Below are 55502 nucleotides of genomic sequence, written 5' to 3' on the forward strand. Positions count from 1 at the left end.
CCGTACCCCGACATCACCCCCGACACGTTCGGCCGTTTTGCCGTGGATGGATACGGCCGGATTCTCGGCGAGTCAGGCATACGCGCAACCCTCGGCAACGCGACATCCTCACTGTCCCTGTGGCTCAACCTGCCTGCAGACGAACGGTTGTCGTCCGGTGCTCGTCACCTACAAGACCATCTCCCGTTCCGGTTGTCCGCGAAACACTGGCGTCTCTGGCGGCCGAACCGGAGCGGAGACTCGTATCGTTCCAACAAGGTTCCGTCGCCGGTTCACGACCACGTTTGAATCACGCAGCAAGCATTTTCATCCCGGGCAGAGTTCGCCGATCTCGGAGACAATGCGATCAGCGCTGCGAACCACCCATACCGCGCGTCCGCCACGCAATGTCGGCATCAAGAGTCGGTCCTTCTCGATGGGCCAGTGCACAAAGGGAAATCCGCCGGCCAGCTCGTCCTGGACTTCGCCGGCGATCAGGGCCGTCAACTCCTGTACAGGCTGTTCGATGTGCGGCCCGCCGAACCCGAAGCCCCTCAGCGGGCTGGTTCCTGCACTCTTGTGCTTCGGCCGTGGTCCAGCGTCGAGCGCGAGGTGGCAGTGGCCGTCATCGAGCAACGAGACCGTCCACAGACAGTTCTCCATGTACGTATCGGGGCCGTGCCAGCGGCATTGCAGATCCTTGCCGACAGCCTGGCACGCCTCGACGACGTTGGCGGGAGCGTCGTCTGGTGCATCCGGCCCCATGATCGGAAAGCTCCAGACCCCTACGTACTCGATGTCGGGCAGATACATGCCTTCACTGTGGCACGTTGTCAGAATGCGCCTTCCTCGAGTTCCATGATCTCGTTGTCGAGGGAACCCAGGATTTCTTTCGTCGACGCCAGGATAGGCAGGATGTTCTTGGCGAAGTACGACGCGACGACCACCTTGCCCCGGTAGAACGATCGGTCCTTTGCCGACGCGTCACGGTCCAAGGCTGCCAACGCGACTTCCGCTTGCACCAACAGGCGCCATCCGATGAGCAGGTCGCCTACCGCGTACAGAAAGCGCACCGAGCCGAGGCCTATCTTGTACAACTCGGAGGGTTGGTCCTGGGAGGCCATCAGATACCCGGTGAGCGTCCCGGCCATCTCCTGCACGTCGGTCAAGGCGGTCTCGAGTAGGACTCGCTCGGCCTTGAGACGACCGTTCCCGGCCTCACTGTCGATGAACTCTCGTATGCGACCGGCTACGTGAGCGAGTGCAACGCCGCGGTCGCGTGCGATCTTTCGAAAGAAGAAGTCCTGCGCCTGGATCGCCGTGGTGCCCTCGTACAGGGTGTCGATCTTGGCATCGCGGATGTACTGCTCGATGGGGTAGTCCTGAAGATAACCGGAGCCGCCCAGGGTCTGCAGGCTCTCGGTGAGCAGTTCGTAGGCCTTCTCGGAGCCGACGCCCTTGACGATCGGCAGCAGCAGATCGTTGACCCGCGCCGCCAATTCGGCATCCGCACCCGAAACCAACTCGGCGACATCGGCATTCTGGTGTGCAGCGGTGTAGAGGTAGACCGCTCGGAGGCCTTCGGCGTAGGCCTTCTGCATCGCCAGGCTGCGTCGGACGTCGGGGTGGTGCGTAATGGCCACGCGGGGCGCGGTCTTGTTTGTCAGCTCGGTGAGGTCTGCGCCTTGAATTCGTTCTTTTGCGTACCCGAGGGCGTTGAGATAGCCGGTGGACAGTGTTCCGGTAGCCTTGGTGCCCACCATCATTCGAGCATTCTCGATGACCTGGAACATCTGGGCGATACCGTTGTGGACATCACCCACGAGCCAGCCGACGGCAGGAACGTCCGTCGCTCCGAAGGTGAGCTCGCAAGTTGGGGAAGACTTGAGGCCCATCTTGTGCTCGACGCCGGTGACGTACACACCGTTGCGCTCTCCCAGTTCAAGTGTGTCCGAGTTGAAATGGGACTTCGGAACGTAGAACAGGCTCAAACCTTTGGTTCCTGGACCGGCTCCCTCGGGCCGGGCAAGCACCAAGTGGAAGAGGTTCTCGGCCGTGTCTCCGACGTCACCGCCGGAGATGAATCGCTTGACGCCCTCGATGTGCCACGTGCCGTCGTCCTGCGCGATTGCCTTTGTTCGGCCTGCGCCTACATCGGATCCGGCGTCTGGTTCGGTGAGCACCATCGTTCCGGCCCATCCGCGCTCGAATCCTTCTTTGGCCCAGTGTTTTTGCTGTTCGTTTCCGATGGTGTAGAGCACGCTCGCCATCAGTGGACCCATGTTGAAAAAGCTTGCGGATCCGTTTGCCGCGACCAACATTTCGCCGATCGCCCAGACCAACGGCGCCGGAGCAGGAACACCACCCATGCCTTCTGGTAGGCCGAGTCGCGACCAACCGGCCTCGTTCACCGCCTCGACCGTCTTGCGTAGAGGTTCCGGGACCACAACTGCGTGATTGGGTGCGTCGAATTCGACAGGGTTCCGATCCGCGTCGGCGAAGGACGCGGCGACCGGGCCTTCTGCCAGTCTCGCTACTTCCGCAAGAATGTTGCGCACAGTGTCGGTGTCGAGGTCCCCGTATGCGCCGGCATCCAACAGTTCGCCGATCCCGAGCACCTCGAACAGATTGAACTCGATATCACGCACGTTGCTTTTGTAGTGACCCATTGTTCTCCGACCTTGGTTCGTCAGCAATACGATTCGTCAGCAGATACGGCTCGTCAGCAGTACACAAGAAAGCCTGCCCCACAAGGAATTCAGTACGCAACCGTAGGTAGAGACGAGTTTCGTTGCTACAAAGTAGCGCCGAGCCGCTCTCATTGAAACATTCACTCGTACAATCGGTTTCCGCTGGTGGGGGTGCATATCAGTCGCGTAGCATCCTCTTGGGTCAAAGCAGCTGCGCACCAATCGAAGTGCCCATCCTCACCTTCGGCGTCAAACGCATTCGCTGTGATCAGTGAACATGCTGCTCGGTAAACCAAGAGTGCCTCTCGTTGGTAGCCGAGACGTTCCTCGATCGGCGTGTAGAGCCCAGTTCTGTCTCGTGAGCCTTTGGTATCGGTCAGAGGGTGAGTAGCACTTTGGTGGCGCGCCGCTCGTCCATCGCCTGGTAGCCGGCGGCGGCGTCCTCCAACGGGAGAGTGAGGTCGAAGACGATGCCCGGGTCGATCTGGTCGGTCATGATGAGCTCGATCAGTTCGGGTAGGAATCGCCTGACCGGCGCGGGACCGCCGAGCAGGCTCACCGTCGCGAAGAACAGGTTCATGCCGTCGAGCTCGACGCCGTGGGATACCCCGACGTAGCCGACATGTCCGCCGGGGCGGGTAGCTCCGATAGCCTGCATCATCGATTCTTGGGTGCCTACGGCTTCGACGGTCGAGTGGGCGCCGTAGCCGCCGGTGAGTTCCTTGATCTTCGCGATGCCCGCGTCGCCCCGCTCTTCGACGATGTCGGTGGCGCCGAATTGCGTGGCGAGTGCCTGCCGGTCGGCGTGGCGTGACATGGCGATGATCCGCTCGGCGCCGAGTTGTCTGGCAGCGAGGATCGCCAGGAGTCCGACTGCGCCGTCGCCGACGACGGCGACTGTTTTGCCAGGTCCGGCTTCCGCAGCTACGGCGGCGAACCAACCGGTGCCGAGTACGTCGGAGGCTGCAAGGAGGCTGCGGGCCTGCCGCTCGGTCGGCTCTCCGTGGACAGGGACGAGGGTGCCGTCCGCGAGCGGGATGCGAGCGTATTCGGATTGGGTGCCGACCGAGCCCATCATGACCTGGTGGATACAGCGAGACTGAAAGCCCGCCTCGCAGATTTCGCAGGTGTTGTCCGACGCGACGAACGAGCCCACGACGAAGTCTCCAACTTCGATGTCGTTGACCTCGGGGCCGACCTGTTCGACGACGCCCACGTATTCGTGTCCCATCGGCGTCGGGCCATTCAGCTTTTCGATGCCGCGATAAGGCCAGAGGTCGGAACCGCAGACGCAGGTGGCTGTAACGCGAATGATCGCGTCGGTCGGTTCGACGATCACCGGCGCTTCGATCTCTTCGACCCGGACATCGCCGGGGGCATGCATGACGACAGCGCGCATGACGTGGCTCCTCACCATCGGTTTCTTCGTGTCACTTCAACCTGATCACGATTTGGCGGCGTGCGGGAGTCCCGCGCGATAGTGGTACTGCGAGGGACTCCCTCGCTACCGGTCACTGACTTACCCTCGATGGCATGGACGATCGAGCGCAAGTACGCGAATTCCTGACCTCGCGGCGCGCCCGAGTCACGCCCGAACAAGTTGGACTTCCGGCCGGATCGAACCGCCGCGTGGAAGGTCTGCGTCGAAGTGAAGTGGCAACCCTCGCCGGAGTGAGCGTCGAGTACTACACGAGGCTCGAGCGCGGAGCGATCAGCGGCGCATCGCCAGGTGTACTCGACAGTATCGCGAAGGCCCTACGACTCGACGACGCCGAGCGCGCCCACCTTTTTGATCTCGCGCACGCGGCAAGCCCGGTAGCCAGGCCCCCGCGTCGGCGAAATACGAAGGGCTGGAAGCCCCATCAGAGCCTGCAGTGGGCGCTCGACGCAGTCACCGCAGGACCCGCTTTCGTGCGGAACGGTCGCATGGATCTTCTTGCGGTCAACCCACTCGCGCGTGCGTTCTACAAGGACCTCTACGACATGCCGGGGCAGCCCCCGAACATCGCGCGCTTCACGTTCCTCGACGAAAGGGCTTTCGAGTTTTATCCGGACTGGAACGCGTTTGCCGAGGTGACCGTCTCGATTCTGCGAACCGAGGCTGGGCGAGATCCTCACAACAAGGAATTGCACGATCTGATCGGTGAACTCAGCACTCGGAGTGAGGAATTCCGGCGTCGGTGGGGCGCGCACGACGTCCGCCATCACGGCACCGGATTCAAGACTTTTCACCACTCCGCCGTGGGGGAGCTGACGCTTGCCTTCGAAGGTTCGGAGATGGCCGCCGAGCCGGGGTTGACGCTCACGATCTACACCGCAGAGCCGGGATCGCCGTCCGCGGAACGGATGCAGTTACTCGCCTCGTTGGCAGCCAGTGAGAATGCGGACTCTGCGCCTCACGTGTCGGAGCGGTCGCTGACGGACGGCTGACGAACTGCGCGACGGTTGATCGGGTCGTCAGTTGACCACTTCGACGGCGGTGCGCTTCGTGCGTTCCTTGCGCAACAGGATCATCAGCGGCAGAAAGTAGAGAGCGGCAACGCCGGTGCCTACCAACACCGGCCCAGTGGCACCGAGACTCGAGGCCAACGCGAACCCGGCGATCCAGGAGCCGACCGCCGTGCCCAGATTGAACGACGAGGTGCTGAGAGCAGAAGCCATCGTCGGCGCCTGATCGGCATAACGCACAGCCATCCCGATCAGGATGGGATTGGTCGACATGCCGAATAGTCCCAGCATGACTACGAGAATCACCGTCACGATCACGTTGTGCGAGAAGAGGCAGAGCGCCCCGAGTACGAGAAACGTCATCGCTGCCGAGACGAACAAGACGCCGTACTGATTCTTCGCACCCAGTCGCCCGCCGAGATTGGAGCCGACGAACGCACCGAGTCCGTAGCCGACAAGCACCAGTGGCACTGCCGACGCAGCAAGTCCCGTGTTCTCGGTCAACAGCGGAGAGACGAAGCTGTACGCCGCCAGCGACGACCCGCACACGACGGCGCAACCGGACAGAACGAGCCAGATGCGTCCGTCCCGTAGGCTCGCGATCTCCGCTCGCCAGGACGGCACCGCACCGGAGTCGGTGTCGGCGGGTACCAATCGGTGGACGACGGCCGCGGCGACGAGTGCGAGGGCGGAGAGGGCCCAGAAAGGACCACGCCACCCGATGCTCTGACCGGCCAGAGCGCCGAGCGGAACACCGATGACGTTCGCGAGCATGCCTCCGCCCAAGACGATGCCGAGCGCGCGAGAGGAAGACGCCGGGCCTGCCGCTTTTGCTCCGACCACCGCGGCGACCGCCCAGAATGCGCCCGTCGCCACGGCTGTGAGGAAGCGGGCGCCGAGAATGAGTCCGAAGTTGGACGAGAGCGCGACGATGACGTGTCCGATCGCGAAAACAACCAGCGCCGAGCTCAAGGTCACGCGTCGGGGAACCCTGAGTGTCAAGATCGCCATCGCCGGCGTGCCGACGATCATTCCGATCGCGAAGACGGTGATCATCAGGCCGACGTTCGCGATCGACGTACCGAGGTCACCCGCGATTTCGGGAAGAATGCCGGCGACGACGAATTCGGTTGTGCCCATCAAGAAAACTCCGACGGCCAGCACGTAGATCACGAGCGGCAGGCGGCCGGTTTCTTCGACGGTCGGGGCGGAAATCATGAGGTGGTCAGTTCTCTTTCTGTTGACGACGCGCATGTCGTGGCGCACCCGTCCAGGGCATCACGCCCATCGCCTGCGAGGGAGTCCCGGTCGTTGGGGGTACTCGAAGGGACTCCCGGTGTGGCCGATTGCGCGCTACCGTCGGCGCAAAGACTGCCTGAACCCGGGAGACGCGCCCATGACACGACGACAGATCCGAGGACTGGGCGCCGCCGTGCTCGTCTCGGCCTTCCTGACGGCCTGCGGTAGCGAGGATCCTGAAGGGCCCCGTCCGCAGGCAAGCACGACAACACGATCGGCGCCCGCCGCGGCCGTCGGTGAACCCGAGACCGTCACCGACGGCTTGGACGCGCCCTGGTCGATCGCATTCCACGGCGACACACCACTTGTCAGTGAGCGCGACAGCGCGCGAATCCTCGAACTCGACGCCGGCGGAAACAGCCGCGAGGTGGGAGTCGTCGACGGCGTCAGCCCCAGGGGCGAGGGCGGTTTACTAGGGATCGCAGTACGTGAAAACCGCCTGTACGCGTACTTCACCGCGAACGGGGAGAACCGGATCGAACGCTTCGACATCATCGGTGCTCCGGGGGAATTCGCGCTCGGGCCGGCCGAGACGATTCTCGACGGGCTCGCTTCGGCCAACTACCACAACGGTGGTCGCATCGCGTTCGGCCCGGACGGGATGCTGTACGTGACCGTCGGTGATGCCGGTAGTCGAGACAGAGCTCAGGACCTCGACTCGATGTCCGGGAAAATACTTCGAATGACTCCGGATGGCGATGTGCCGCTAGAAAATCCATTTTCGAACTCGTTTGTCTACAGCTACGGCCACCGCAACTCCCAGGGCATTGACTGGGCAGGGGACGGCACGATGTACGCCAGCGAGTTCGGGCAGGACACCTGGGACGAGCTCAACAAGATCGAAGCAGGCGGAAACTACGGGTGGCCCGAGGTCGAAGGGATTGCGGGTGAAGACGGATTCATCGACCCGCTCCAACAATGGCCACCTGACGATGCCAGTCCCAGCGGAATCGCCATCCACGACGGCACGATCTACATCGCCAATCTTCGTGGTGAGCGACTCCGCACGGTGCCCTTGACCGATCCCGCGACCGCCGACGAGCAATTCGTCGACGAATACGGGCGCCTCCGTGATGTTGTAGTCGCAGCGGACGGGTCGCTGTGGATACTGACGAACAACACCGACGGACGCGGCGACCCCAACCCCGGTGATGACCGCATCATTCGCGTGCCGTTGCGCTGATGTCGATTTCCGGCGAACGCAGTACTTCCAGCCCGAGGATCCTTGCCGAAGCCGGTGATTCACTAATATCGTTACGACAGATGACGCGGGTACGGATCGGAGAGACAGCATGGGGACTTGGGGTTCAGGACCTTTCGACAACGACGTAGCGGGCGACCTGCTCAGCGCGGTACAGGCGGGTGACTACGATATCGACGATTACGCACGCCACCCCGACGACGGCTACCTCGATGCCGATGATGCTCAAACAGCTATTGCCGTCGCCGAGATCCTTGCGGTTGCGCACGGGGTTGCTCCGGCGCCTGTGCAGCTGGCCGAGATTGATGCCGCCGGGTACGCCGGAAGCTTGAGTCCGGAGCAGAAGGCATGGGTTCTCACCGCACTCGAGCGTGCCGTCGCAGACAGCGACACGTCGGAGTTGTACGAGTTGTGGGAAGAAAACGGTCCGGAAGACCTCGCGGCTTGGCGGGCACCGATCCTGGGCAGATTGGCGAGTCTCAAAACGGTGGGATGAGTGTCACTCGTCAACAGTCCCTTGGTTACTCGGAGTTCGAAGACGACAGACTCCCCTTGACATACCGGGTGGTGTCGTCGGCGAGGATCTCAGCCAGCCCACGTTCGATGCCGTCCAGGGCCTGCGCGGCGACATCGGCCGGAGCGATCTTCTGTTCGGCCGGTACGCCCGCAGCCATGTCGGTATCCATGTATGCAACGTGCAGTGCCGAGACGGCGATTCCCCGCGGCGCCAGTTCTTCTCGAACGGCGTCGGTCATCGCCCACGCCGCTGCCTTCGATGACGCGTAAGACCCGAGCGCAGCCGGATGGAACCAGGACAGCACCGAAAGAACATTGAGTACTGTTCCGCCTCCGTTGTTTTCGACGACCGGAGCAAACGCCCGGGTCACGGCAAGCGGGCCGTAGAAATTGACGTCCATCTCGCGGCGAACGTCATCGATGTCGCCCCCGATCAAGGGTGCCGAGGTAGAGATTCCGGCGTTGTTGACCACCAAGGTCACATCCGATGCGATTTGCGCTGCGGCGGTGATCGATTCGGCGTCCGTCACGTCCAACCTCAGGGGGATGACGCCGGGCAGATCGACAGTTTCCGGATTGCGGGCAGCCGCGTACACCTTCGCGCCGCGCTCGACGAGCCCTGCTGCCAGATGGCGGCCGAGTCCGCGATTGGCTCCGGTGACGACCGCAACCGTCTTGTTCAGGTCCATGATTCTCCCAGGGTTGTGACTGTCGGTGACATTTAGATTATGAATCAAATCTAAGTGTGGGCTAGGATAGATGTCAAGTGAAATCCAAACTGGAAGGCGTTGTGATGGGCCGCGTATCGCAGCAACAAGCGGAAGAGAACCGTCGGCGCGTCGTGGAAACCGCAGCTCGTCTGTTCCGAGAGAAGGGCACTCACCTCAGCGTCGCCGACTTGATGAAGGCGTCGGGGCTGACCCACGGTGGTTTCTACAAGCAGTTCGCGTCCAAGGACGCGCTCATCGACGAAGCGACCACCCATGCCTTCGCTGAACTGGCGCAGCTGCACGCAGCAGGTCTCGAAAGGCACGCTGGGCAGCGTGACGAGGCTCGACAAGCCCTGATCGACAACTACCTCTCCGTGGAGCATCGCGACAATCCGGCAGACGGATGTCCCGCTGCTGCACTCGCCGCCGACATGGCACGCGAGCCGGCAGACAGTGAGGCCCGTCGGGTGTATGTCGAGGGGGTCGGTGATTTTGCCAAGGCGCTCGCGGATGAGGAGCATGACGGGCTCGTGCGTCTCTCGACCATGATCGGCGCTCTGGTCCTCTCGCGAGCCACCAAGGGATCGTCCCTCTCCGAGGAAGTCCTTGTCGCTGCTCGTGAAGAGCTCACCGGGTAGTCCAGGATGATCCGCGTACGGCCCGCTGACCCGGCCATGCATACTGGCTGAGGTCTCTGTCAGCGATACCTTCGATTGCTTCGAGATCTGCAACTTCACTACCCGATGGCCGCAGGGAGAAGCGAGAGATGTTCACACCCACAGAATTTGGCAAAGTCTCGGTGCTGGTACCAGAGAACGGTGGGACCGTCCCCTTCGGAAACACCGTGGTCGTGCACGGATCCGAACGCACGCTGGTGATCGACCCGTCCCTCTCCCTCGACCGAGATCCCGTTGGCGCAGACCTCGTCTTCATCAGTCACGGCCACGAGGACCACGTTGCCGGTCTCCGGCATTTTCAAGCACCGACGTACGCGCACAACCTCGACGCACCGTCGGTCGCCTCCCTTGACACGATGCTCACAAATTACGGCCTCCGCCCCGAGGAGCGAGCTGAGGTCGAACATTCAATAGCAGCGCAGTACGGCATTCCCCCGACGCACGATGACGTTTCCGGGATCGCCGACGGCCACGTCTTCGACCTCGGAGACCGCACGGCGACGGTCATTCACCTACCTGGTCACACTCCCGGACATTGTGGCCTCCTCGTCGAGCCCGACGGCTTCTTCTATGTCGCCGACATCGATCTCACCTCCTTCGGCCCGATGTACGGCGACCTGGGCAGTAGCGTCGACGACTTCCTTGCCTCCATCGACCGCGCCGCGGGCATCGACGCTCGGTGGTACGGCACCTTCCATCAAAAGGGCGTCGTCGAAGGCAGCGACGAGTTCCGTCGCCGGTTGACCGCCTACCGCGACAAACTGCTCAGCCGCGAAGAAAGACTCGTCCAATTTCTCGGTGAACCAAGGCAGTTGGAAGACATCGTCGCGCATCGCCTCGTCTACCGTCCGCACGTCACCGCGCCGTACGTCGATGCAGTCGAACGACGAACTGCGCAGCTGCACCTTCAGCGGCTCGTGGCGGCCGGTGCCGTTGTCACGCTCGAGGGCAACGTATTTCGGCGTGCATGAATGTGTCGTGTCATCCATTGGATGTGAACAGAGCGGGCAGAAGGGTGTAATTGTGGCGAGGGTAGTTGTTGTCGGCGCGAGCCGGGGACTTGGTCGTGCATTGATCGAGGGCTTGAGGAGCGATGGTCACGACGTTGTCGGTATTTCTCGTCGGCGCCCTGACGGGTTCGACGTCTCCGAGTGGATCGAAGCAGATCTGACCGACCCTGTTGCGGCAGCGAACTCGATCGACCAGGAGCTTGTCGGAGGGGTGGACACCCTGATTTGCAACGTCGGAATTTGGGAAGGGGACGCCTTCACTTCCGATTATGTGTTCACAGATCAATCGGACGTCGAAATGCTGGAAATGATCAACGCCAACATCACCGGCACGATCCTTTTGTCGAAGCGCCTGATCCCACGGATGATCGGGCGTCCTGGGCCTCGGATTTTCTTGACCGGTTCGACCTCGGGGCTCCCGCGAAGCGGTAGGCCGGAAGTTGCGTTCGGCGCATCGAAGTCCGCGATCAACGGCATTGCCGACGCCTTGAGAGAGGGCTACCGGAAGGACCGACTCGCAGTGACGGTCCTTCACCTCGGATATCTCAACACGGAAGATGGACTCGATGTGTCCCGAGACATCGCTGCCGCCCGCGGAGATGGGTCTCTGGTTCCCGTGCACGACGTCGTGGATACCGTGCGCTCCATCTCGAATCTGTCGTCTTCGTCATCGGTTCGAGAAGTGGTCCTTACTGCCATCGACGACACACGATTCTGAACGACAGCTACCGCTTCGGTCTGTGAATCCGATTGCCGAACAGATGTATTCAGAGAATATTGCCCTCGATAAAGATGAAGGCTCCCGCCAGGTACACCAGGGTGAGCCCCGTCAGGAGCCACGCCATGTACGGCCGGATGTAGAGGCGCCGCAGACGGTGCAATCGCAGGGAGGCTCGCAAGAACGCGCCCACGGAGCCGAGTAGCAGCATGAGGCTCGGGACGAAGACGGCCAGTCGGCGATCTTTCTGTGAGCACAGCAAGGTGTCGGTACCGAAGCATTCGCCCCGCCGGGAGCCCAACCAGACGATCGCGACAACCAGTGCCGCGGTAGCCAGAACGACGGACAGGCCGTACGTCAGGGTTCGCCTGTTGATCTTTCGCTCTCGACGCTGAATTACATCTGGTGTGTCAGAACTGTCGGTCATCACACCCCCTTTCGAACATCGCACCTTACTTCGTGGATCGACGGCGGGAGAGGGCGTACAGCACTACTCCGACCGCCAAGAGTAATGATGCGCGCAACCACGTTGCGGCGCTCTGCTGGGTGAGCAACGCAACGCACGTACCGAGGGCGAGGATCGGAAAGATGATCGGTGTCCGGAAATGACTGTGTTGCACTGCGTCACGACGCAGAACCAGGACCGCGATATTGGTGCTGATGAATACGAAAAGCAGCAGGAGTACCACCGTCTCTGCCAGGGCTGACAACGATCCGGTGACGCAGAGAGCCATGGCAACGGCTGTGGTTGCGATGATCGCCACCCAAGGGGTCCGGCGCCGCGGCAGCACGCGCGCGAATGCGCTGGGGAGCAACCCTTCCGACGCCATTCCGTACGTCAGCCTGCTTGCCATGATCATTGTCAGCAGTGCGCCGTTGGCGACGGCTACCAAAGCGATCAGGCTGAACAGGCGAGGCGGAACACCGACGTCGGCGGCTGACACCACTGCCAGTAAGGGGCCTGAGGACGCGGCGAGCTCGTCGGCGGGCAGCACCACCGAGACAGCCAGGCCGACAAGGACATAGGCGGCGCCCGCCGTCAACAGGGCTCCGAACAGTGCGCGTGGGTAGACCTTGCTCACGTTCTTCACTTCTTCGGCGACGTTCGCCGACGTTTCGAAGCCGACGAACGAGTAGTACGCGAGGAGCGCCGCTGCCAACACGGCGAGTGCAGGCGATCGACTGTCGTCGAACTCCACGACACGGCTCAAGGTTCCGTCGCCGTGCCCGAGAACTACGCAGGCGAGGACGACAACCATGACGAGGCCGGTGACCTCCACGACTGTCATGACGACATTTGCGCGCATCGACTCCTTGATGCCTCTGGCATTGAGAAGCCCCACCAGGAGGAGGAAGACGAGCGCGGCTGGAACGGTCGGGACGTCGATGAAGGCTTTGAGATAGTCACCCGAGAATGCGAGGGCGAGTCCTGCTGCACTCGTGACACCGGCCGCCAGCATCGAGAAGCCGACGAGGAATGAGATCAGCGGTTTCCGATACGCCCGTTGGGCGAATACTGCTGCACCGCCCGCCCGCGGATATTTGGTGACCAGTTCGGCATACGACGTTGCTGTCAGCAATGCCATGACGAGCGCTACGAGCAGTGGTACCCAGACGGCTCCACCAACTTCACCGGCGATGACGCCCACCAATGCGTAGATACCGGCGCCCAGGACGTCTCCGAGGATGAACACGAAAAGGAGTGGGCCGGTTATAGCCCGAGTGAGAACGTTCTTACTCCCGCCTTCATCTCCGCCTGCGGTTTCGTCCACGTTCTCGGCACCCGCGGCGCGTCGCATATGCAAGGTTCGTCCTGTCTTCATGGTGACGTGCCGCCACCTCAGGAGCAGACATGTACCCATTGGTCGAAGTTTCAAACACGGGTCGGACGTGGATGCGTCGGCGCGTGCCGTCCCGTGCTTTCCTTGTAGGTGACTTGCCAGTAGGTGAATCGCAGAAGTAGTGACTGGAGGATGACGTGGCTGAATCGACGGTTGCCGAGGTGATGGACGAGTTGGCTGCGCTCGAGGATCCGAAGGTGCGCGCAGTGAACGAGAAGCACGGTGACGATCACGGTGTGAACCTGACAAAACTGCGGGCAGTCGCGAAGCGACTGAAGACTCAGCAAGAACTTGCACAACAACTTTGGGCGACGGGCGATACCGCAGCGAGGCTGCTTGCCCTCTTGATCTGTCGTCCGAAGGCGTTCGAGCGTGACGAGTTGGACGTCATGTTGCGTGAGGCTCGTACTCCCAAGGTGCATGACTGGCTCGTCAACTACGTGGTGAAGAAGAACCCGCACGCGGAGGATTTGCGGGTGGCCTGGACCGCCGACTCCGATCCCGTGGTTGCGAGCGCCGGTTGGGCCCTGACTACCGAGCGAGTAGCGAAGAAGCCCGAGGGCCTTGATCTTTCAGGATTGCTCGACGTCATCGAGGCGGAGATGAAGGATGCCCCTGATCGCCTGCAATGGGCGATGAACCACTGCCTGGCCCAGATCGGGATCGAACATGCCGAGTACCGGGCCCGTGCAATCGACATCGGTGAACGTCTGCGGGTGCTCGAGGACTACCCGACTCCCCCGAACTGCACCTCGCCGTTTGCGCCGATCTGGATCTCGGAGATGGTGCGTCGACAGAGCGAGAAGTAGGTCAGCTAGCGCGACGTTCGAAACTGCGTCCGGTATCGCTGTGGACTGGTGCCGACCAAGTCTCGGAAGCGTTCGCGGAACGTGGTGACGGCATTGAATCCGACTTGTCCCGCAACACGTTCGATGGAGTGGTCGGTGGTCTCGAGCAGAAATTGCGCTTGACGGAGCCGCGCGTGATGGAGCCACTGCAACGGCGTCGTACCGATTTGTTCCTGGAAGCGGCGGTTGAGCGTGCGAGTGCTCATCGTTGCCTTGGCTGCGATTGTCGTGATGTCGAGTTGCTCCCCGAGGTTCTCTTCCATCCAGTTCAGTAGCGGCCGAAGGGTTGTCCCGCTGGGCACGGGAGGTTCGTGGACGATGAATTGTGCTTGCCCTCCGGCACGTTCGAGCGGCATCACGCTCAGCCGCGCCGTGTCGGCGGCGACCGCGGACCCGTAGTCCTGACGGACCATGTACAGACACAGGTCGAGTGCGGCCGCGGCGCCGGCGGAAGTCAGGACGTGCCCGTTGTCTACGTAGAGAACAGCGGCATCGACGTCGATGGCCGGGTGCCGGCGGGCCAACTCCGACGCAGCCGCCCAGTGCGTCGTCGCGCGAAGTCCGTCGAGCAAGCCTGTGTCGGCGAGTGTGAATGCACCGACGCACAGTGAGGCGATGCGCGTGCCGCGATCCGCGGCAGTTCTGAGGGCGTCGATGATCTCGGGGTCGATCGGCACGTCGAGATCGGCGGTGCCCGGGATGATGATCGTGCTTGCCTGGGCGAGACGTGACAGTCCGTGCGGTACTCGCATCGTGAACGTTCCGGTCTCCACCTCCTCGGTGAGCGCGCACACGGAGGTCCGGTACGCCGGTGCACCTGAGGGGAGCCTGCATCGTCCGAAGACTTCGAGGGGTGCCGCCAGGTCCATCGGCACCACCCCGGGCAACGCGAGAACTGCAACGTCATGCATGTCTGAAACGTAGCGTATGTGGCGCGAGATTCGGTGATCTCGTGTCTTGAAATATCCTCTCAACTGGTATTTCACAGAATGCGTGAGGTTGGCTGAAAGCCGTCGAAGGTTGGCTTTCAGCCGTCGCCATAGAGGTCAACTTCCTCCTACTGTCGTGGGAACAGCGACGTGCACAGGAGCGCGTCGCACAAAATCGGAGGTTGCAGTGCACGCGCAGATCGTGTTGTTCGACGGATTCGATCCCATGGATGTCGTGGGTCCGTACGAGGTGCTTTACGCCGGGGGTCTCGCCAGCGGTGGGGCGTTGAGCGTCGAACTCGTCAGCGCGGAGGGGCCTCGGACCGTCGTGAGCGGCAGTGGTGAACTCGCTATGACCGCCACTGCAACCCTCGATGTCGAACACGCGGATCTGATCATCGTTCCCGGAGCATCGGGTCTCTTCGAACCCAATGCGGACCAGCCGGGTTCCAGCTTGCCGGAAAGACTCGCGGCCACAACGGAAACCGAACTGCCTGTCATGATGCGCCGTGCACTCGACGATCCTGGTGTGCTCGTTGCGACCGTCTGTGGAGGATCATTGGCGCTGGCGATGGCGGGGCTTCTCGAAGGGCGCCGCGCCGTGACGCACCATCTTGCCGTGGACGCACTGGCGGCGGGCGGTGTAATTCCGATCCAGGCGCGAATCGTCGACGACGGTGACCTGATCACCGCCGGCGGTGTGACATCCGGTCTCGACCTGGGCCTGTACCTGTTGGAACGATGCCTCGGGCCTCGGATAAGTCTCGAGGTCGAAGCGCTCTTCGACTACGAGCGTCGAGGAACGGTGTGGTCGGCGAAGGGCGCCGAGCCTGTAGTCACCTTCGCCCCGGACGCCGCGTGAATACGCTTGTGCGTACCGAAACGCGAGAAATCTCATGACCGGAATCCTGCTGTCCCTCCATGTGATTGCGGCCATTCTTGCCATCGGCCCTGTCGCTGTGGCAGCGAGTATGTTCCCGGTGGCGAGCCGCGCCGCGCTCGCCGATCCGGACAGCGCCAGTGTTGCGACGACGGGCATGCTGCATCGCATCGTTCGGGTGTATGCCACGATCGGCATTGTCGTTCCGATGCTCGGTGTCGCCACCGCCGTCAATCTCGGAGTGCTCGGTGACCTGTGGATCCTCACCTCGATCGCACTCACCGTCGTTGCCGCCGTGATACTCACCGCGGTCGTGCTTCCCGCCCAACGGCTGACAATGGCGGCGATCGAAGGAACCGGGTCCGTTGTGGACGTCGCAACGCGGCTCACGCGTCGGCTGGGCACTGCGACGGGAATCTTCAATCTGCTCTGGGTCGTTGTCGTCGTGCTGATGATCTTTCGGCCAGGATCGACAACCGGCGTGTGATCCGAGGCGACATTTCACGTGTCGGAGGTAGTGACGCTTGACCTTGACACAGTGACAAGGGTTCCACTGGTCGGTGAAGGAGGTGGTTGTCGTGAACACAACCAACCACGGTGGGCAGCATGCTCACCTCGTCGACGCCTTGGCCGCAGCAGATCCCTCGGTTCGACTGCGCGCCGCGCTTGCGGTCGGCACACGCCCGGATCCTCAGTTGACGGATGCCCTGATCGATCGGTGCGCCGTCGAGCCGGACTTCTTCGTCCGCGACATGCTGACCTGGGCGTTGTGCCGCTTGCCGGCCGAAATCACGGTGCCGAGGCTGATCCGTGAGCTCGGGTCTGATGGCTCGCAAGCCCGCAGTCAGGCGCTCCACACTTTGTCCAAGATCGGCGATCCGATCGCGTGGCCCGAGGTCTCCGCGCTCGTCCACGACCAGGACGACGAGGTTGCGCGCAGTGCGTGGCGCGCGGCTGTGGCTCTCGTGCCGGCGGGAGACGAGGGCGCACTCGCGGCCGATCTGGCCACAGAACTCGGTCGGGGTGAACTGCAGATGCAGCTCAGTCTGAGCCGCGCCCTGACCGGGCTCGGCGAGGCTGTGCTCCTGGTGCTCGACGCGGCCGGTACGAGCCCGAATCCGCGTGTCCGAGCGCATGCTGATGCTACAAAGCAACTCTGGCACGATCCCGACGGTGGATTCGCTCTCTCACACGAGTTGGCGAAGCGCGTCGCCGCAATCGGACCGGACGCGTAGGAAGGGGAGACGGATGTTGATCGGCGAGGTCTCGCGGCGTTGTGGTGTCAGCACACGGATGCTGCGTCACTACGACACTTTGGGGCTGGTGAAGCCGACGGGCCGCACGTCCGGTGGCTACCGCGAGTACTCCGCTGACGACATCCGTCGCCTCTTCCACGTCGAGAGCCTGAGGACATTGGGGCTCTCGTTGAACGAGGCCAAGCGTGCCCTCGACGAACCAGACTTCGCACCGGCCGATTTGGTGGGTGAACTCATGCAACACACTCGGCAACGGATCGCGGCGGAGGAGGAATTGCTGACCAAACTCGAAAGGGTCGACGCCACCGCCCCTTCGGAGTGGGACGACGTCCTGCGCATGGTCTCGCTGTTGCGTGCACTCGAATCCGAGTTCGCCGCCCACCGTCAGCAAGCGATCCTCTCGCAGGACGCGAATGCGGCATTGCCGGTCGACGCACTCGTCGAGGCCATCCTGTCGGAGAGGGATGCCAACGTGGCGGGAGCGTTGCAGTGGGCGTTGGCGAGGACCGAAGGTGCGGGCCTTGCAGGTCTGACGAAGGGGCTCGAATCGGAGGACGTCGAGGTTCGACGCCGCGCGACGTCGGCCATATCCGGGATCAACACCGAGGAAGCAACTCGGTCTCTGAAGCGAGCTCTCGATGATTCGGACGCGATAGTCCGCGCCGACGCCGCTCTCGCCCTCGGATCCCGCGGAGAGGCTGTCTCGATGCCCGCTCTCCTCGAGATGGTCGCCGACGGGCGCCGCGACGTCGAGGCAGGCGAGGTGCTCGGTCTTCTCGCGGAGCACTCACCGACAAGCGGTGAGGTCGTCGATGCCGTGCAGGCAAGGCTCGACGGCACTGACGACGCCCCGACGAGGTTGCGAATTACGCAGGCGCTCGCCGAGATTCCCGGCGCGGCAGCACGCGAAGCGCTCGCCCGGATCACCCACGACGACGACAAGACGGTCGCGTCCACGGCAGCAGCGATTCTAGAGATGCGCGATCGAGGACCACGTCGGCGCGAACGACCGCGTATCGGGGACTGAAAGCCGAGATCCAAGGCGCGTCTGACAGCGGCGGGGTCAGGCGGTCAACGCTGCAACGACTTCGCCGCGGCGTTGCCCTTCACTCCTGCAAAGAGCAGGACAAGGAGCACCGCAAGAAACACGACTGTTGAGGTGACAGCCGACACCACAGATCCGAAACCTGTCACGACGCCGATGGCGACCTGCATGCACAGTCCCGCTACGGCAGTCCACATCGTCCGGCGCAGAAGCGGCTGCGCACTCTGATGTGCCAACTGCCACGCCTCTGGACTCGCGATCGTCGACTTGGTCCGTATGCCGACAACGGGATTCGGTTCATCACCGACGAGTCGCGGCATGAGCCCAGCAACGAACGCGAGGATAAGCGTCGACGACGTCAGTGAGACCGTCAGACCCAGTAAGTCAGGCGATTCCATCCGTCCAGCCCCCAATCGGCAGATGTTGACGCAGCGGACATTCCAGTCTGGGGTGCCGCCGGGACACCCCGACTGTAAGCCAACGAATGCATGTGCAGCTATTCGGGTGACGCATTTTCACGCTTTGTCGGATGGACTGTGAGACTCGATCTCGGACTGACTTTCAGACCGGCCTAGTGCGGATCACCCACGCAGAAAAGGTTTCCCACCGGATCCGCGAGAACGTCCCAGGATGATCCACCTGCCTTATGGTGCTCGAGATCGAAGTCGAGATGAAGTGTATTCCTCACTCGCGCTGCAGAATCGGCCCGACCACCACGTGGCAAGCTATGGTGATCAACGGATAGGGTTCTTACGTGGTGGATCAACGGCGACAGAGTTTGAGACGCAGGTACCTGAGCCTCGGCCTCGGCGAACTGGCTGCCGCGGCCGTATTTGCCGCTGTGGCGGTCGGTGTCGTGATGCCCCGGCTCGAAGGTTCGCGAGACTCCGCGGCGTTGTGGTCGGCGCTGGCCCCACTGCTTGTGATCCTCGTGCAAGCAGGTGTCTATTGGCTGCTTGCGCGGGGCTGGGTCGAGTTGGAGCCGATGCCGGCCCGCCTCGCAGCGCTTTACCGCGTGTTTCGGGTCCTCGATGTTCTCTTGTTGGCGATAGCTCTTCTCGGCGTTGTCATCTGGTTACCAGATCACTCCGGCGCGGCGGTGGGCGTCGTGGCGGTGTGGGCTTTCGGCGTCGTCGAGTACGTCAATTACTTCGTGGCTCGTCTCGCCTATCCGCTGCGGCGGTGGCCTTTCGAGGTCGGCAAGTGGCGGAGACCCCAACTTGTGCGCGACCTGAACTCGGCACGCTGACACCGGCAACCAAGTTGTCTTTGCTGTAACGGCAAAATTTGATGCGGGATCGGAGTGAGTTCGGAAGGATCGGTTCTGCCCATCCAGGAATGAAGCCTCTTCATCGTTCTTCGCCGAGGAAGGAGAACCGCCATGGCAACGTCGCGTCGCAGCCGCCGAGATGCCCCACCACCCCGGACAGGGAATAGCGAGGCAGCCACACTACGAGCGTTTCTCGACTACCTCCGTGATTCGATTGCCGCCAAGGTCGAAGGTGCTCCGGAACCTCAGGTGCGCACCACAATTGTTCCGTCGGGAACAACCTTGCTCGGGCTGGCCAATCATCTGACCTTTGTCGAACGATCGATGTTCCTTGCAGAAAACGTGACGGATTGGAAAGCGACGTTTCAACCGTCATCGGAAGACAGCGTGGACGGTGTCGTCAGTCGCTATCGCGAGACGGTCGAGCGCGCCAACGCAGTTCTCGACGGATGCACAGATCTTGCCGCGCCCGTCCCGCGGCCGGGGGCGAAACGACCCGCTCCGAGTGTCCGCTGGGCGCTCGTGCACATGATCGAAGAGACCGGACGCCATGCCGGGCACGCTGACATCCTCCGCGAATTGATCGACGGTTCGACCGGACGCTGACGCTGCAACGTGTTCGCCGATGCTTCCGCGCTTTCATCGAGGCGAATGTCCACGGCTGATCTCTGGGCCCACGAGTACAGCGTCGACAGTTCCGTCGGGAGTCGTTACTTCCCAAGGTAGTTCGGTGGCGGTCGAGGGAATGAGCCCGTCGATCCATTTGGCCACGACACCGACGACCACTTTCTCGAGTTCCACACGTGACCACTTTCGCGGTCGATGCGGAACCGGCGGTTCCCAGCCCTCCTCGCCCCAGATCACGCCGAATAGCTCTCTCTCGTCACCGATCTGCTGATTCAGACTGAATGCGTCGGGACCCTCGTATCGTGCCCAGACGCCGAATGTTCCCTCGCCGTCTTGGTCGAGCGAGACGTCGATGACGATCCCTTCGGTGCGCGGGGTTGCCGCGTTGTGGATCGCAGCCAGTCGATCGCTCACTACCCCCGACGCGGTATCGAGGACAGATCTCAATTCGTCACGGTATTCGGTAGGTTCCACGAGCTCAGCATATCGAAGGTATCACCCTGCAGGTCTTGCATCGATGAAGCTGGTTTCCTGAATTCGTCTGTAGCGGAGAAGTTTCTACCCTGAGCGACAGAGATGTCGTGCGACGAACTTTGCCAGCTTTTCGAGTGCCGTGTCGGTGGGCTCTCTCGGCTGAAATGGCAAGTCCCGCCCCCGTCCGGAGACGGGAGCGGGACTCGGGTATCAGCGAACTCGGCAGCGCGTCAGACAGCTTCCTTTGTTGCCTGCGCTGCAAGGGTGAGTGCAATGTCGACGATCATGTCTTCCTGGCCACCCACCAGACGGCGGCGGCCGGCTTCGAGAAGCAGTGTGCGAACGTCGATTCCGTAGCGCTCCGAAGCGGCCTCGGCGTGGCGCAGGAAGCTCGAGTACACGCCGGCATAGCCGAGCGTGAGGGTCTCTCGATCGACGCGGACCGGCCGATCCTGCAGCGGACGGACGATGTCGTCGGCGGCATCCTGTAAGGCGAACAGGTCGCAGCCGTGCTCCCACTCCTCGATGTTCGCGACGGCGATGAAGGCTTCGAGGGGGCAGTTACCGGCGCCGGCACCGTGACCGGCAAGCGAAGCATCGACGCGGGTGACGCCGTTCTGCACTGCGACAACGGAATTGGCAACCGAGAGCGACAGGTTCTCATGCGCGTGGATACCGATTTCGGTGCCCTCGTCGAGGATGTCGCGGTATGCGCGAACACGATCCGCGACGTCGTTCATCACCAGACGTCCACCCGAGTCGGTGACGTAGACGCAGTGCGCGCCGTACGACTCCATCAGCTTGGCCTGCTTCGCCAGTTCTTCGGCCGGCGCCATGTGGCTCATCATCAGGAAGCCAGAGACGTCCATGCCGATCTCGCGGGCGGTTTCGATGTGCTGCGCGGAGACGTCGGCCTCGGTGCAGTGCGTGGCAACGCGAACCGAGCGAACACCGAGGTCGTAAGCGTGCTTGAGTTCACTGATCGTGCCGACACCCGGAAGCAGCAGCGTGGTGAGACGAGCGTGCTCGAGTACCTCGGCCGCTGCTTCGATCCATTCCCAGTCGGTGTTCGAGCCGGGGCCGTAGTTGAGCGAGCCGCCGGCGAGGCCGTCACCGTGTGCAACTTCGATCGCGTCGACGCCGGCAGCATCGAGAGCTGTGACGATCCGCTTGACGTCGGTGGGCGAAATACGGTGGCGGACAGCGTGCATGCCGTCGCGAAGGGTGACGTCCTGGACGAAGATCTTGCGGTTGCTCACTTGGTTGCTTCCTTCTGCTGGGCGATGCGCTCCGCGATCTGCATTCCGGCGGACGTCATGATGTCGAGATTGCCGGCGTACGCAGGCAGGTAGTGTGCAGCACCCTCGACCTCGAGGAACACCGACACCTGATGGGTGGGGCGATTGCCGTCGACGAGCAACGTCTCGACGGGCTGGTCGGCCGGGATCTCGGTGATCTGGACTTCCTGCTTGAGGCGGTAGCCCGGAACATAGGCGGAGACGTCGCCGACCATCTTCTCGATGGACTGACGGATCTCCTCGTGAACAGCCGGGTCCGGGGCGTCGACGAGGCAGAACACCGTGTCGCGCATGATGAGCGGCGGCTCGGCGGGGTTGAGGATGATGATGGCCTTGCCGCGGCGGGCGCCGCCGACTGCCACGATCGCCTCGGATGTGGTCTCGGTGAACTCGTCGATGTTGGCGCGCGTTCCGGGACCGGCGGACTTGGAGGCGATGGACGCGACGATCTCCGCATACGCCACCGGGACGACTCGAGAAACAGCCGCAACCATCGGGATCGTGGCCTGGCCACCACACGTCACCATGTTGACGTTGGGTGCGTCCAGGTGCTCGTCGGCGTTGACGGCCGGCACGACGTACGGGCCGATGGCGGCAGGCGTCAGGTCGATCATGCGCTTGCCGAGGGGAGCCAGCCGCGCGTTGTTGGCGACGTGAGCCTTTGCCGAGGTGGCGTCGAAGACGATCTCGATCTCGTCGAAGTTCGGCAGACCGATCAAACCCTCGACACCTTCAGCCGTGATCGGCACGTTCAGACGCGCTGCGCGGGCGAGGCCGTCCGACGCCGGGTCGATGCCGACCATCGCGCCCATCTCCAGGTAGTCGGAGTTGCGCAGCACCTTGATCATCAGATCCGTGCCGATGTTGCCCGATCCGATGATCGCGACCTTGACCTTGCTCATGCGTTGTCCTCTTCGCTGGAAAAACTGGTGGTGACGGAACCGAACCCGGAGACGGTCACGGTGACTTCGTTGCCTGCGGTGACCGGTGCCATGGGGCCGAGTGCGCCGGACAGGATCACCTGGCCTGCCGTCAGCGGCTGCCCCAACTCGCGTGCCGTGCGGGCGAGCCAGACGACTGCTTCGATCGGATCGCCCAGGCAAGCGGTTCCGACGCCGGTGGACACCTCGGTGCCGTCGACGGACATCGACATGACGACGCCGGCGGGTTCCACCTCGTCGAGGGTGCGGCGTTCGGTTCCCAGGACGTACACGCCCGAGGACGCATTGTCGGCGACGGTGTCACCGAATTTGATGTCCCACGACGCGATGCGGCTGTCGCAGATCTCGATCGCTGCGACGGCGTAGTCGATCGCGCCGCGCACCTGCGCACTGTCCAGCGGTCCGTCCACGAGGTCGGCACCGAGTACGAAGGCCACTTCCGCTTCGACCTTGGGCTGGATCAAACGACTCATGGGGATGGTGCCGCCGGCAGGGAACTCCATGTCGGCGTACAGAACGCCGAGGTCGGGCTGGTCGACGCCCAGCTGTTGCTGGACTGCCACCGAGGTCAGGCCGATCTTGCGGCCTACGACGACGGCACCCGCCTGCCGACGGATTTCATCGACGCGGCGCTGGACAGCGTAGGCAGCGACGAGATCGTCGGCGCCGATCAGATCGCGCACCGGTGCGCAGGGAGTACCGCTCGCGATGGCGGCTGCGAGGCGGTCAGCAGCAGCTGAGATGTCCGTCTCGCTCGCTGTACTGGTATTCGTGGGCTGGCTCATGGCCATTACTTTCGCCGTGGCGCCGAGATTGCGCCAGGGAACTGTCTCACTCAGCGATACGCTGGGCAGGTGACTGGCGGCGCAAACCTCGACACCGTGCTCGGCAAGGCGGTGACGATCCTGCGTGCCTTCCGGGCTGACGACCACGTGTTGCCTCTCGCCACCCTGGTCCAACGGACCGGACTGCACAAGGCAACGGTGCACCGCCTGGCCAACGAACTGGTCGCGAACCGGCTACTGGACCGTATCGACGGTGGCTACCGGCTCAGCGGCGGCCTCTTCGAACTCGGCATGCTCGCCTCCCTCGAACGCAGCCTCCTGGAAATGGCGATGCCGTTCCTCCAAGACTTGTACGAGCGGACCCACGAGACAGTCCACCTGGGGGTCCGCGACGGCCACGACGTCGTATACGTCGCGAAAATCGGCGGACACCGGCAAGCCAACTCGCCGTCCCGGACCGGTGGCCGGATACCGCTGTATTGCACCGCAATCGGCAAGGCGCTCCTGGCATTCTCCGACAACGAATTTCGTCGCGAGGTGCTGTCGGAACCGATGACCAGACGCACCCCGCACACGATCGTTGCGCCCGGCATTCTCAATACCCAACTGAACCGAGTGGTCGAGACCGGTATTGCGTTCGAGCGCGAGGAATCAGCGCCGGGTCTCGCGTGCGTTGCGGCGCCGGTATTCGGGACCAACGACAAACCCGTCGCCGCCATCAGTGTCACCGGTCCCACCAGTCGCTTCGTTCCCGAGAGCCAAGTGCCTTACGTTCGCGCCGCTGCCGAAGGCCTACACAGCACCATCGCTCGCCGCGAACGACTGCGGTGATCCGGCCGTCCCGGCCTGGACGAGCCCGGTCAATGCCTGCGGCAAAGGCCCCTCGTGTAAGACGCCGAGACGTTGGGTTGCGCGGGTGAGGGCGACATAGAGTTCCGACGCGCCGCGTGGGCCGTCGGCGATGATTCGCTCCGGTTCCACGACGAGCACGGCATCGAACTCCAGCCCCTTCGTTTCTGAAACAGGCACAGCGCCCGGCACGTCCGCAGGTCCGATGACGATGCTCGTACCTTCGCGCCCGGCCTCGTCCTGATTGAATTCGTCGATGGCGGAGGCTAGTTCGTCGGCGAATATTTGTCTGGACCACGGCGCGATCCCGCAGGCGCGGACGGACTCGGGTGGCTGCACGTCCGGCGCGAACTCGGCGAGCAGGGCGGCGGCGACGCTCATGATCTCGGCAGGGGTGCGGTAGTTCACCGACAGGGATCGGTAGATCCAGCGGCCGGGGACGTACGGCTCCATCATCGTCGCCCACGAGCGGGCACCTGCGGGTGAACGTCGTTGCGCGAGATCGCCTACCACCGTGAAAGACCGGTCTGGGCAACGGCGCATCAGGACTCGCCAGTCCATCTCGGACAGCTCTTGGGCCTCGTCGACCACTATATGCCGGTACGTCCAGTCTCGGTCAGCGGCAGCACGTTCGGCGAGTTCCCGGGTATCGCGTTCGACGAAACGATCCGCCAGGTCCTCGGCGTACAGCATGTCCTGGGCGAGAAGGTGATCCTCGTCGTCCATCAGATCCTCGCGGCTGATCATCATGTCCAGCACGCCCGCTGCATACGCGGCCTCGTCGCGGCGTTCACGTTCGGCACTCTGGTCGACGGGCTTGTCCCGGCCGAGCATGTCCACCAACTCGTCGAGTAACGGAACGTCCGAGACAGTCCAGGCGTCACCGTCCTGGCGAAGCAGCTTCTCGTCCGCGCCTGCCGCGCGTAGTCGAGCGGGAGAAGTAAACAGCTGTGTCAATAGCTCTTTCGGAGTCAGGATCGGCCAGAGCGTGTCGAGCGCCGCGGTAAATGCGCTGTTCTCCACCAGCTCTGCGGTCAGGTCCGTCCGCACTTGCTCCCAGGCTTCACGGTCACTGCGTGTCAACCACCCCTTGCCGATCCGCGCTATCGCCCGTTCGGTCAGCGCCCAGGTGAGGATTTCGGTGAACACAGTGCGTGCGTCGTTGTGGGGGAGTCCGCTCGAACGGGCTTCTTCTCGGGCCCACTCCGCGGTTTCGGTGTCGATCCGCACCGTGACGTCCGCCAATTCGATCATCAGTGGGTTCTCGGGCAATCGTTGGTGATCGGCAATCGCTGCGCCGAGAACGTCCAGGATCTTCAGCGAACCTTTGAGCCCAGCGGCCTCCGGAGTGTCCTCGGCGGTGACGCGTAGACCGGGAACGAGATCACCGGTGGTCATGAACACCACGTCGGACTCTCCCAGCGAGGGCAGTACGCGGCCGATGTGGTTCAGGAACGCCGGGTTCGGCCCGACCACGAGAACGCCGTGACGTTCCATCCGCTCTCGCTGGGTGTAGAGCAGGTAGGCGACGCGGTGCAAGGCGACGACGGTTTTCCCGGTACCTGGGCCACCTTCGATCACCAGCACCCCGGGGTGTTCGAGTCGGACGATGTCGTCCTGTTCGGCCTGGATGGTTGCCACGATGTCCCGCATTCCCTCACCGCGGGGTGCGTTGACTGCCGCGAGCAGGGCGGAATCGCTGTGCGTGTCGTGTTCTACGCCGTCGGGGCGCCCGAGTACCTCGTCGGTGAAATCGACCACGCGTCGACTCCGGGTGCGGAACTGACGGCGTCGACGCATGTTCTCCGGGTTGGCAGCGGTGGCAACGTAGAACGCGCGAGACGCCGGCGCCCGCCAATCGAGCAGCACCGGTTCGTAGTCGTTGTCCGCATCGAGAAGGCCGATCCGGCCGATGTAGGAGGTCTCGCCCGAAAGCGAGTCCAACCGGCCGAAGCACAGTCCGTTGTCGGCTACGTCCAGCCTTTTCACCTCTTTGGCAAGTGCGCGCACCTCGGCGTCGCGTTCCATGAGTGCTTCGCCATTTCCGCGCAGAGCGGTGTTGTACCTGCCTTTGACTCGGGCGCGCTCCGCATCGAGGCGTGCGTAGAGCCCCTCCACATAGTTCCGCTCGGAACGCAGTTCTTCTTCGTATCCCTGGGTTGGCACGTGCCCTCACTTCCGCTGGCTGTTCCGATCCCGTAGTCGGTCGTGCGGGATCGGAAGAGCCATTCTGCGGCACTACCCGGGCCTTGCCGCAAGGCCCCCAGTGGGATATATATTGATAGTGGAAGGGAGTGTTGATCCTCCCTCACAGTTCCTGTAACAGATCCCTCAGACTGACGTACGGCTCCCAGCCTGGTCGATGTTTGGACCCTGAACGCCACGGGTACAAATCTAGTGGCCGGTGTTCCAAAATCGGTTGCCCTCATGAACTTACGTGGATCGAGGGATTGTGAAGGCGATACTGGCAACGGCCGCAAGCATCCTTCTGGTGGTTGCCTTGGCCGTTGCCATCTTGCTTTTCCTTTCCGGATCTCCGCGCGAAAGCACCTCACACGAGCTTGCCGATACGGTGCACACGATCGGCGGAAAGCCGACCACCTGCAGCGAGTTGTTCGGCGAAACGTGCAGCTTCGCTTTGCAGTCGGACTACAACCAGTGGGGACAAGACCTCGACAGTTTCGTCAATGCGGGAACTCTCGGTCCCTTCGCCCGCAGCATCGGTTTCGTGGCGGAGGCAAAGCTGAGCCTGCAAGCATGCGAGGTCAGCGCCGCAGCTGGTCGGACGATTCTCGATTTCTACACTCTCGCCGAGATCGACCATCCTGCGGCAACCACCACCGATCTCTTCCCCTTCTGGAACGAGTCCCGCCAATTCCTGTGCCCGGTAAACAGTTTCTGAGAACGGTTGATCGTTACTCGAGGAACGACCTCGTCGTTCGGCTACGACGAGTCATGGTCTGCGCCTGGTCGGTGCACGGATGTTTATGCGATTTTCGACGGGGTAGGGCCTTCTGTGTGGGAGTCCTGTCTGTGTGGGAACCCTGAGCGAGAATCCGAAACGTATTGGAGGGTCGACGTGCCAGATGACAAGAGCGGTCCCAGCGAGGGAATCAAAGGCGTAGTAGAGGACGTCAAGGGTAAGGCCAAGGAAGCCGTTGGTGCGGTTTCCGGAAACGACAGTTTGACCCGAGAGGGCCGCGCCCAGCAGGACAAGGCCGAAAGCCAGCGAGAAGTCGCGAAGAAAGAGGCGGAAGCCGAGAAGGCTCGCGCCGAAGCGGCCGCAGACGAAGCGCGACAGAAGTCCGAGCAATAGCCCTGACGCACTCGTCACCCTCGGCCTGGGATTGATCCCAGCCCGAGGGTGAGTCGTGGCTCCGCGTTCAGTTTGAAATCTCTACTTACTTATGGCGTAACAAGATTCGTGCGCCCAGCATGACGATCAAGAGGAGCTGTTCGATGCCTTCATCTCAGTCCGTCCCAGGTGCACCGGCCCCGAAAGCGCCGGACCTGAAAGAACCGGTCAAGCCTCGACAGCCGTTGCCGCCCAAGGACGACCAGCGGCAGCCGGAGGTGCGTACCGTCGCGGGTGCCGAAGAGAAGGTGAAGGGAAATGGACGTGGCCAGCGGGGGGAGTACCTCACCACCGCCACCGGTACACGGCTTTACGAGACCGACCACTCACTGACCGCAGGCGAGCGGGGCCCGACTCTTCTGCAGGATCACCATCTGCGTGAGAAGATCACACACTTCGATCACGAGCGAATTCCGGAGCGTGTCGTCCACGCCCGCGGGGCGGCCGCGCACGGCACGTTCCTGGCGAATGGCGCAGCCGAAAACATCTGTAAAGCCTCGTTGTTCGCTTCAGGTGCCAGAACCCCGGTATTCGTACGCTTCTCGACAGTTCTGGGTTCACGCGGTTCGGCGGATACCGTCCGAGACACACGCGGCTTCGCCACCAAGTTCTACACCGACGAAGGTGTATTCGATTTGGTGGGCAACAACATCCCGGTGTTCTTCATCCAGGACGGAATCAAGTTCCCAGACATCATCCATGCCGCGAAACCCCACCCGGACCGGGAGATTCCGCAGGCGCAGAGCGCGCACGACACGTTCTGGGATTTCGTGTCGCTGCACACCGAAGCCACCGCGCACACATTGTGGAACATGTCCGATCGAGGCATCCCGCGCTCCTATCGCATGATGGAGGGCTTCGGCATTCACACGTTCAGGCTCGTGAATGCCGACGGCGATACGAATCTGGTGAAATTCCACTGGAAGCCGGCCGCCGGAGTGCATTCACTCGTGTGGGAGGAAGCGCAGATCGCCGGCGGTGTGGATCCGGATTTCCACCGACGCGATCTTGCCGACGCCATCGAGGCCGGCGCATATCCGTCCTGGGATCTGGGCGTGCAGGTGTTCCCTGATACCGAAGACGAAATGTTCGAAGGCATAGATCTATTGGATCCCACCAAGATCGTGCCCGAAGAACTCGCGCCGGTTCAGGTCATCGGAACGATGACACTCGACGCCAATCCGACGAACTTTTTCGCCGAGACCGAGCAGGTTGCATTCCATCCGGGCCACTTGGTTCCGGGCGTCGACATCACCAACGATCGTCTCCTGCAGGCGCGTTTGTTCTCGTACCTCGACACCCAGATCACGCGACTCGGTGGCCCCAACTTCGACCAGATTCCGATCAACCGTCCTCACGCGCCTGTCAACGACATGCTTCGCGACGGCTTCCATCAGGACGGTGTGCATACCGGAGTCGCGCCGTACCATCCCAATTCGTTGGACGGTGGGTGCCCGTTCATGGCCTCGGCGGACAGTGCGGCCTATATCGAGGTGCCCGAGGAAGTTTCAGGGCGAAAGGTGAGGCAGGCGCCGGCATCGTTCGACGATCACTTCTCGCAAGCTCGACTCTTCTATCGCAGTCTCTCCCCTGTCGAACAGGAGCACGTCGCGCAGGCGTATACCTTCGAATTGGGCAAGTGCTACGAGGAGAACATCAAGACCCGGAATCTGAGCATCTTGGCGAACATCGACGCGGGCCTCGTGTCGATCGTCGCAGGGGGGCTTGGCCTTCCGGTTCCCGAACCGACGGAGCCGTTGAGTGATCCGGAGCCCAGCCCTGCACTGTCTCAGGTTGGCGCGGAATGGCCCGTCGACGGAAGGATCATCGCGCTACTGGTCGACGAGAACTCCGATCTCGACACCGTGGTTGCCATTCGAGACAAGATCTTCGACGCCGGCATGGTGCCGCTGATCCTCGGCCCGCACGGCGGAACCATCGGGGACGGTGACGACGCGGTGACGGTGCAGCGAACGTACCTCACAGCTCGTTCGATCGAATTCGATGCAATCCTGCTGAGCGGCGACGTTTCTCGGATCGGCGAGGGCAAGTTGGATCCACGGGTGGAGACTCTGCTGAACGAAATGTATCGTCACAGCAAGGCAATTGGTGGTTGGGGTGAGAGCATGGGTGCGCTGGCTGCCGCCGGTATCGACGAGTCTGCATTGGGAGTCGTCGTCGATGCTGACGCGGAAGGAGCCCTCGCCTCACTCGCTCAGCTTCTGAAGACACACCGCGTGTGGGGGCGTTTCGAGGTGCCGCCCACATCCTGAGTGCCGGCCACACCGTCGGAGTGAAGACGAGTGAAGGGACGAAACAGTGGCTCGCAAGGACTCACAACCTCAACTCAAGGATCAAGAACTCTACGAAGAGCTACGTGAGAAGGGCGATTCCAAGGAGAAGGCGGCTCGAATCTCCAATGCGGCCGCCAATCGAGGGCGGTCGACTGTCGCCAAGTCCGGCGGACAATCTTCGCCGTACGAGGAGTGGACGGTCGACGATCTGAAGAAACGCGCCAAGGAACTCGATCTGCACGGGTACTCGAAACTGAACAAGGGTGAGCTGATCGAGAAACTCCGCGATCACTGAGCCGGATTCTGCTCGAGTTGTATTCTGCTTGTGCAGAATACAACTCGAGCGTTCGGTTCAGTGCCCTTCTTGATCGAAGAGTTCCTGACCTTCCAGTCGCTTGACCCGACGGTGTTCCATCAAGATGGCCCCTGTTCCGACGACGAAGGACACGACGCACACCGCGCCGGCGATGACTGCCCATCCGCGAAATCCGTAACCTGCTGCCACCAAAGTCAATCCGAGTGTTGCCAGACCCAGCCCGATCAGCAGGTATCCGGGATAGTTGCGCCCGTCGCTGATTGCCTCCCCGACGTGCGATCGATTGGTGTGTTCGTCATCTACCGGTGAACTCCCGCTCATGTTGGTCACGGCGCACTCCATCCTTCGCTCATGAAGACTTGCGATTCTTCGCTCGTCGTCGGTTCACAGGGCAACTACCCGATCGATGGGTGAATGAAACAGATGGAGTAGTGCCGAAGTGCGGAGAAAGCCGTACGCTCGAAGTATCGGGTGTGGAGGAAAACCGGTGCGAGGAAGGCCTATGAATGGGAAGCCGACTCCTGACCTATTCTCGGTAGGTACACCGACTCTCGGTGTCGAGGAGGAGTTTTTGCTCTGCGATCCGCAGACTGGGCGTCCCAGTCTGCGCAACTCCGAGGTTGCTGCTGCCGGGCGAGAACTCGGTATCTCGTTGCAACTCGAACTCACACGTTGTCAGGTGGAGACTTCTACTTCGATCGGCAGCCACATTCGTGACCTTCGTGACCAACTCTGTGAGTCTCGTGCCCTCACCGCCGATGCCGCTGCCCGCGTGGGATGTCAACTCATCGCTGTCGGAACGCCTTTCTACGATCCACCGGTCGACGAGATCACGCAGAAGTCGCGGTACCAACGGATGGCCGGTCAATTCGGTGCAATCACCGAAGGTGTGATGTGCGGTTGCCACATTCACGTGGGTGTCGAAGATCGAGAACGATCGGTCCAGATCATCAATCATCTGCGTCCATGGTTACCAACTTTGTTGGCATTGACGGCGAACTCCCCGATCAGCGAGGGGCGCGATACCGGTTATGCGAGTTGGCGTTACGTTCTGTTCGGCAGATGGCCCAGTTCGGGTCCGCCACCCTTCTTCGAGTCCGTGGGGCACTACGAAGATGCCGTTGCAGCGATGCTGGAGACGGGGGTCATTCTCGATCCGCACATGGTCTATTGGGACGTGCGCATGTCGGATCACCTTCCCACCGTGGAGATTCGGATCAGCGACGTGCCCGCCACCGTGGAGGAGACGATGACTCTGGCCACACTGGTGCAGGCACTCGTCGGCACCGCATCCGCTGCGATCACCAAAGGTGAGGTTGCGCCTGCCGTCGATCAGGAGCTACTCCGCGCGGCTTGCTGGCGTGCAGCACGCGACGGACTCGACGGCAGGTCGCTGGACGTGGAATCCGTGCGCTTGCTGACTGCACACCAGGCGGTTCGGCGATTGGTGGATCATGTCGAACCTGCTCTGACCGCATTCGGAGAGTTCGAGCAGGTCACGGCTTCCTTGGACAAGGTCTTCAGCAACGGAAACGGGGCGATCGTGCAGCGCCGGCAACTCGCACGCCGGTCACGGGTGGCCGATGTGATCGACGAGTGCGCCCGACGCACTTTCGAAGGGTGCAGTTCACAAGGTGGCAGTGAGCTGTAGGGCACGGTTGGTGTTGGCATTCCAAGACTTCCAATTTCTTATCGAGGTCACCGATCGGACAGCAGGAGGAGCAACATATGAATGGCGATCCACGACCCGAGCTTCCGTCGGACAAGGATCTTGACGATATGTGCAGGCAGTTGGCTGCAGCAGTAGAGGAACACGGTCTGTCGGTGGCGACGGCGGAATCGTTGACCGCCGGGAACATCGCCGCACATCTAGGAAAGGCGCCGAACGCCGGTTCCTGGTTTTGTGGCGGGATCGTCGCATATACCCGAGCGGTCAAGCATTCCGTTCTTCATGTTCCTGACGGCCCAGTCGTCTGCGAGGACGCTGCTCGGGTCATGGCACACAGCACTGCCACACTGTTCGGCGCGACGTTGGCACTGGCGGTCACCGGCGAAGCCGGTCCGGATACCCAGGAGAACGTCCCACCGGGAACTGTGTGGTTCGGAGTCGTCGATCATGGGACCGCTGAAACAGAGAAGCAGGTTTTCTCAGGTGACCCCGAAGCTGTCCTGGGGGCGACCGTCGAGCATGCGATCGGTCTACTTTTGCGTCACGCGTCCGGTCGTCGCACACCAAGTTCGACAGGCGTGGTGTAGTCGAGAATTCAACTGTTCGAACGATTCTTGTGATGTCCCTTGTGTTTCGCAGGAGCCTGAGCAGTAGGAATCAGACGGCCGTCGGCCGTGTATTTCTCGACTACAAGGTGCTTGCTGACGCCTCGATTGGCATCCACGGCGCACGCGATTGCTTGCTTGTCGGAGTCGAAAGGTTCCTCGGTCGAGGAGCCGTCGGGCATCGTGATCTTGTACCGATCCATACATCGACTATTGCGGGTAGATCCGCCTCCGGCAACCGTCCTCACACAAAGGGCTAGGGATTCCTGGCCTGATTACAGTTCGGACTGGCGTACGAAGTCGCTCTGTGCGTGGGTGCCCCAAATTTCGGAGGACTGAGTCTCGGGTTCGCTGTCCAGCTTTCGAACTTCGTGAATGAAGTCCACTCCGTTCAGTTCGTCGGACGGAACCGACAGAAGCTTGCATGTGGTGCTGACGAAGAATCGCTGGACATCTTCCAACTCGAGACGCCCACCGGGCCGGTACCAGTGCGCAACCCCGGTGCACATCTCCAGTATCGCGAGTCGGCTCAATGCCAGATCTTCGATGTCGAAGGCGCCCACGCGTTGTCCGCGTTCGAGGATCTGTCCGAAAAGAAGCTCGTACTCGTCGCGCAGCGTCTGCAACTCGATGCGGTTGTCTCCGGTCAATCCGCGCATCTCGTACTCGGCGACGCGGGCAGTCAGTTGGTTGACAGCGGTAATGCCGACGTGCGACGACACCAGGCCGGCGAGCTGGACCACGGGATCGGCGCTGCGACGCATCGCCCGCTCTCCCGACTGTGTCAGCTCGTCGAGGCACGACCGAATGATCGAGGCCAACAGTGACTCTTTGCTGCCGACGTAATGATAGAGCGTTGCCGAGTTGATGCCGGCTTCTGCTCCGAGTTCACGAATGCCGGTAGCGGCGAACCCTTTCGTCGCGAACAGCGTGACTGCCGCCCGTTGAACGCGCCCCAGGTCCATGATCCTCATTTCGGTTGGTTGCCCAATCATGCTAGCATCGCCGCCGAAATCGACTGACCGTCAATCAATTGATTGACAGCTGCCTGTGTACTGGCAAATTACATATCTATTCATCAATCGATCGATTGAAAAATGCTTGACTGTGCGTTGGGTCACTGCATAGTGTTCTTGTCGAGCCTCCCCTCGGTGCGCGAGCTAACAGGGCACTCCATACAAGGAGCAATGACATGAACGACGCGAATCCTCCATCTCCCGCAACTGTCGACAGGCCTGCCCTGCGGCGTGTAGCCGGATCAGTTCTGGTCGGCACCACGATCGAGTGGTACGACTTTCAGATCTACGGCGCCTCCGCCGCTTTGGTCTTTGCGCCGCTGTTCTTTTCGGGCGCAGATCCCGCGCTGGCGACGATTCTCTCCTTCGCTACCTTTGCGGTCGGCTTTCTGGCGCGGCCACTCGGCGGTGTTGTGATGGGCCACTTCGGTGACCGCATCGGACGCAAGAAGGTCTTGGTGCTTGCACTTCTCTTGATGGGAGCTGCAACATTCCTGGTCGGCGTCCTTCCGACGTCTTCCCAGATCGGTGTGTGGGCCCCGATTCTTCTCGTTGTGTTGAGGCTGATTCAAGGATTCGGCGTCGGCGGCGAGTGGGGCGGTGCAGTTTTGACTGCTGTGGAGTACGCACCCAAGAATCGCCGCGGCTTCTACGGCAGCATGCCGCAGGTGGGTGTGCCCGCCGGCCTTCTGCTGGCGACGGCCGTCATGTTCGGCACCAAGGCGCTCACCGGAGACCAATTCCTGGTGTGGGGATGGCGAATTCCGTTCCTGCTGAGTATCGCTTTGGTTGCAGTGGGGCTGTACATTCGCACGGCGTTGGAAGAGACTCCGGCATTCGCTCGCGTGAAGCAGCAGAACACCGCGGTCAAGATCCCGATGGTCGACGCGTTCAAGAACTATCCTCGCCAGATCATTCTTGCCGCAGGTTCGATGATCAGCACCGGCGCCTACTTCTACATCCTCAACACCTACAGCCTGACGTACGCCGATCAATTCGATCTGCTGTCCGGGAACCTCATGCTCGGCGCGGTCATGGTGTCCGCGCTCGTTGCCGTCATCTTCATTCCGATCTTCGGTCAACTGTCCGAAAAGTTCGGCCGACGCCGGATCCTGATGGTCGGGATCACCGGCATGGGTCTGTGGGTCTTCGTTGCATTCGCCGCGATAGATACCGGCAACTTCTGGATCACCACCGGCGCATTGGCGGTCGGCGCCTTCATGCTCAGCATCTCGTACGGGCCGCAGGCGACGTTCATCGCCGAATTGTTCGACGCCCGGGTGCGCTACAGCGCGGCCTCGATCGCTTTCCAGATCGGTGTGCTCTTGGGTGGAGCAATCGCGCCGATGGTCGCGGCCATGTTGGTCCGCGCGACAGGTGGATCGTTCGCGGTGGCTGTGTATATCGCTGCCCTGTCGGTGATTTCGCTGATCAGCGTCTACTTCGTCCGTGACACCGACCTCGACGAAGGAAGCCGCGACATGTACATCGATGACAACGGGGCCTATCTACCGCCGGTCGATCAACGCTCAACGGTTGTCAACTAGTAGAGGAAACTTCAATGATCACAAAGAGTTTCGAAGAGATCTCTGTCGGAGACATTGCGGTAACGGACCCGCGGGTCGTCACCGAAGACTATGTGCGAAGTTTCGCCGACCTCACCTGGGATCGCCATCCTCTTCACCTCGACCCCGACTACGCGCAGCAGACGCGCTTCGGTCGCCAGATCGCCCACGGCGCACTCATGCTGTCCACCTTGCTCGGCCTGGTGGAGTTGGATCCCCGTTACCTCCAGTGCTTCTACGGACTTGATCACGTCAGGTTCCACCGGCCGACCTACCTCGGCGACTCGGTGCATGCGGTGTCGGAAGTGCTGTCGGTGCGCCCTCGCTCGGACGGTGAGACCGCGATCGTGTCGTCGAAAGGCTCACTCGTCAACCAAGACGGAGACCTTGTTTTCTCCGGCGAATTCTCTTTCCTGGTAGGCGAGACCCATTCTCTCGACCTCGAAGTGGGTGCTCGGTGAGTTCTCGGCCGGATATGTCATGGTGGCAGGATCTCGAAGCAGAAGACTTCGAATGGACTGTGCCAGAGCAATTCAACATCGCGCACGCCTGTGTCGATGTGCAGAATCCCGATGATCTAGCCCTCGTCGTAGACACCGGTGGACACTGGAGTCGGTACACCTTCGGTGAAGTCGCCACGACAAGCCGAAAGTTCGCAACCGTGCTTGCGGATCTCGGCCTTGTCTCAGGGGATCGCGTCGGTGTGATGGTCCCACAGGGGATCGAGGTTCTCGCGACACATCTGGGCGCCTTCCGATCCGGAATGGTCACCGTTCCGCTTTCGGTCAAGTTCGGGTCGGATGCGGTCGTTCATCGTATGCGTGACTCGGGAGCGAAAGTGCTTGTGGTCGACAAGGACTGTTACGAACGAGTTGCCGACGGAATAGGTGAGATACCCGGCATCGAAGCCGTCATCGTTGTCGGAGAGACGGATCAGCCCTCCGATTCGACCCCCGTTCGACTTCTCGATTTCCACAGCCTCGTCGACAGTGCCGCAGAGCGCGCGGAATTGGCAGCGACGGGCCCCGATTCACACGCCATCATCATCTATACCTCGGGAACGACGGGGAATCCGAAAGGCGCCCTCCACGGGCACCGAATTCTCTTGGCGCACATGCCCGGTATGCGGACGGCATTCGACAATGCGCCGCAGCGGGGAGACGTCTTCTGGACGCCGGCAGACTGGGCCTGGATCGGCGGTCTGTTCGACGTTCTGTTTCCAGCCCTTGCGTTGGGGTGCCCCGTGGTTGCGACGCCCGACAAATTCACACCGGCGCGTGCGGTCGAGATTCTGAGCCGTCACAAAGTAACGGGTGCCTTCATTCCTCCGACTGCGCTCAAGCAGATGCGGAGTATCGGCGTCGACGGCACCGCTGCGCGTGGTATTCGGCTGCGAGCATTGGGAACTGGTGGTGAAGCCCTCGGTGACGCATTGCAGGCGTGGGTTGCAAACACACTCGGCGTAGCTGTCAACGAGTTCTACGGGCAGACGGAAATGAATCTGACCATCGGCACTTCGCGTTCGAAGTGGACGCCCGTGAGCGGCTCGATGGGTCGCGCTTTTCCGGGCTTCGACGTCACCCTCCTCGATCCGCTCGGCGAGCCGGTAGCGGTGGGGCAGGTAGGCGAGATCTGTGTGAAGGCAGGCAACCCCGGACAGTTCCTCGGCTATTGGAACCAACCGTCGAAGACTGATGAAAAGGTCTACGACGGGTGGATTCATACCGGTGATCTGGGTCGGACCGATGAAGCGGGGAACTTCTGGTACCAGGGGCGTGCCGATGACGTCATTTCGTCCGCGGGGTACCGGATCGGCCCCGGCGAGATCGAAGAGTGCCTGCTCTCGCACGACGAGGTAGCTATGGCCGGCGTCATCGGTGTTCCGGATCCGTTGCGCGGGGAAGCCGTTCACGCTTTTGTCGTTCTGTCCGAAGGAACGAACTCTTCGGAAGAGCTTCGCCAGGAGTTGCAGACCCACGTGAAAAGCCGCCTTGCTTTCTACCAGTACCCCAGGCAGATCACCTTCATCGACAGCTTGCCGCTCACCACCACGGGCAAGATCCTACGACGGGAACTCCGAACATTGGCCACTGACGCGAACGGCCTTGGCTAGCAGACGCCTACATGTTGGGTAGGACCACGACGAAGAACCAGCCGCTCAGGGCAAGACCGATGACGCCGGTGAAGAGGCCGACTATTGCATCCCACGGCAGCTGGCGGGCATTCGAGAGCAGATGCCCGCCAGACTTCTTCGGGTGACGTCGGAGCGCAAAGATTCCTGTTGTAATCGCGCCCGCACCCAGAAGGATGCCGAAGCCGAAAGCCCAGAACAGGAGTACCGACAGCGCGCCCAGCATCTCCGACCTCTCACTCCAGCGTGCGACGCGCTGTGTTTCGGTCGGGGGAGGCCACTTGTGAGAAGGCGACAGAGCTGCACCGAAACGGCGGGTGTGATGACGAATTGACTGGTCGCTGAGAAACATTGTCCACCACGCCTGGAGTTGAGTCGATGTGCCGCCGGTATCTACTCGTCTACCCCTTCTCCGCGGATATATGCCGCTGAAGTCGGGGCTAGCTGGTTGCGTCGCGCAGCGGAATCTCGATCAGAAGCTCACTGGAACCCCGTACCTCTCGGGTCGATTGATTCTCATAGGCGTGCAACAGCTCTCGCGTTTTCGAATTGCAGGAATGTCATTCGATGTGAACAAGACCTTCCAGGGCGTCGAGGACCCGGTCCAGCCCGAATTTCCACGCTGCCTCGGGGCTGTACGGGGTGTTCTTGGCTTCGCCGGCCGCTCCTCCGACTCGCTGCGCCAGCGGGAAGTTGTCGCCGAGATAGGCAGCCAGACGCTGGTTCCAGGACGACCACACCTCGGCCATGTCGGCCGCTCGGGGGTCGGGGCGCCGTGCTTGCGCCGAGGACCGGGCGAAGTCGGCGACAAACGTCAGCGCGGAATCCCGCTCGATGTCGCTCAGCCCGGTGCCGTCGAACGCATGTAGTTCGTGGTCGTACTTCGCGATAGTTCCCGGACCCAACGCGGAGCGCTGATCGGTGATGTCCAGGAGCCACCAGTGCTCCGAGTAGAGGGCAAGTTCCTCCTCGGCTACCCGGCGCACGCGCTTGCGCCACGTCATGTTCCCGTACGACAGGCGCGGACTGTTGCTGCGCACGGTGTCGACCATGAGCACCAGGAGATCGTCACGGGACCCGACGTGGGTGTACACCGCCATGCCCGAGATTCCGAGCTCGGCGGCCAATCGGCGCACCGTCACCGCGTCCAGCCCTTCCATGTCCGCGAGGGCGAGAGCGACGTCGACCGCCTGTGAGGTGGTGACCTTCGCGCGAGGGCCGCGGGCTCCACCCTTCGGTGCGAGGGGGTGATCGCGCCACAGTAGGTCGATCAGTTCGCGTGCCATCAGCCGTCTCCAGAAATCGGGAATACCTCAACAGTGGTATACCTTATACGGTGCATACTGTATGCACTGCACAAGGTTTATGATCATGGAGGCCACGATGAAAATCACCAGCACTGCTCTGTCCTTGAACGTTGCCGACACGGACGCGTCGGCCCACTTCGCGAAAACCCATTTCGGCTTCACCGAGGCCATGGCCGACGATGGATTCGTTTCTCTGAATCATCCGGATGCCGAGGTCAACGTGGTCTTCCTGCGCACCGGTCTCGGTACGTTCAAGCCGGACTTCGTCGCAGGTTCGGCCGGGCAAGGCATGCTCATCGCATTCGTGGTCGATGACGTCGACGCCGAGTTCGCCCGCATCGCTGCCGAAGGTGCCTCCGTCGTCACAGAGCCGGAGACCGAACCGTGGGGCGAGCGCTACTGCCAGTTCGTCGATCCCAACGGCATTGTGTGGCAGCTCGTTCAGTGGGTGTGAAGAACCCGAGCGCTCGGCTCGGCGGCGCGCGGCACAGAACGTAACCAGAGGGCGCGTTCGACGGACTGAGCTTGGAAGCGCTGCGGTGAGATCCCGTGCGCAGTGCGAAACGCCCGGCTGAATGCGGGCAGGTGCGCGTAACCCAGGTTCCTCGACACCGTTCCGGGTGCAACCCCGAGTTGGAGTTGGGTGCGTGCCTGGGTCATCCGTGAAAGCGATCGCCATTGCGGATACGTAGTGCCGGTCTCGATACGGAACTCCCGGCGCAGCCTGGCCGCGTCGGTACCGAACTCTTGCGCCCACTCGTCCAGAGTGCGAGGGTCGGCCGGTCGGGCGGCGATTGTCGCTGCCAGTCGTGTGGCAATCGAATCGGCGGCAGACCCGTTCGAAACCGATTGTGCGAGAGGGCCGGTGGCGATGATGTCGAATGCTGCGGCGCTGTCGTGGCCACGCGGGCGCAAGGGTGTGTAGGCGGCGACGAAAGTGTGCAGCAATGCCAATTCGTCATCGGGGGAGAACTGCACGGTCTCGAGGGCGTCGGCAGATACGGTCGACCTGTTCGAGGAGCGGAAGCCGAGCGGTAGCAGCAGTGAACCCGTCGGAACCGTGACGGTATTGAGGACGCCTGCAGGCAGAATCATGGCCTCGCCGGTGCGCAGTTCCCAGCTGCGGTCCGCGACGTCCACCCGGGCTTGGCCTCGGTAAACCCACACTGCGACGTGGGCGCCGTTGACGCGCGGCCACGTCGCGTTGGCCGGTATCGGCGGCGCAGTTTCTCCGGGCTGCCTGGGCTCTGCGAGCATGCGGACCAATGCTTGATCGTTGTCGGTGTCCACGCTGCGATCGGTTGGACCGGAGAGGGCCCGTCGACGGTAGCCGCTCGGGCTCTCTCCCATCTGGGCCCGGAACGCGCGGGTGAATCCGCTTCCTGTTTCGAAGCCGACTTCGTTTGCAATCCAACTGATCTCGCGGTCCTGCTTCAGGTACTCCAACGAGGCGGCGATCCGAGCTCGTAGCCGCCAGCGCGTGAAGGTGAGGCCGGTTTCTTCCACGAAGTACCTCTGGAGCGTTCGAATGCTGATCCCGGCACGCCTCGCGAATTGTCCCTCGGTGTCGTCGGTGCCAGGCGTTCGCAAAAGGGCGTGCGCGATCTCGAACGCTTCCCGTGACTGCGGCAATCGCGGCAGCGAGGTGGCCCCGTCGTCAGCCCGGGCGATCATCTCGAACAAGGACGACGGGTGTGCAGCGTCGCCGCGCAGATAGCCCAGGTTGTGAACGAACTCGTGGATCAGTCTGTCTTCCCATCCGGGCGGAACGCGCAGGCGCGTCACGGTAGCCGGCCCGGCGCTGACGCCGTTCGAAGGCGGAAGCAGGATGGGAAACGCGACGGAATCCGAGTCCGTCTCCATTGCGTATCGCGCACCCGCCGGGATCCACAGCGATTCGCCAGCTGGTATCTCGTGGACCGTCGATCCGACTCGGACGCGTCCGCTGCCTGCAAGAACCCAGAACAACAGCGGTGAGCGGGCGGTGCTGGGCTCGGTGGCGCTCGCGCGGACCGGCCCTAACCCGATCGCGTCCGGCTCTGATAGTGGTAACACGTTGGCGCTCCTGGACAACCCTTGCTACTTAAGTATGGCTAACTTTACCTCTGCTGTCTGCGTTCGCAGCGGCGCACTCTCGTACCTTCAGAAAGCCATACTCATGCGCAGATCACTTCGCCCGACGGCGGCAATACTCGCCGCGGTCGTCGCCCTCGCTCTTGCCGGCTGTTCCAGCTCGTCAGATAGCGATACCGGAACCGAGGACATCCAGAAAACCTCAGGTTCTGCCGAGGGATGGCCGCGCACCGTCGATCACGGCGACCGCAGTACCGAGATCACCTCGAAGCCGACCCGAATCGTGTCCACCTCGCCGTCGTTGACCGGCACGCTGCTTGCAATCGGCGCGCCGGTCGTCGCCAGCGCGGCAACAACGCCGTCGGGAATGACCGATGACCAGGGGTTCTTCTCCCAGTGGTCGGAGGTGGCAGCTGATCGTGGAGTCGAGGTTCTCTACCGAAATCTCGAGCTGAACCTCGACGCGATCGAGACGTTCGAACCCGATCTGATCATCGGGTCCGCCAACGGAGGTGACTCGACGCTCGACGCCTACGCGCAGCTGAGCGACATCGCACCCACCGTTCTTCTCGACTACGGCGCCAGCTCCTGGGAGGAGCTCGCTGATCAGCTCGGGACTGTCACCGGACTCGAGAGCGAGGCAGGCAAGACCGTCGACGAGTACGACAGCTGGGTGACGACGCAGGCCGGGAAGATCAAACTTCCCGAGCAGCCGGTGACGGCGCTGGTCTACATGGGTGCCGACGGTGTCTGGACGTTCCGGGCCGACAGCCCACAGGGCAATCTGCTGACCTCGCTCGGCTTCACCTATGCCGAGCCCGCTGAGCAGTTTGTCGCCCCGGACAAGCGGGGCGCCTCCGGCGTCGCGATCGTCAGCTCCGAGAACATGTCTGCCGCCCTTGACGGCTCGCAGACGCTGTTTGCCGTCTCGATGGGACCCAAGGACGTGGAGAAGCAACTCGCCGCCGATCCGCTTCTCGCGAATCAACCTGCTGTCAAGGGTGATCGGGTCTACGCGATGGGAACGGCGGCTTTCCGCCTCGACTACTTCAGTGCCAAGCAGACAGTCGAGTCGCTGGTGTCCACGTTCGGTGAATGACGGCGTGAGCGCTTCTTCACAGTCCCGGACCGAAGCACCGCTGCGGTCCGGGACAGCCGCGCGTGCGGGGTTGTTGGTCGTGGCCTCCGTGGTCGTGATCGTGCTGGCATCCGTCGGTGGGCTGGTACTCGGCTCTCGCAACATCCCCGTCGCCACCGTGCTCGACGCGATCCTTTCCTACGACGCCGGCAACAACGAACACCTCGTGGTGATCGGATCACGCCTGCCCCGAACAATTCTCGGGCTGGTGGTCGGGGCTGCGCTCGGACTGGCCGGCGCGCTGATGCAGTCGATCACCCGCAACCCTCTGGCCGATCCGGGGCTACTGGGTGTGAACGCCGGAGCATCTGCGGCAGTCGTGATTGCGATTGCCTATCTGGGGGTGACTTCGGTCGGCGGTTATCTGTGGTTCGCGCTCGCCGGCGCGGCCGTTGCCTCGGTGGGTGTGTACATGTTGGGGTCTGCGCATCGCAGCGCCGCGACCCCAGCGCGCATGGCGCTCGCCGGTGCCGCTGTGGCGACGGCGATCACGGCGCTCACCAGCATGGTTCTCATCAGCAACGAGGCTGCCTTCAACCAGTTCCGATTTTGGGCCGTGGGTTCGTTGCAGGGCCGCGGCGGAGACGTGATCGTCACCGTGCTTCCCTTCATCGCGATCGGTATCGTGTTGTCGTTGTTGCTGATTCGACCGCTCAACGCCATTTCTCTCGGCGAGGACGTTGCCAAAGGGCTCGGCGCCCGCACTGGTCCCGCCCGGGCCGGATCCGCTGTAGCAGTCATCCTGCTCGCGGGGGCGGCCACCGCGGCGGCAGGCCCACTCGGATTCGTGGGGCTGGCTGCGCCGCACATCGTGCGCAGCGTCGTCGGACCGGATCTGCGTCTTCTTCTGCCGTGCGTGCTCGTCGTCGCGCCGGCGTTTCTGCTCTTGGCCGACGTGCTCGGTCGCGTTGTCACCGCGCCGGGAGATCTGCAGACGGGGATCGCGGTGGCTGTGCTCGGCGGACCGTTGTTTGTCGCGCTCGTTCGTTCACGGCGGGTGGCGTCACTGTGAACATGATTGCAGCGCAGCCGGTCCCACCGCTCTTTCGCGGTTGGGTGGTTCGAATCGGGTCGTGGTCGTGGCGCATAGTCCCGCGAGTGCTGTTCGTAGCCATCTCAATCAGCGCGGCATTGGCGGCGCTCTCGTTTGCCACGCTGATGTACGGAACCTTGGACCTGTCCTTGGGCGAGGTGTGGCGCGCTCTGAACGGCGAAGGCACCCCAGCGGCGGTTCGGTCCGTCCAGAATCGCCGTCTTCCACGGCTGATCACCGCGATCGGGGTGGGCGGAAGCCTCGGTGTGGCCGGCGCGGTTTTCCAGACGCTTTCGCGCAATGTTCTCGGCTCGCCGGACATCATCGGTTTCACCACCGGCGCTGCGACGGCGGCGGTGGTCCAGATCGTGTTCTTCGGCGGCGGGGTACTCCAGACCGCGGGCGCTGCTGTTCTCGGCGGCATGCTGACCGCATTGCTCGTGTACGCGCTGGCACGCAAAGACGGAGTCAGCGGCGGTCTTCGACTCGTCCTGGTCGGCATCGGAGTTGGGGCGATGCTGAGCGCCGTGATGTCGTTCCTGGTGGTACGCGCGGATATCGACGACGCCACCGTGGTGCAGCAGTGGACGGCCGGTTCGCTGACCGGGCGCGGTTGGCCACACGCGATCAGCGTTGCGATCGCCGTCGGTGTTCTCGTTCCTGCTCTCGTCGTGGTGTCCAGGCGCGTCACCATGATGGAAATGGGCGACGACGCAGCGTCTTCGCTCGGAATCTCCGTGGAGCGATACCGATTCGCCGGCATCCTGCTTGCGGTCGCGCTCACCGGAGCAGCAACTGCAGCTACCGGTCCCATCGCCTTTGTGGCGCTCGCAGCTCCCCAGATCGCACGACGGTTGGCTCGGCGCAGCGGTGTTCTTGTCGCGACCTCCTTCCTGCTCGGCGCGGTTCTGTTGGCGGGCGCCGACTTGATTGCCCAAGCGGTCGAGGTCGGCCTCCGAACTCCGGTCGGTCTTGTCACCAGTCTGCTCGGCGGTGCCTATCTGATCTGGCTGCTGGCCCGTCAGGCCTGAAAACCTTGCTACGAAAGAGATTCATGACTACAGCTGCTCCGGTATCGCGGCTACACGCCGAGAAGATCGAGCTCCGGTACGCCGATCGAACCATCGTGGACGAGTTGAGTCTCGAGATCCCCGACGGCGGTTTCACCGTGGTCGTCGGACCGAACGGGTGCGGCAAGTCGACGTTGTTGCGTGCGCTCGGCAGAATGCTCGCGCCGCGATCGGGTCGGGTTCTGCTCGACGGTAACGACATTCGGTCCTATCGCACCAAGGTAGTGGCTCGGCGCATCGCTCTGCTGCCGCAGTCTCCGCTCTCACCCGGAGCGATCACCGTGGCAGACCTCGTGGCTCGCGGCCGATACCCGTACCAGAGCATGCTGCGCCAATGGTCACCCGAAGACGAGCGTGTTGTCGCCGAAGCGCTCACTGAGGTCGGAATGCGCGATGCAGCAGATCAATTGGTGGACGAACTGAGCGGTGGACAACGGCAGCGGGTATGGATCGCCATGACACTCGCGCAGCGCACCCCGGTGTTGTTGCTCGACGAACCGACCACCTTTCTCGACATCGCCCACCAGATCGAGGTTCTCGACCTGTGTTCCCAACTGCACCAGTCCGGTCGAACGTTGGTCGCGGTCCTGCACGACCTGAACCTCGCGGCTCGATATGCCACGCACGTAGTTGCCATGCGGTCCGGAAAAATCGTCATGCAGGGCAGTGCCTCGGACGTCTTCACCCCTGAGTTGCTGCGTGAAGTGTTCGACCTCGAGGCTCTGGTCCTCGAAGACCCCGAAACCGGACGGCCACTTGTTGTTCCGCGTGATCGAAGACCTGCCAGCCAGCTACCCGTCCACAACTGAACCATCGATCAGGAGATATCAATGACTACCGCATCTCGACCTGAAGAAACTGAAACCTCTGCGTCGGCAAAGGCGCCACGCGGCGAAGATCACGACCGCGGTCTCAACGACGTGGTTGCCGTCGTCGAAAGCGTCGAACGTCCGACCGAGAGCATCTTGCGCATCACCGCCCAGCTGACTTCGTCGGCGGACGACCCGAATTGGTTGCGTCCCAACGTCGCATTCCGCATCCAGTTGGGTCCGCAGTACGACGACGTCTCTCGTGTCTACACGGTGCGCACCTTTGATGCGTCGAGCGGTTCGATGACCTTCGACGTCGTGCTGCACGGTCACACCAGCCCGATGATGCGGTGGGCCGACGACCGTCGTGTGGGTGACACGTTCTCGCTCACCGGCCCTCGCCCGCACTTCCTCGTTCCCGAGATCGCTGGTCGCCGCGTCGCACTGTTCGCCGACGACACCGCGATACCTGCCCTCTATTCGATTCTGCTTCAGTGGCCCGAGGGTGTGACCGGTGTCGGTTGGGTCGCCACCGGTGACGCCGAGGCTTTCGCGGAACTACCCGTGATCCCCGGCCTCGCGCTGCACCATGTCGAAGATTGCCTCGCCGAGTACGCCGTCGAACTCGATAACCCAGGAGACTATGCGGTGTGGGGAGCCGGTGAGCGAGACGAAATGCGCTCCATCCGAGCGCATTTCCGTAAGACAGTCGGCCTGGCGAAGGACGATGTAGTTGTCTTCGGGTACTGGAAGCGTGGCGTCAGCACCACCGAGATAGATCAGAACCGACTTCGGAACTACACGAGCATCCTCGAAAACGGCGGCACACTCGCGGATATCGACGATCTCGCCATCGGGATCTGAACCGACGGTTGGATACTTCAACCCGCCGCGTGTTCTTCCGGCGCCAGTGAATTGCCCGGTGCGATGTTCGAGCAGTTGTTCGGCGCCGGATTCCCGTTGAAACGGTCGTTGAGCCAGGTGATGGCGCCGGGGAGCCAAAGCGCGCCACCGGGAACGTGACTGATGGTGTCGTACTGGTCGTACTGGATCGACAAACCTGCGTCGCAATAACGAGTGGCGAGTGTGCGGACGTCCCCGGCAACCATGACTCCGTCGCCAGGGCCGACGCCGGGTCCACCTGGCTGGGTGCCCTCGAGGGCTCCGTTTGCGGCTTGAGCGATGAACATAGGGATGGTGGGTATCGGCGCGTTGCCCATGTTGATTTTGTTGGCGACGTCGACGTACTCGGGCACCGAGTTGGGGTTCGCATACTCTGGTTTGGCAAGGTCCTGCCAGGTCACCCCCGGGTACTGCAGGATGACGTTCCCGATCGAGGCATCCTCGATGCGAGGTAGGAGTTCGCGTCCGCGATCGCCGAGATACGGATCGAAATCTATGTCGTAGGCACGGGCAAGTCCGACGACTGCCATCCCGACAACGCCTGCCCAGCCGATGCTTCCGTTTGCGTACCGGAGGTTGTTCGCCGGGTTGACCAACAGTCCACCCTGGGCGGCGCCGATCAGGTCCTCGTTGATGTCCGGGGCGTAGTCCGGAGCGAGGATGGACGCCCAGTTGGTGGCGATTGCTCCGCCCGAGTATCCCATCAGGCCGATCTCGGCTGAGTCGGCAATACCTGTCTCGGGAGTGTTGCGGGCGGCGCGAAGAGAGTCGAGAGTCATCATTCCGTATTCGGGTCCCGCCGCGAAGTCTGCGTTCGGCCCTTCGGTGTCGGGAATGACGACGGTGTAGCCCAGTGCCAGTAGGGGACCGAACATGACAGCTTCGCCGGAAGCGAGAGTCCCGCCGAAGGCGACGTTCCGTCCGCTGGCGGTCAGGCTGCCGATCGGGGTGTCCCCCGCGACAGCTCGTGACGGACCGTCTTCCGGGTTCAGCGAATCGTAGGCCGACTGGAACGAGACAACTTTGTCCGGCTGGGCATTGGGTGGTCGAAGAATCGACGTGACATTCGCAGACGGCCGGCCGAGAGCGTCGGTCGACCGGTACAACACCTGCACGGCTTGCAACGGGGTAGGAATGTTGACGACGTGATAGGGCAAGGTTCTCGTTTTGAGAACGGCCCCAGGCTGATACGACGACAGCGGTGCCGAACCGTCGTACTGATAGAAGGAATCCGCCGACGGTTGCGCGGCGACAGTAGGTGCTGTGATGCCTGTGAGTGCAATGGCTGTCAGCGCCACCGCTCCCTGAAAGAGAATCCTCGATGCCACGATCGACCCTTCGGTTTCGTATGTCTCTCGGTACTTGACGGGCTGGTGTGATGACGACCACACGCTATCTTACTTTTGAGTAATAAACGAGAGGCTTGCGCTGGTTGTTTGAATCATGCGCGGACGCAATCAGATTGGGCTTGTTGTTGTGACCATGCTGATTCGGTCCAGGGCGCCATGTGTACGATACGACTAGTAGCTATCGCGACAAGTTGCTGCCTTGGGCTGTGCCGGGTCCTCCGATGCCGGGAAATGCTCTGTGCTGCAAGGTCTTGAAGGACTAAGGAGTGGACATGGGTAAGCGCGCTCCCGACGACGGCGTGTTTCGGGGCTCGGGTGATGCCGAGACGGGATTGCTGACTCCTCCGAGCGGTGCACGTAGTGAGGCGGCCCACGAGAAGGCCCTCAGATCAGCAGAAGCTCTTCTGAAATCCGGTGGAATGAAGGCCGCGACCATCGATGCGATCTCCGAACAATCCGGTGTCAGCAAGGTGACTCTGTATCGACACTGGCCGTCGCGGCAAGCCATCGCTGCTGAAGCATTCGGCGTGCTCATGGCTCGTCATCTGACATTTCCCGAGACCGATAGTGCGCAAGCCGATTTGAACGACTATCTAGGTGACATCGGAAAGTTCTACCGAGGTCCACTCGGGTCGATCTTTGCCGAACTTGTCGGCGCGTGTGCCAACGATCCGACGACGGCGGCATACTTCCGCACGTTCTTCCTCGACGAACGTCGTCGAGGTTTCGCCGCACTGATTCGGCGGTGTGTGGATTCCGGCTACTTTCGCGAAGACATCGACACCGAGGAAGCGATCGATCTGTTCTTCGGGCCGTTGATCTACCGGATGTTGGTCGGGCACGCGGGTATCGACGACAACACTGTGCGCTCGATCATCGATCACGCAGTTCGTGGACTCCGCAGTGGTGCATAGACGGGTTCTCCGTTGAGAATCCGCAGCGCGGGGAGGGCGAATTGCCCTCCCCGCACTGCGATGTGCCTCAACACTCGGGTGTCAGCTGAGCATCTTCAGTACTAGCTGGTACTCACCGTTGATCTCGGCGTTGCGAAGCGGCTTGGCGGCGTCGACCACGATTTCCGTGGCGTCGTCGTGCGCCTTCAGTAGGCCGATGGTCTCGGCAATGTAATCATCAAGAGGCAGAGCTGATTCCGAGTTCTCCTGGCCCATCAGCGTGGTGCGGACTCCGGGCGGAATGAGTTCGATGCACTGGATCGAGGTATCGGCGAGTTGTACGCGCATGCTCTCGGTGAAGAGATGAACCGCCGCCTTTGTCGCGTTGTACGTGGGCGTGACGGGCAGTGGGACGAAGCCGACGGCGGATGAGACGGTGACGATGGTGGCATTGGGCTTAGTCATCAGATGCGGGATGAACTGGCCGGCCAAGCGAATTGTTCCGAGAAGGTTTGTCGTGACGGTTCTCTCGGCGATGTCGAGGAAGTCCGGGTTCTTCAAGTCTTCCGGGTACATGATTCCCGACATCGTCACGAGGACGTTCAGATCGGGAAAGTCCTCCGTGACGGATTCATGTGCGGTTCGAATGGATCTCGGGTCGTCCACGTCGATGACGACCGTGCTGATGCCCGGGTACTTGTCCGAGATCTCTTGCAGCAGAGCGGATCGACGCCCTCCGACGATTACCTTGTTCCCCTCGTTCTGCAATCCCACTGCAAGTGCGAGGCCGATACCGGAGGTTCCGCCGGCAATGAAGATGGTATTTCCCGAGATTTTCAATTTGTGCTTCCTTGGTTTGTCGTGGGCGTCGACGTGGCGACAGTGATGGATTTGAGTTGGGTGTATTCGTTGAGCGTCTCGAGGCAGAACTCTCGCCCCAGACCGCTTTCCTTGAATCCCCCGAAGGGGACACCGCCTCCCAGATTGAAGTACTGATTGATCCAGACGCAGCCCGCATCAAGACGATCCGCGGTTTCCATCGCGTTCTTCAGGTTGGAGGTATAGATCCCAGCAGCGAGACCGTACGGAGTGTCATTGGCTTCTGCGATCACGTGCTCGTAGTTGTTCCATCTGAGGACGCACAGGACAGGTCCGAAGATTTCGTCCTGTGCGATTCGCATCGAGTTGGCGACCTCGAGAATCGTCGGCGCGACGAAGTTTCCGGCTTCGAATCCCGGCACTTCTACCAGATCCCCACCTGTAAGTAGTTGTGCGCCTTCGTCGATCCCGGATTTGATCATGGAGATCACACGTTCGGCGTGTTCCTGGTGGATTAATCCGCTCAGTTCGGTGTCCTCGTTCAGTGGCGGCCCGACTCGCAATGATCGGAATCCTGCGACCAGTTTTTCCACGAAGGTGTCATAGATATCCTCGTGGATGAAGAGACGTGTTCCGGCCAAGCAGGATTGGCCGTTGCACATGAGGACACCTGCGGTGGCATCGGCGACCACTGCATCGATGTCCTCGATATCAGGAAACACGATGCTGGGACTCTTGCCGCCGAGTTCGAGTGTGGTCGAGATCAGCCGTGAGGCTGCGGCGTGTGCCACGAGTCGGCCGACTTCGGTGCTTCCGGTGAAAGCGAGTTTGCTGACCTTCGGATGGTCTATCAAGGCTGCGCCGGCTTCCTCGCCAAGACCAGGGACAACATTGAAAACGCCTGCGGGAAACACGTCGGCGGCGATCCTGGCCAGCTCCATGACGGAAACGCAAGCATTTTCATCAGGTTTGAGGACCACTGTGTTTCCCGCAGCGAGAGCAGGTGCAATCTTGAACGCCGTCATTACCACGGGATCGTTCCAGGGAATGATCTGTCCACATACGCCCAATGGCACTCGCTTCGCGACCAGGTATCCCGATGCCAACTCGCGGCCGAAGCCATGGTGGGCCAGCGAGATTGACGCAAAGTATCGCAGGTGTGAGACGGCGGCTCGATAGTCCTCGCGCATCTCCCTGATATGGCGCCCGGTATCCATACATTCGAGCTGGGCAAGCTCTTCGGCCCGATCCTCCACGAGCGCGGCAAACTGCAAGATTTTGGCGGATCGTTCTTCAGCGGTCAGGTTCGCCCATGCAGGAAATGCCCGCCTGGCGGCTTCGACCGCGTCGTCGATCTCTGTGGGCCCGCACCGAGACAGTGTGGCGAGTAGAGCGCCGGAAGCGGCGTTACGGGCCTCGAATGTGGATGTGCCCATGGCTCGGAACGCTCCGTTGATGAACGCACCGTATTCACGAACTGCTTGACCCTCCATGGAACCTCCTAGATCGGTCAATCACTGACTGACGAAGTGTACTGTACGTTTCGTACACTTGTCGATGGTCGCCTTACCTCCCATGGATGGCGTCAGCAGAAAGACCAGCTAGAACAGTGTTCTGGTTACGTCGTCAAGGCGTAGCTGCAGCAATTCCAACCGCTTGCTTCATAGCCTGTGAGACGTACCCCGTGCCGATTCTGACGCCGCCCAGCCACTCCGTGAGGCGCGCCGCCTCGGCATCGAGAGAACGTCGCGCAGACGCTGACACGGTCTCGAGCAATCGAACGTGCACCACACCGGTTCCGTCTTGGATCCAGCACCCTACGACGCGACCGTCGACCCAAGCGGTGGTGCCGGCATTACCGCGGGTGTCGAAGAGTTGGCTGCGGTGCGGGCCGAGATAGAAGTCACGGTTCTTCCACCCCATGATCGTCGGGTCGAGCACCGGTAGGAGTGCCACCCAAGGACCTGGATCAGACACCGTGGCGACGTCATCCGGTAGTAACCAGCCGGTGTCGCCACCGTCGAGTGAGACTGCAACGGCTTCGAGTTCGGAGAGGGCTGCCCGGACGACCGTCTTGGTCGAGCCCAGCCACCAGACGATGTCGTCTTCCGTCCCCGGTCCGAAGGAGTGGAGCCAGCGTCGGACTATTTCTCGGTATCCGTCTGCAGATTCGAGATCGATGGGGGCGTCGTCGAGCCAGTGTCGAGTGAGAGTCCACAGTGGGCGTGAGACGGGGAATCGGGCGGTGTTGGCGCCGCGCATGATGTCTGCGGTCGCCCCGAGGTGTGTGAGAACCCTGGGTGCCGACCAGATTTCGCCTGCCGAACCCTCGACCTTGACGTCTGTCATCGGTACTGCCTGACGGACCTCGAGTGCGGAAAGTCCTTCAGGGGCTTCGGTGAGCAGTGTCAGAACCTCCGCCCGCGCGCGATCGAGCCAGTCGTTGCCGTCGACGGCGATTCCGGCCTTGACGACATCCTTGGCCATTCGTGCGCGCTCGGTGTTCGCGACGCGGGCGGACGCACTCGACCACGCGGCCGGCAGCAAGTCTCGGGGGAACGTGAAGAGCGTGCGGCGCATAGCCAATTGCTTCACGAGACTGCGTTGGTCGTACAACGCGTTGTCGACGTCGGCGGCGTCCAATGACCGAACCCTCGCCCAGCAAGACAGATAGACCGTCGCTGACTCGGTGGCGTGCAGTACCGTCATCGCCCGAGTGGCAGCTTCCGGAGAATCGACGCGGAACGAAGGCGCCAGCGCGTGACGTACTCCTATGCGTGCACGGCGTTCGTCGTCGGAGACATGGCGCATCAGGCCATCGTGCCACAGGCCAAGTGCGTCGTATCAGCTAGTTGCGCGAGAGTTCGATTGCGCCAGTAGTCGTCGTGTTGGAGATGTGTGATGGCCCCGGGCGTGGTCGCGAAGGTCGCAAACCCTGTGGCTTCTACGGGGATCTGCAGCCAAGCGGAGACGACGAATGTGTGTGCAAATCCGTGTGTTACGACCACGTGATCGTGGTCGAGTTCGGTCATCAGTTCGCGAATGCACTCGCCGACCCTTGATGCGATGTCGCGGCGGGTTTCGGCACCGGCAACGGGGCCACGGTGATCGAGGCGGTTGTCGTCAGGAGCCGGAACCTGCCGCTGGGCCAGCCACGAGTTCGGGCGCCCTTCGGCTTCTCCGAAGCTGATTTCGCGCAATCGAGAGTCTGTTGTCGCCGGAACATCGAGTGTCCGGGCGATGATCGCGGATGTCTCGGCGCACCGTTCGAGGTCGGAAGAGGTGATGCGGATCGGGCGCGAAGTTCCTGCGCGTCGACGTTTCAACTCTTCGGCGATCAATTCTGCATCGCGCCTGCCTGCGGGCGTGAGAACCGAATTGTGCCAACCTCCGACGATGTCCTGTGCTGTGTGTTCGGCATGAGGATGAGTGACGACGTAAAGATCCTGCACGAGACCCCTTTTGTTACCCGACCGTTTCGGGCAACAGTATTCCAGGATTGAGGATTCCACACGGATCCCAGGACGATTTGATCAGCTTCATGGCGGCGATGTCGGTTTCCGTGCGCCCCAGCGCTATCCACGGTGACTTCGCGCGACCGATCCCGTGCTCGGCGCTGATACTTCCGTGATGGGCGGAGACGAGTTCGAAGACCGTATCGGTCAGTTCGTGGGCGATGCTCGGTTCGGCGTCAAGAAGATTCACATGGATATTCCCGTCGGCGAAGTGTCCGAACAACATTGGACGCACATGGACGAATCGTTCGGCGAGTACTTCGCGGAGTCTCTCGATGAACATGCCCATCACGGACAAAGGGACGGAGATGTCGAGTTTGACCACCGGAGTCGTCGATGAAGCGCTGATGCTTTCGGTATGGCTTTCTCGCAGAGTCCACAGCTTTCGAGCGGGGCCAGGCTCGACTGTCGCGTCCTCGATGAGATCGTCAGAGGCAGAGAGAACTTCCAGGAGTGACTCTTCCGTCTCGCGCGGCGATGACACCTCGATCAGGGTGTACATCGGTGACGGTGTGCCGAACGGGCGACGGGCATCGGTGTGCGCGCAGACGAGGGAGATGCCGTCGTCGGTCATGATTTCGGCGGCTTCGACGGTCAACCCGCTCTGGCGCACGCGATTACACAGATGCAGCGCTTGATCGACGTCGCGCACACCCGCGAGCACGACCTGGGTGTCGGTCGTCGGGGTGACCAACTTCATCAGGACCTTGGTGACAATCGCGAGCGTTCCCTCACTGCCCGCAAGAAGCCCTGGGATGTCGTATCCGACATTGTCTTTGACAAGTGGAGTCCACCTGCTCAAGACGGAACCATCGGCGAGTACTGCCTCGATTCCGAGTATCTGTGCCCGTGTATTTCCGTATCGGACCATGCGGGTACCGCCGGCGTTGGTTGCGACGATGCCGCCGAGGGTCGCGGATTCCTTTGATGCCAAATCGATTCCGAATCGGAGGCCATGTGCCGAGGCCGCCAGGTCGGCGCGAGCGACGGTCACGCCCGCACCGGCCGCGATTGTCCGGCCGATGGGGTCGACGGTCTCGATCGAATCCAAACGCCTGGTGCTCAGCACCACTGATCCAGCCGATGGTATTCCGCCACCGACAAGTCCGGTATTTCCACCTTGCGGGGTGATGGGAATCCCGGCCTCGAAGCAGGTCGTGACGACGGCGGACACTTCGGCGGTGTCGGCCGGACGGACCACAGCTATTGCGTCACCGATCCAACGTCCCGTCCAGTCCCGTGTGTAACCCTCGATCAGCTCTGGATCGGTGAGAACATGCGCTTCGCCGACGATCTCTGCGAGGGCGCCGAGGAACCTCGCGTCCGTTGCAGGTTCGCGTGCTTCGACGAGTGTTCGGGGGCTCATGTTCAACCTTGTGATCGTTCGGGGGACAGTTTTTCGAGAGACGAGCGGTGGAGCAATCTGCACTCGATCCTCCGACCTCAGGTGATGCGCTGTCCAAGACCAAGTAGTGACACCACCATCTGTTCTTCTTATAATCGCCGTATGAACCTGCAGCGCGCCCGCTATCTGATTGCTCTGTCGGATCACGGCAGCTTCACTCGCGCCGCCGCGAACGTCCACGTGGCGCAATCTGCACTCAGTCAGCAGATCAAAGTTCTCGAGCGCGAACTCGGCGTTCCTCTGGTGGATCGCCGAGGTCCGCAGTTCACTTTCACCGACGCGGGGCGGGTAGCGGTACGAGAGGCACGCTTCTTGCTCGGGTGCGCAGACCGGGCGGTCGAACGAATTCGATTGGCTGCTCGCGGTGTGGACGGGGAACTGCGCATCGCGTACACCCGTTCGTGGGCGGGTGGCGCCGTCGGAGATCTGGTCAGCACTTATCGCAAGCTCTATCCAGGCGTCGAAGTTGTCGTGCACCGGGGCACTTCGGCGCAGACTGTCGACCTCGTCCGAACCGGAGCCGTCGACATCGCGGTTGTGCGACCGCCGCTCGATGACGACGATCGTGAACTTCCCCTGATCGTCCTCGACACCGAACCTATCCTGGTCGCCGTTCCCGTGGATCATCCGTTCGGGGATCGAACGACACTCGAACTCGGAGATCTGGTGGACATCCCCGTCGTATTCTGGCCCGAGGCGAATGCACCCGGGATGTATTCGCGGACGCTCGAACAGCTTTGGCCCGACAGCACTCCGAATATCGTTCGATTCGAGGCTGACGACGAGCAGGTTTTGCACGCCGTCTCGGACGGGGTGGGAATTGCGCCGATCCCGCAGGGGCGGGCCCGGATGCTCCGAATCCCGGGTATTCACCTGTGTGAGATCGCCGGCGTGCAGCCGACTCTCGAAGTTGCCGTGACCTACCGTCCGGACAACCCGAATCCCGCGCTTGCACCCTTCGTTGCGCTCGCCGAACGCGAAAGATCGTCAACCACTGTGTAGCACAAGTGATGCGCGGTGGGCCCTATCCGCCATCGAGGACCAGCATCATGGCCGTTGCGCGTGCCCGGTTCTCGATGGTGTCGACGTGGAATCCGACGTGCTGGGACAGCTTTGCCAATCGGTGCGCGACGCTGCTGTGATGAAGATGCATGGAATCGGCTGCGGCCCTCAATGTTCCGGATTGCAGGTATGCCCTCAAGGTTTCGAGTAGTTCTAATCCCTGTTTGGTATCGCCGATCTCTACGGCAAGAACCAGATCCGGTATTCGCGAGTGATCGATGTGTGATCCCGGTGCCAGGAGGTTGAGGGCACCGAGATCGTCAGCGTTCACGATCGGTGTTGTTGCTGACGCCTGTGCGCGAGCGAATCGTGCAGTGCTGAGTATTGTATTCACTTCGGAAGCGGAAGCAGCCAAAGATATTCCGGCGCGAATGGATGACGACAGTGCTGACTCGGACAGCTCGGGTGTCGGTGCGAACGAACCCGCCACGAGATTCAGATACTCGCCATCAGCTTCTATCCCAACGGCTTTGCCAGGTGTGCAATCTTGCGAAATAACAAGGTGTGCAGTCCCGTCGGCCGTGTCTGAGACTGCCTTGGTTGCCATGACACGGACTGGGGTTTGGGGTTCGATACCGAGACCGGCGCAGGAGGTGAGCACCGCGAGTTCATCCATCGGGAACAACAGATTTCGAGTGTGCTCGGCTTCGGTAGGCAAGCGTCGGGGTTGCAGGATTATCGCTGCGGTCAGGGCCATTCGGTCGACGAGCATTTCGTCGAGCGGCAAGTGCGCACCAGGACGCTCGATCCATACCTTCCCGAGAACCTCGTCGTCTACAGCGATGTCCCTGGCCATGCTCGGAGGGAACTGGGGTTCGGGTGACCATCGGCCGCGTGGGTCACATCGGCGCAAATTCTTCTTGCTTCTACCGTGTTCCACGATC

At 62.0% G+C, this 55502-nt stretch carries 59 protein-coding genes (2 of these 59 only partly in view); 32 read left to right on the plus strand and 27 right to left on the minus strand.

Features of this window, described 5'->3' with window-relative positions; genetic code table 11:
• Nucleotides 1-288: the 3' end of a hypothetical protein gene (locus AC2ETI_RS28790; protein WP_483634725.1), read on the plus strand. It extends 417 nt beyond the left edge of the window; the window shows 288 of its 705 coding nt (coding positions 418-705); the start codon falls outside the window, past its left edge; it ends in the stop codon at nt 286-288.
• Nucleotides 289-306: 18 nt separating this feature from the next.
• On the opposite strand, the gene AC2ETI_RS28795 is transcribed toward AC2ETI_RS28790, so the two are convergent.
• From AC2ETI_RS28795 to AC2ETI_RS28805, 3 genes are all read right to left on the minus strand, one after another.
• Nucleotides 307-792, minus strand: coding sequence for a hypothetical protein (locus AC2ETI_RS28795; protein WP_477846572.1), 486 nt, complete (start codon nt 790-792; stop codon nt 307-309).
• Nucleotides 793-812: 20 nt separating this feature from the next.
• On the minus strand, nt 813-2648 hold the full coding sequence (locus tag AC2ETI_RS28800) for an acyl-CoA dehydrogenase (RefSeq protein WP_483634726.1): 1836 nt from the start codon (nt 2646-2648) through the stop codon (nt 813-815).
• A 397-nt stretch (nt 2649-3045) separates the two neighbouring features.
• A complete protein-coding gene (locus tag AC2ETI_RS28805; protein ID WP_378670011.1) occupies nt 3046-4068 on the minus strand; it encodes a zinc-dependent alcohol dehydrogenase family protein in 1023 nt (340 codons plus the stop codon).
• Between the two features lie 134 nt (nt 4069-4202).
• Between AC2ETI_RS28805 and AC2ETI_RS28810 the strand changes: the two genes are divergently transcribed.
• Nucleotides 4203-5099, plus strand: a complete 897-nt coding sequence (locus AC2ETI_RS28810; protein WP_378670009.1) for a helix-turn-helix transcriptional regulator — start codon at nt 4203-4205, stop codon at nt 5097-5099.
• Between the two features lie 27 nt (nt 5100-5126).
• Here the strand turns inward: AC2ETI_RS28810 and AC2ETI_RS28815 are convergent, their stop codons facing one another.
• On the minus strand, nt 5127-6335 hold the full coding sequence (locus tag AC2ETI_RS28815; protein ID WP_483634727.1) for an MFS transporter: 1209 nt from the start codon (nt 6333-6335) through the stop codon (nt 5127-5129).
• Nucleotides 6336-6513: 178 nt separating this feature from the next.
• On the opposite strand from AC2ETI_RS28815, the gene AC2ETI_RS28820 reads away from it, so the two are divergent.
• Complete coding sequence (locus AC2ETI_RS28820; RefSeq protein ID WP_483634728.1) at nt 6514-7599, plus strand: PQQ-dependent sugar dehydrogenase; 1086 nt, start codon at nt 6514-6516, stop codon at nt 7597-7599.
• A 109-nt stretch (nt 7600-7708) separates the two neighbouring features.
• Nucleotides 7709-8113, plus strand: coding sequence for a DUF4259 domain-containing protein (locus tag AC2ETI_RS28825; RefSeq protein ID WP_029256654.1), 405 nt, complete (start codon nt 7709-7711; stop codon nt 8111-8113).
• Nucleotides 8114-8138: 25 nt separating this feature from the next.
• On the opposite strand, the gene AC2ETI_RS28830 is transcribed toward AC2ETI_RS28825, so the two are convergent.
• Complete coding sequence (locus AC2ETI_RS28830; RefSeq protein ID WP_019745979.1) at nt 8139-8822, minus strand: SDR family oxidoreductase; 684 nt, start codon at nt 8820-8822, stop codon at nt 8139-8141.
• Nucleotides 8823-8899: 77 nt separating this feature from the next.
• On the opposite strand from AC2ETI_RS28830, the gene AC2ETI_RS28835 reads away from it, so the two are divergent.
• From AC2ETI_RS28835 to AC2ETI_RS28845, 3 genes are all read left to right on the plus strand, one after another.
• Complete coding sequence (locus AC2ETI_RS28835) at nt 8900-9481, plus strand: TetR/AcrR family transcriptional regulator (protein WP_020971305.1); 582 nt, start codon at nt 8900-8902, stop codon at nt 9479-9481.
• A gap of 128 nt (nt 9482-9609) precedes the next feature.
• Entirely contained in the window at nt 9610-10491 is an 882-nt protein-coding gene (locus AC2ETI_RS28840; protein ID WP_378670002.1) for an MBL fold metallo-hydrolase, read from the plus strand.
• Nucleotides 10492-10543: 52 nt separating this feature from the next.
• Complete coding sequence (locus AC2ETI_RS28845; protein ID WP_378669999.1) at nt 10544-11248, plus strand: SDR family NAD(P)-dependent oxidoreductase; 705 nt, start codon at nt 10544-10546, stop codon at nt 11246-11248.
• A 49-nt stretch (nt 11249-11297) separates the two neighbouring features.
• On the opposite strand, the gene AC2ETI_RS28850 is transcribed toward AC2ETI_RS28845, so the two are convergent.
• Both AC2ETI_RS28850 and AC2ETI_RS28855 read right to left on the minus strand, forming a co-directional pair.
• On the minus strand, nt 11298-11675 hold the full coding sequence (locus tag AC2ETI_RS28850) for a hypothetical protein (protein ID WP_020971303.1): 378 nt from the start codon (nt 11673-11675) through the stop codon (nt 11298-11300).
• 25 nt (nt 11676-11700) lie between these two features.
• Nucleotides 11701-13071 (minus strand): APC family permease, encoded by a 1371-nt coding sequence (locus AC2ETI_RS28855; protein WP_371326911.1) that lies wholly within the window; start codon nt 13069-13071, stop codon nt 11701-11703.
• A gap of 155 nt (nt 13072-13226) precedes the next feature.
• Here AC2ETI_RS28855 and AC2ETI_RS28860 point away from each other — a divergent pair, with 155 nt between their 5' ends.
• Nucleotides 13227-13898 carry a DNA alkylation repair protein gene (locus AC2ETI_RS28860; protein WP_151530722.1) on the plus strand — a complete coding sequence of 224 codons (672 nt, stop codon included), beginning with the start codon at nt 13227-13229 and terminating at the stop codon, nt 13896-13898.
• A gap of 5 nt (nt 13899-13903) precedes the next feature.
• Here AC2ETI_RS28860 and AC2ETI_RS28865 read toward each other — a convergent pair whose 3' ends face one another.
• Nucleotides 13904-14848 carry a GlxA family transcriptional regulator gene (locus tag AC2ETI_RS28865; protein ID WP_019745972.1) on the minus strand — a complete coding sequence of 315 codons (945 nt, stop codon included), beginning with the start codon at nt 14846-14848 and terminating at the stop codon, nt 13904-13906.
• 205 nt (nt 14849-15053) lie between these two features.
• Between AC2ETI_RS28865 and AC2ETI_RS28870 the strand changes: the two genes are divergently transcribed.
• The 4 genes from AC2ETI_RS28870 (at nt 15054) to AC2ETI_RS28885 (ending at nt 18029) form a co-directional block, all read left to right on the plus strand.
• Nucleotides 15054-15728 carry a DJ-1/PfpI family protein gene (locus tag AC2ETI_RS28870; RefSeq protein WP_029256648.1) on the plus strand — a complete coding sequence of 225 codons (675 nt, stop codon included), beginning with the start codon at nt 15054-15056 and terminating at the stop codon, nt 15726-15728.
• A gap of 34 nt (nt 15729-15762) precedes the next feature.
• Complete coding sequence (locus AC2ETI_RS28875; protein WP_308371560.1) at nt 15763-16233, plus strand: DUF2269 family protein; 471 nt, start codon at nt 15763-15765, stop codon at nt 16231-16233.
• An 82-nt stretch (nt 16234-16315) separates the two neighbouring features.
• Entirely contained in the window at nt 16316-16981 is a 666-nt protein-coding gene (locus AC2ETI_RS28880; RefSeq protein ID WP_173362682.1) for a HEAT repeat domain-containing protein, read from the plus strand.
• A 13-nt stretch (nt 16982-16994) separates the two neighbouring features.
• A complete protein-coding gene (locus tag AC2ETI_RS28885; RefSeq protein WP_020909655.1) occupies nt 16995-18029 on the plus strand; it encodes a MerR family transcriptional regulator in 1035 nt (344 codons plus the stop codon).
• Between the two features lie 44 nt (nt 18030-18073).
• Here AC2ETI_RS28885 and AC2ETI_RS28890 read toward each other — a convergent pair whose 3' ends face one another.
• Nucleotides 18074-18445 (minus strand): SdpI family protein, encoded by a 372-nt coding sequence (locus tag AC2ETI_RS28890; RefSeq protein WP_279163384.1) that lies wholly within the window; start codon nt 18443-18445, stop codon nt 18074-18076.
• A gap of 356 nt (nt 18446-18801) precedes the next feature.
• Here AC2ETI_RS28890 and AC2ETI_RS28895 point away from each other — a divergent pair, with 356 nt between their 5' ends.
• Entirely contained in the window at nt 18802-19296 is a 495-nt protein-coding gene (locus AC2ETI_RS28895) for a hypothetical protein (protein ID WP_211918949.1), read from the plus strand.
• Nucleotides 19297-19428: 132 nt separating this feature from the next.
• Entirely contained in the window at nt 19429-19923 is a 495-nt protein-coding gene (locus tag AC2ETI_RS28900; RefSeq protein ID WP_020909652.1) for a DinB family protein, read from the plus strand.
• Between the two features lie 33 nt (nt 19924-19956).
• Here the strand turns inward: AC2ETI_RS28900 and AC2ETI_RS28905 are convergent, their stop codons facing one another.
• The 4 genes from AC2ETI_RS28905 to AC2ETI_RS28920 all read right to left on the minus strand — a co-directional run bounded on the left by AC2ETI_RS28905 (nt 19957) and on the right by AC2ETI_RS28920 (nt 23442).
• Entirely contained in the window at nt 19957-20418 is a 462-nt protein-coding gene (locus AC2ETI_RS28905) for a DUF6389 family protein (protein WP_021346034.1), read from the minus strand.
• Between the two features lie 230 nt (nt 20419-20648).
• The gene (gene dmpG / locus AC2ETI_RS28910) at nt 20649-21677 is read right to left on the minus strand and encodes a 4-hydroxy-2-oxovalerate aldolase (protein WP_020909650.1); all 1029 of its coding nucleotides are present in this window, start codon (nt 21675-21677) and stop codon (nt 20649-20651) included.
• Nucleotides 21674-22618, minus strand: coding sequence for an acetaldehyde dehydrogenase (acetylating) (locus AC2ETI_RS28915; RefSeq protein ID WP_020909649.1), 945 nt, complete (start codon nt 22616-22618; stop codon nt 21674-21676). The genes dmpG and AC2ETI_RS28915 overlap by 4 nt, the downstream gene beginning before the upstream one ends.
• Nucleotides 22615-23442: a 2-keto-4-pentenoate hydratase gene (locus AC2ETI_RS28920; RefSeq protein WP_060939886.1), complete on the minus strand. Its 828-nt coding sequence runs from the start codon at nt 23440-23442 to the stop codon at nt 22615-22617. Before AC2ETI_RS28920 ends, AC2ETI_RS28915 begins: the two co-directional genes overlap by 4 nt.
• A 69-nt stretch (nt 23443-23511) precedes the next feature.
• Between AC2ETI_RS28920 and AC2ETI_RS28925 the strand changes: the two genes are divergently transcribed.
• Nucleotides 23512-24273 (plus strand): IclR family transcriptional regulator, encoded by a 762-nt coding sequence (locus AC2ETI_RS28925; protein WP_020909647.1) that lies wholly within the window; start codon nt 23512-23514, stop codon nt 24271-24273.
• Here AC2ETI_RS28925 and helR read toward each other — a convergent pair.
• On the minus strand, nt 24235-26457 hold the full coding sequence (gene helR, locus AC2ETI_RS28930) for an RNA polymerase recycling motor ATPase HelR (RefSeq protein WP_483634729.1): 2223 nt from the start codon (nt 26455-26457) through the stop codon (nt 24235-24237). The genes AC2ETI_RS28925 and helR overlap by 39 nt on opposite strands.
• Nucleotides 26458-26728: 271 nt before the next feature.
• Between helR and AC2ETI_RS28935 the strand changes: the two genes are divergently transcribed.
• The 4 genes from AC2ETI_RS28935 (at nt 26729) to AC2ETI_RS28950 (ending at nt 30235) form a co-directional block, all read left to right on the plus strand.
• Nucleotides 26729-27193: a hypothetical protein gene (locus tag AC2ETI_RS28935; protein WP_232816830.1), complete on the plus strand. Its 465-nt coding sequence runs from the start codon at nt 26729-26731 to the stop codon at nt 27191-27193.
• A 177-nt stretch (nt 27194-27370) separates the two neighbouring features.
• On the plus strand, nt 27371-27607 hold the full coding sequence (gene mbp1, locus AC2ETI_RS28940) for a microaggregate-binding protein 1 (protein WP_003943084.1): 237 nt from the start codon (nt 27371-27373) through the stop codon (nt 27605-27607).
• A 143-nt stretch (nt 27608-27750) separates the two neighbouring features.
• A complete protein-coding gene (locus AC2ETI_RS28945) occupies nt 27751-29919 on the plus strand; it encodes a catalase (RefSeq protein ID WP_483634730.1) in 2169 nt (722 codons plus the stop codon).
• Between the two features lie 46 nt (nt 29920-29965).
• A complete protein-coding gene (locus AC2ETI_RS28950) occupies nt 29966-30235 on the plus strand; it encodes a DUF7218 family protein (protein WP_020909642.1) in 270 nt (89 codons plus the stop codon).
• 57 nt (nt 30236-30292) lie between these two features.
• On the opposite strand, the gene AC2ETI_RS28955 is transcribed toward AC2ETI_RS28950, so the two are convergent.
• The gene (locus AC2ETI_RS28955) at nt 30293-30598 is read right to left on the minus strand and encodes a hypothetical protein (RefSeq protein ID WP_024487711.1); all 306 of its coding nucleotides are present in this window, start codon (nt 30596-30598) and stop codon (nt 30293-30295) included.
• A 160-nt stretch (nt 30599-30758) separates the two neighbouring features.
• Here AC2ETI_RS28955 and AC2ETI_RS28960 point away from each other — a divergent pair, with 160 nt between their 5' ends.
• On the plus strand, nt 30759-31907 hold the full coding sequence (locus AC2ETI_RS28960) for a glutamate--cysteine ligase 2 (RefSeq protein WP_021346024.1): 1149 nt from the start codon (nt 30759-30761) through the stop codon (nt 31905-31907).
• 77 nt (nt 31908-31984) lie between these two features.
• Nucleotides 31985-32512 (plus strand): CinA family protein, encoded by a 528-nt coding sequence (locus tag AC2ETI_RS28965; protein ID WP_060939885.1) that lies wholly within the window; start codon nt 31985-31987, stop codon nt 32510-32512.
• Nucleotides 32513-32520: 8 nt separating this feature from the next.
• Here AC2ETI_RS28965 and AC2ETI_RS28970 read toward each other — a convergent pair whose 3' ends face one another.
• Nucleotides 32521-32733, minus strand: a complete 213-nt coding sequence (locus AC2ETI_RS28970) for a hypothetical protein (RefSeq protein ID WP_021346022.1) — start codon at nt 32731-32733, stop codon at nt 32521-32523.
• Nucleotides 32734-32805: 72 nt separating this feature from the next.
• Nucleotides 32806-33504, minus strand: a complete 699-nt coding sequence (locus tag AC2ETI_RS28975) for a TetR/AcrR family transcriptional regulator (protein ID WP_232816831.1) — start codon at nt 33502-33504, stop codon at nt 32806-32808.
• 218 nt (nt 33505-33722) lie between these two features.
• Here AC2ETI_RS28975 and AC2ETI_RS28980 point away from each other — a divergent pair, with 218 nt between their 5' ends.
• Genes AC2ETI_RS28980 through AC2ETI_RS28990 form a run of 3 tightly spaced genes read left to right on the plus strand, consistent with a single transcriptional unit; the run spans nt 33723 to nt 37224 of the window.
• Entirely contained in the window at nt 33723-35093 is a 1371-nt protein-coding gene (locus AC2ETI_RS28980) for an MFS transporter (protein WP_019745950.1), read from the plus strand.
• A 14-nt stretch (nt 35094-35107) separates the two neighbouring features.
• Nucleotides 35108-35572 (plus strand): MaoC family dehydratase, encoded by a 465-nt coding sequence (locus tag AC2ETI_RS28985; RefSeq protein ID WP_019745949.1) that lies wholly within the window; start codon nt 35108-35110, stop codon nt 35570-35572.
• Nucleotides 35569-37224: an AMP-binding protein gene (locus AC2ETI_RS28990; RefSeq protein WP_483634731.1), complete on the plus strand. Its 1656-nt coding sequence runs from the start codon at nt 35569-35571 to the stop codon at nt 37222-37224. The genes AC2ETI_RS28985 and AC2ETI_RS28990 overlap by 4 nt, the downstream gene beginning before the upstream one ends.
• 7 nt (nt 37225-37231) lie before the next feature.
• Here AC2ETI_RS28990 and AC2ETI_RS28995 read toward each other — a convergent pair whose 3' ends face one another.
• On the minus strand, nt 37232-37468 hold the full coding sequence (locus AC2ETI_RS28995; RefSeq protein ID WP_029256623.1) for a hypothetical protein: 237 nt from the start codon (nt 37466-37468) through the stop codon (nt 37232-37234).
• A gap of 334 nt (nt 37469-37802) precedes the next feature.
• A complete protein-coding gene (locus AC2ETI_RS29000) occupies nt 37803-38528 on the minus strand; it encodes a TetR/AcrR family transcriptional regulator (RefSeq protein ID WP_141488161.1) in 726 nt (241 codons plus the stop codon).
• A gap of 97 nt (nt 38529-38625) precedes the next feature.
• Here AC2ETI_RS29000 and AC2ETI_RS29005 point away from each other — a divergent pair, with 97 nt between their 5' ends.
• Nucleotides 38626-39003, plus strand: a complete 378-nt coding sequence (locus tag AC2ETI_RS29005) for a VOC family protein (protein ID WP_483634732.1) — start codon at nt 38626-38628, stop codon at nt 39001-39003.
• Here the strand turns inward: AC2ETI_RS29005 and AC2ETI_RS29010 are convergent.
• Nucleotides 38991-40604: a helix-turn-helix domain-containing protein gene (locus AC2ETI_RS29010; protein ID WP_483634733.1), complete on the minus strand. Its 1614-nt coding sequence runs from the start codon at nt 40602-40604 to the stop codon at nt 38991-38993. The genes AC2ETI_RS29005 and AC2ETI_RS29010 overlap by 13 nt on opposite strands.
• Nucleotides 40605-40707: 103 nt before the next feature.
• Between AC2ETI_RS29010 and fepB the strand changes: the two genes are divergently transcribed.
• From fepB to AC2ETI_RS29035, 5 genes are read left to right on the plus strand one after another with little or no spacing between them, the layout of a single operon-like run.
• The gene (fepB, locus tag AC2ETI_RS29015) at nt 40708-41721 is read left to right on the plus strand and encodes a Fe2+-enterobactin ABC transporter substrate-binding protein (RefSeq protein ID WP_483634734.1); all 1014 of its coding nucleotides are present in this window, start codon (nt 40708-40710) and stop codon (nt 41719-41721) included.
• A 4-nt stretch (nt 41722-41725) separates the two neighbouring features.
• Entirely contained in the window at nt 41726-42772 is a 1047-nt protein-coding gene (locus AC2ETI_RS29020) for a FecCD family ABC transporter permease (protein ID WP_483634735.1), read from the plus strand.
• A gap of 2 nt (nt 42773-42774) precedes the next feature.
• On the plus strand, nt 42775-43824 hold the full coding sequence (locus AC2ETI_RS29025; protein ID WP_153212971.1) for a FecCD family ABC transporter permease: 1050 nt from the start codon (nt 42775-42777) through the stop codon (nt 43822-43824).
• 23 nt (nt 43825-43847) lie between these two features.
• On the plus strand, nt 43848-44672 hold the full coding sequence (locus AC2ETI_RS29030) for an ABC transporter ATP-binding protein (protein WP_483634736.1): 825 nt from the start codon (nt 43848-43850) through the stop codon (nt 44670-44672).
• A 21-nt stretch (nt 44673-44693) separates the two neighbouring features.
• Nucleotides 44694-45536, plus strand: a complete 843-nt coding sequence (locus AC2ETI_RS29035) for a siderophore-interacting protein (protein WP_317559107.1) — start codon at nt 44694-44696, stop codon at nt 45534-45536.
• Between the two features lie 17 nt (nt 45537-45553).
• Here the strand turns inward: AC2ETI_RS29035 and AC2ETI_RS29040 are convergent, their stop codons facing one another.
• Nucleotides 45554-46903: a lipase family protein gene (locus AC2ETI_RS29040; RefSeq protein WP_483634737.1), complete on the minus strand. Its 1350-nt coding sequence runs from the start codon at nt 46901-46903 to the stop codon at nt 45554-45556.
• Nucleotides 46904-47196: 293 nt separating this feature from the next.
• On the opposite strand from AC2ETI_RS29040, the gene AC2ETI_RS29045 reads away from it, so the two are divergent.
• Nucleotides 47197-47838: a TetR/AcrR family transcriptional regulator gene (locus AC2ETI_RS29045; protein WP_021333298.1), complete on the plus strand. Its 642-nt coding sequence runs from the start codon at nt 47197-47199 to the stop codon at nt 47836-47838.
• Between the two features lie 81 nt (nt 47839-47919).
• On the opposite strand, the gene AC2ETI_RS29050 is transcribed toward AC2ETI_RS29045, so the two are convergent.
• The 5 genes from AC2ETI_RS29050 to AC2ETI_RS29070 all read right to left on the minus strand — a co-directional run bounded on the left by AC2ETI_RS29050 (nt 47920) and on the right by AC2ETI_RS29070 (nt 53517).
• Nucleotides 47920-48657, minus strand: a complete 738-nt coding sequence (locus tag AC2ETI_RS29050) for an SDR family oxidoreductase (protein WP_020971261.1) — start codon at nt 48655-48657, stop codon at nt 47920-47922.
• Nucleotides 48654-50129, minus strand: coding sequence for an aldehyde dehydrogenase family protein (locus tag AC2ETI_RS29055; RefSeq protein WP_133727339.1), 1476 nt, complete (start codon nt 50127-50129; stop codon nt 48654-48656). The genes AC2ETI_RS29050 and AC2ETI_RS29055 overlap by 4 nt, the downstream gene beginning before the upstream one ends.
• A gap of 133 nt (nt 50130-50262) precedes the next feature.
• Nucleotides 50263-51447, minus strand: a complete 1185-nt coding sequence (locus AC2ETI_RS29060; RefSeq protein ID WP_483634738.1) for a winged helix DNA-binding domain-containing protein — start codon at nt 51445-51447, stop codon at nt 50263-50265.
• Nucleotides 51447-52088 carry a histidine phosphatase family protein gene (locus AC2ETI_RS29065; protein WP_046379567.1) on the minus strand — a complete coding sequence of 214 codons (642 nt, stop codon included), beginning with the start codon at nt 52086-52088 and terminating at the stop codon, nt 51447-51449. Before AC2ETI_RS29065 ends, AC2ETI_RS29060 begins: the two co-directional genes overlap by 1 nt.
• A 13-nt stretch (nt 52089-52101) precedes the next feature.
• Nucleotides 52102-53517, minus strand: a complete 1416-nt coding sequence (locus tag AC2ETI_RS29070) for an FAD-binding oxidoreductase (RefSeq protein ID WP_483634739.1) — start codon at nt 53515-53517, stop codon at nt 52102-52104.
• A 141-nt stretch (nt 53518-53658) separates the two neighbouring features.
• On the opposite strand from AC2ETI_RS29070, the gene AC2ETI_RS29075 reads away from it, so the two are divergent.
• The gene (locus AC2ETI_RS29075) at nt 53659-54558 is read left to right on the plus strand and encodes a LysR family transcriptional regulator (protein WP_483634740.1); all 900 of its coding nucleotides are present in this window, start codon (nt 53659-53661) and stop codon (nt 54556-54558) included.
• A gap of 22 nt (nt 54559-54580) precedes the next feature.
• Here AC2ETI_RS29075 and AC2ETI_RS29080 read toward each other — a convergent pair whose 3' ends face one another.
• On the minus strand, nt 54581-55502 hold the 3' portion of the coding sequence (locus AC2ETI_RS29080; RefSeq protein WP_317559111.1) for a helix-turn-helix domain-containing protein. Its footprint extends 158 nt past the window's final position; 922 of the gene's 1080 nt are visible here — the last part of the coding sequence; the start codon falls outside the window, past its right edge — the gene reads right to left on this strand; it ends in the stop codon at nt 54581-54583.

The sequence above is a fragment of the Rhodococcus sp. MurmanLake-1 genome, from assembly GCF_056945715.1.

What these genes read in the sequence shown, in the direction of transcription:
- AC2ETI_RS28900 (WP_020909652.1), top strand. Translation starts at nt 19,429, where the DNA reads ATGGCAACGTCGCGTCGCAGCCGCCGAGATGCCCCACCACCCCGGACA.
- AC2ETI_RS29005 (WP_483634732.1), top strand. Translation starts at nt 38,626, where the DNA reads ATGAAAATCACCAGCACTGCTCTGTCCTTGAACGTTGCCGACACGGAC.
- AC2ETI_RS28875 (WP_308371560.1), top strand. Translation starts at nt 15,763, where the DNA reads ATGACCGGAATCCTGCTGTCCCTCCATGTGATTGCGGCCATTCTTGCC.
- AC2ETI_RS29075 (WP_483634740.1), top strand. Translation starts at nt 53,659, where the DNA reads ATGAACCTGCAGCGCGCCCGCTATCTGATTGCTCTGTCGGATCACGGC.
- AC2ETI_RS28825 (WP_029256654.1), top strand. Translation starts at nt 7,709, where the DNA reads ATGGGGACTTGGGGTTCAGGACCTTTCGACAACGACGTAGCGGGCGAC.
- AC2ETI_RS28960 (WP_021346024.1), top strand. Translation starts at nt 30,759, where the DNA reads ATGAATGGGAAGCCGACTCCTGACCTATTCTCGGTAGGTACACCGACT.
- AC2ETI_RS29045 (WP_021333298.1), top strand. Translation starts at nt 47,197, where the DNA reads ATGGGTAAGCGCGCTCCCGACGACGGCGTGTTTCGGGGCTCGGGTGAT.
- AC2ETI_RS28945 (WP_483634730.1), top strand. Translation starts at nt 27,751, where the DNA reads ATGCCTTCATCTCAGTCCGTCCCAGGTGCACCGGCCCCGAAAGCGCCG.
- AC2ETI_RS28915 (WP_020909649.1), bottom strand. Translation starts at nt 22,618, where the DNA reads ATGAGCAAGGTCAAGGTCGCGATCATCGGATCGGGCAACATCGGCACG.
- AC2ETI_RS28805 (WP_378670011.1), bottom strand. Translation starts at nt 4,068, where the DNA reads ATGCGCGCTGTCGTCATGCATGCCCCCGGCGATGTCCGGGTCGAAGAG.
- AC2ETI_RS29035 (WP_317559107.1), top strand. Translation starts at nt 44,694, where the DNA reads ATGACTACCGCATCTCGACCTGAAGAAACTGAAACCTCTGCGTCGGCA.
- AC2ETI_RS28955 (WP_024487711.1), bottom strand. Translation starts at nt 30,598, where the DNA reads ATGGAGTGCGCCGTGACCAACATGAGCGGGAGTTCACCGGTAGATGAC.
- AC2ETI_RS28830 (WP_019745979.1), bottom strand. Translation starts at nt 8,822, where the DNA reads ATGGACCTGAACAAGACGGTTGCGGTCGTCACCGGAGCCAATCGCGGA.
- fepB (WP_483634734.1), top strand. Translation starts at nt 40,708, where the DNA reads ATGCGCAGATCACTTCGCCCGACGGCGGCAATACTCGCCGCGGTCGTC.
- AC2ETI_RS29070 (WP_483634739.1), bottom strand. Translation starts at nt 53,517, where the DNA reads ATGAGCCCCCGAACACTCGTCGAAGCACGCGAACCTGCAACGGACGCG.
- AC2ETI_RS28970 (WP_021346022.1), bottom strand. Translation starts at nt 32,733, where the DNA reads ATGGATCGGTACAAGATCACGATGCCCGACGGCTCCTCGACCGAGGAA.
- AC2ETI_RS29060 (WP_483634738.1), bottom strand. Translation starts at nt 51,447, where the DNA reads ATGCGCCATGTCTCCGACGACGAACGCCGTGCACGCATAGGAGTACGT.
- AC2ETI_RS28985 (WP_019745949.1), top strand. Translation starts at nt 35,108, where the DNA reads ATGATCACAAAGAGTTTCGAAGAGATCTCTGTCGGAGACATTGCGGTA.
- AC2ETI_RS28815 (WP_483634727.1), bottom strand. Translation starts at nt 6,335, where the DNA reads ATGATTTCCGCCCCGACCGTCGAAGAAACCGGCCGCCTGCCGCTCGTG.
- AC2ETI_RS28840 (WP_378670002.1), top strand. Translation starts at nt 9,610, where the DNA reads ATGTTCACACCCACAGAATTTGGCAAAGTCTCGGTGCTGGTACCAGAG.
- AC2ETI_RS28975 (WP_232816831.1), bottom strand. Translation starts at nt 33,504, where the DNA reads ATGAGGATCATGGACCTGGGGCGCGTTCAACGGGCGGCAGTCACGCTG.
- AC2ETI_RS28865 (WP_019745972.1), bottom strand. Translation starts at nt 14,848, where the DNA reads ATGCATGACGTTGCAGTTCTCGCGTTGCCCGGGGTGGTGCCGATGGAC.
- AC2ETI_RS28810 (WP_378670009.1), top strand. Translation starts at nt 4,203, where the DNA reads ATGGACGATCGAGCGCAAGTACGCGAATTCCTGACCTCGCGGCGCGCC.
- AC2ETI_RS28850 (WP_020971303.1), bottom strand. Translation starts at nt 11,675, where the DNA reads ATGACCGACAGTTCTGACACACCAGATGTAATTCAGCGTCGAGAGCGA.
- AC2ETI_RS28795 (WP_477846572.1), bottom strand. Translation starts at nt 792, where the DNA reads ATGTATCTGCCCGACATCGAGTACGTAGGGGTCTGGAGCTTTCCGATC.
- AC2ETI_RS28855 (WP_371326911.1), bottom strand. Translation starts at nt 13,071, where the DNA reads ATGAAGACAGGACGAACCTTGCATATGCGACGCGCCGCGGGTGCCGAG.
- AC2ETI_RS29000 (WP_141488161.1), bottom strand. Translation starts at nt 38,528, where the DNA reads ATGGCACGCGAACTGATCGACCTACTGTGGCGCGATCACCCCCTCGCA.
- AC2ETI_RS28995 (WP_029256623.1), bottom strand. Translation starts at nt 37,468, where the DNA reads ATGCTGGGCGCGCTGTCGGTACTCCTGTTCTGGGCTTTCGGCTTCGGC.
- AC2ETI_RS29055 (WP_133727339.1), bottom strand. Translation starts at nt 50,129, where the DNA reads ATGGAGGGTCAAGCAGTTCGTGAATACGGTGCGTTCATCAACGGAGCG.
- AC2ETI_RS28820 (WP_483634728.1), top strand. Translation starts at nt 6,514, where the DNA reads ATGACACGACGACAGATCCGAGGACTGGGCGCCGCCGTGCTCGTCTCG.
- AC2ETI_RS28920 (WP_060939886.1), bottom strand. Translation starts at nt 23,442, where the DNA reads ATGAGCCAGCCCACGAATACCAGTACAGCGAGCGAGACGGACATCTCA.
- AC2ETI_RS28965 (WP_060939885.1), top strand. Translation starts at nt 31,985, where the DNA reads ATGAATGGCGATCCACGACCCGAGCTTCCGTCGGACAAGGATCTTGAC.
- AC2ETI_RS28885 (WP_020909655.1), top strand. Translation starts at nt 16,995, where the DNA reads ATGTTGATCGGCGAGGTCTCGCGGCGTTGTGGTGTCAGCACACGGATG.
- AC2ETI_RS28980 (WP_019745950.1), top strand. Translation starts at nt 33,723, where the DNA reads ATGAACGACGCGAATCCTCCATCTCCCGCAACTGTCGACAGGCCTGCC.
- AC2ETI_RS29025 (WP_153212971.1), top strand. Translation starts at nt 42,775, where the DNA reads ATGATTGCAGCGCAGCCGGTCCCACCGCTCTTTCGCGGTTGGGTGGTT.
- AC2ETI_RS28890 (WP_279163384.1), bottom strand. Translation starts at nt 18,445, where the DNA reads ATGGAATCGCCTGACTTACTGGGTCTGACGGTCTCACTGACGTCGTCG.
- AC2ETI_RS28800 (WP_483634726.1), bottom strand. Translation starts at nt 2,648, where the DNA reads ATGGGTCACTACAAAAGCAACGTGCGTGATATCGAGTTCAATCTGTTC.
- AC2ETI_RS29030 (WP_483634736.1), top strand. Translation starts at nt 43,848, where the DNA reads ATGACTACAGCTGCTCCGGTATCGCGGCTACACGCCGAGAAGATCGAG.